Origin of the sequence: Martinezella calliandrae, from assembly GCF_030272695.1 — a bacterium.
In the GTDB taxonomy this organism is placed as follows: Bacteria; Pseudomonadota; Alphaproteobacteria; order Rhizobiales; family Rhizobiaceae; genus Rhizobium; species Rhizobium calliandrae.
In genome coordinates this window covers 1-53,463 of the sequence record NZ_JARFYN010000048.1, presented here as the reverse complement: position 1 = coordinate 53,463, position 53,463 = coordinate 1, and the positions used below count along the sequence as shown (strand labels likewise).

The 53,463-nt window shown below is 59.6% G+C and carries 51 protein-coding genes; 26 read left to right on the top strand and 25 right to left on the bottom strand.

Features of this window, described 5'->3' with window-relative positions:
- Positions 1 to 192: hypothetical protein (locus tag PY650_RS27650; RefSeq protein WP_285882855.1), on the top strand; the 192-nt coding region annotated here is incomplete at its 5' end.
- On the opposite strand, the gene PY650_RS27645 is transcribed toward PY650_RS27650, so the two are convergent.
- Both PY650_RS27645 and PY650_RS27640 read right to left on the bottom strand, forming a co-directional pair.
- On the bottom strand, positions 189 to 497 hold the full coding sequence (locus tag PY650_RS27645) for a hypothetical protein (RefSeq protein ID WP_285882853.1): 309 nt from the start codon (positions 495 to 497) through the stop codon (positions 189 to 191). The genes PY650_RS27650 and PY650_RS27645 overlap by 4 nt on opposite strands.
- 148 nt (positions 498 to 645) lie before the next feature.
- Positions 646 to 2,232 carry a trimethylamine methyltransferase family protein gene (locus PY650_RS27640; RefSeq protein ID WP_285882851.1) on the bottom strand — a complete coding sequence of 529 codons (1,587 nt, stop codon included), beginning with the start codon at positions 2,230 to 2,232 and terminating at the stop codon, positions 646 to 648.
- Positions 2,233 to 2,446: 214 nt separating this feature from the next.
- Between PY650_RS27640 and PY650_RS27635 the strand changes: the two genes are divergently transcribed.
- Positions 2,447 to 5,695 (top strand): response regulator, encoded by a 3,249-nt coding sequence (locus PY650_RS27635; protein ID WP_285882849.1) that lies wholly within the window; start codon positions 2,447 to 2,449, stop codon positions 5,693 to 5,695.
- Here PY650_RS27635 and mnmC2 read toward each other — a convergent pair.
- On the bottom strand, positions 5,692 to 6,426 hold the full coding sequence (mnmC2, locus tag PY650_RS27630; protein WP_285882847.1) for a tRNA (5-methylaminomethyl-2-thiouridine)(34)-methyltransferase MnmC2: 735 nt from the start codon (positions 6,424 to 6,426) through the stop codon (positions 5,692 to 5,694). The two genes, PY650_RS27635 and mnmC2, sit on opposite strands and share 4 nt — an antisense overlap.
- On the opposite strand from mnmC2, the gene PY650_RS27625 reads away from it, so the two are divergent.
- The 9 genes from PY650_RS27625 to PY650_RS27585 all read left to right on the top strand — a co-directional run bounded on the left by PY650_RS27625 (position 6,425) and on the right by PY650_RS27585 (position 12,054).
- The gene (locus tag PY650_RS27625) at positions 6,425 to 7,609 is read left to right on the top strand and encodes an NAD(P)/FAD-dependent oxidoreductase (protein ID WP_285882845.1); all 1,185 of its coding nucleotides are present in this window, start codon (positions 6,425 to 6,427) and stop codon (positions 7,607 to 7,609) included. The genes mnmC2 and PY650_RS27625 overlap by 2 nt on opposite strands.
- A 106-nt stretch (positions 7,610 to 7,715) precedes the next feature.
- Positions 7,716 to 8,423, top strand: coding sequence for a DUF1045 domain-containing protein (locus PY650_RS27620; protein ID WP_285882843.1), 708 nt, complete (start codon positions 7,716 to 7,718; stop codon positions 8,421 to 8,423).
- Between the two features lie 93 nt (positions 8,424 to 8,516).
- Complete coding sequence (gene puuE, locus PY650_RS27615) at positions 8,517 to 9,443, top strand: allantoinase PuuE (RefSeq protein ID WP_285882857.1); 927 nt, start codon at positions 8,517 to 8,519, stop codon at positions 9,441 to 9,443.
- Positions 9,444 to 9,941 carry a 2-oxo-4-hydroxy-4-carboxy-5-ureidoimidazoline decarboxylase gene (gene uraD / locus PY650_RS27610; RefSeq protein ID WP_285882841.1) on the top strand — a complete coding sequence of 166 codons (498 nt, stop codon included), beginning with the start codon at positions 9,444 to 9,446 and terminating at the stop codon, positions 9,939 to 9,941.
- Positions 9,942 to 10,085 carry a hypothetical protein gene (locus PY650_RS27605; protein WP_285882839.1) on the top strand — a complete coding sequence of 48 codons (144 nt, stop codon included), beginning with the start codon at positions 9,942 to 9,944 and terminating at the stop codon, positions 10,083 to 10,085. It abuts the gene before it with no gap.
- A 3-nt stretch (positions 10,086 to 10,088) separates the two neighbouring features.
- Positions 10,089 to 10,451: a HepT-like ribonuclease domain-containing protein gene (locus PY650_RS27600; protein WP_285882837.1), complete on the top strand. Its 363-nt coding sequence runs from the start codon at positions 10,089 to 10,091 to the stop codon at positions 10,449 to 10,451.
- Positions 10,452 to 10,456: 5 nt separating this feature from the next.
- Positions 10,457 to 10,957: an ureidoglycolate lyase gene (locus tag PY650_RS27595; protein ID WP_285882835.1), complete on the top strand. Its 501-nt coding sequence runs from the start codon at positions 10,457 to 10,459 to the stop codon at positions 10,955 to 10,957.
- Positions 10,954 to 11,310: a hydroxyisourate hydrolase gene (uraH, locus tag PY650_RS27590; RefSeq protein WP_285882833.1), complete on the top strand. Its 357-nt coding sequence runs from the start codon at positions 10,954 to 10,956 to the stop codon at positions 11,308 to 11,310. Before PY650_RS27595 ends, uraH begins: the two co-directional genes overlap by 4 nt.
- Positions 11,311 to 11,313: 3 nt before the next feature.
- Positions 11,314 to 12,054 carry a metallophosphoesterase family protein gene (locus PY650_RS27585; protein ID WP_285882831.1) on the top strand — a complete coding sequence of 247 codons (741 nt, stop codon included), beginning with the start codon at positions 11,314 to 11,316 and terminating at the stop codon, positions 12,052 to 12,054.
- Here PY650_RS27585 and PY650_RS27580 read toward each other — a convergent pair.
- The 3 genes from PY650_RS27580 to PY650_RS27570 are packed head-to-tail and all read right to left on the bottom strand — an operon-like array spanning position 12,051 to position 15,780.
- Positions 12,051 to 13,190 (bottom strand): alpha-hydroxy acid oxidase, encoded by a 1,140-nt coding sequence (locus PY650_RS27580; RefSeq protein ID WP_285882829.1) that lies wholly within the window; start codon positions 13,188 to 13,190, stop codon positions 12,051 to 12,053. The two genes, PY650_RS27585 and PY650_RS27580, sit on opposite strands and share 4 nt — an antisense overlap.
- A 47-nt stretch (positions 13,191 to 13,237) precedes the next feature.
- Positions 13,238 to 14,545, bottom strand: coding sequence for a guanine deaminase (gene guaD, locus PY650_RS27575; protein WP_285882827.1), 1,308 nt, complete (start codon positions 14,543 to 14,545; stop codon positions 13,238 to 13,240).
- Positions 14,542 to 15,780: a urate hydroxylase PuuD gene (locus PY650_RS27570; protein ID WP_285882825.1), complete on the bottom strand. Its 1,239-nt coding sequence runs from the start codon at positions 15,778 to 15,780 to the stop codon at positions 14,542 to 14,544. The genes guaD and PY650_RS27570 overlap by 4 nt, the downstream gene beginning before the upstream one ends.
- 245 nt (positions 15,781 to 16,025) lie before the next feature.
- On the opposite strand from PY650_RS27570, the gene PY650_RS27565 reads away from it, so the two are divergent.
- Entirely contained in the window at positions 16,026 to 16,358 is a 333-nt protein-coding gene (locus tag PY650_RS27565) for a hypothetical protein (protein ID WP_285882823.1), read from the top strand.
- A gap of 7 nt (positions 16,359 to 16,365) precedes the next feature.
- Here the strand turns inward: PY650_RS27565 and PY650_RS27560 are convergent, their stop codons facing one another.
- The 5 genes from PY650_RS27560 to PY650_RS27540 form a co-directional block, all read right to left on the bottom strand.
- Positions 16,366 to 17,283 (bottom strand): LysR substrate-binding domain-containing protein, encoded by a 918-nt coding sequence (locus tag PY650_RS27560; RefSeq protein WP_285882821.1) that lies wholly within the window; start codon positions 17,281 to 17,283, stop codon positions 16,366 to 16,368.
- Positions 17,284 to 17,546: 263 nt separating this feature from the next.
- On the bottom strand, positions 17,547 to 18,392 hold the full coding sequence (gene xdhC, locus PY650_RS27555) for a xanthine dehydrogenase accessory protein XdhC (RefSeq protein ID WP_285882819.1): 846 nt from the start codon (positions 18,390 to 18,392) through the stop codon (positions 17,547 to 17,549).
- Positions 18,393 to 18,394: 2 nt separating this feature from the next.
- A complete protein-coding gene (gene xdhB / locus PY650_RS27550; RefSeq protein ID WP_285882817.1) occupies positions 18,395 to 20,731 on the bottom strand; it encodes a xanthine dehydrogenase molybdopterin binding subunit in 2,337 nt (778 codons plus the stop codon).
- Positions 20,732 to 20,734: 3 nt separating this feature from the next.
- Positions 20,735 to 22,204, bottom strand: coding sequence for a xanthine dehydrogenase small subunit (xdhA, locus tag PY650_RS27545; protein WP_285882816.1), 1,470 nt, complete (start codon positions 22,202 to 22,204; stop codon positions 20,735 to 20,737).
- A 170-nt stretch (positions 22,205 to 22,374) separates the two neighbouring features.
- Positions 22,375 to 23,151 carry a 3-hydroxybutyrate dehydrogenase gene (locus tag PY650_RS27540; protein WP_285882814.1) on the bottom strand — a complete coding sequence of 259 codons (777 nt, stop codon included), beginning with the start codon at positions 23,149 to 23,151 and terminating at the stop codon, positions 22,375 to 22,377.
- Positions 23,152 to 23,384: 233 nt separating this feature from the next.
- On the opposite strand from PY650_RS27540, the gene glpK reads away from it, so the two are divergent.
- From glpK to map, 9 genes are all read left to right on the top strand, one after another.
- Positions 23,385 to 24,890 (top strand): glycerol kinase GlpK, encoded by a 1,506-nt coding sequence (gene glpK / locus PY650_RS27535; protein WP_285882812.1) that lies wholly within the window; start codon positions 23,385 to 23,387, stop codon positions 24,888 to 24,890.
- Between the two features lie 168 nt (positions 24,891 to 25,058).
- Complete coding sequence (locus PY650_RS27530; protein ID WP_285882810.1) at positions 25,059 to 25,868, top strand: membrane-anchored protein; 810 nt, start codon at positions 25,059 to 25,061, stop codon at positions 25,866 to 25,868.
- Between the two features lie 45 nt (positions 25,869 to 25,913).
- Positions 25,914 to 26,321: an OsmC family protein gene (locus tag PY650_RS27525; protein ID WP_285882808.1), complete on the top strand. Its 408-nt coding sequence runs from the start codon at positions 25,914 to 25,916 to the stop codon at positions 26,319 to 26,321.
- A gap of 51 nt (positions 26,322 to 26,372) precedes the next feature.
- On the top strand, positions 26,373 to 27,341 hold the full coding sequence (locus PY650_RS27520; protein WP_285882806.1) for a S66 peptidase family protein: 969 nt from the start codon (positions 26,373 to 26,375) through the stop codon (positions 27,339 to 27,341).
- Positions 27,342 to 27,397: 56 nt separating this feature from the next.
- The gene (locus PY650_RS27515; protein WP_285882804.1) at positions 27,398 to 27,772 is read left to right on the top strand and encodes a YciI family protein; all 375 of its coding nucleotides are present in this window, start codon (positions 27,398 to 27,400) and stop codon (positions 27,770 to 27,772) included.
- The gene (locus tag PY650_RS27510; RefSeq protein ID WP_285882802.1) at positions 27,769 to 29,025 is read left to right on the top strand and encodes an RNA polymerase sigma factor; all 1,257 of its coding nucleotides are present in this window, start codon (positions 27,769 to 27,771) and stop codon (positions 29,023 to 29,025) included. The genes PY650_RS27515 and PY650_RS27510 overlap by 4 nt, the downstream gene beginning before the upstream one ends.
- 201 nt (positions 29,026 to 29,226) lie before the next feature.
- A complete protein-coding gene (locus tag PY650_RS27505; RefSeq protein WP_285882800.1) occupies positions 29,227 to 29,640 on the top strand; it encodes a DoxX family protein in 414 nt (137 codons plus the stop codon).
- Between the two features lie 63 nt (positions 29,641 to 29,703).
- Entirely contained in the window at positions 29,704 to 30,216 is a 513-nt protein-coding gene (locus PY650_RS27500; RefSeq protein WP_285882798.1) for a GNAT family N-acetyltransferase, read from the top strand.
- Between the two features lie 555 nt (positions 30,217 to 30,771).
- The gene (map, locus tag PY650_RS27495) at positions 30,772 to 31,524 is read left to right on the top strand and encodes a type I methionyl aminopeptidase (RefSeq protein WP_285882796.1); all 753 of its coding nucleotides are present in this window, start codon (positions 30,772 to 30,774) and stop codon (positions 31,522 to 31,524) included.
- A 3-nt stretch (positions 31,525 to 31,527) separates the two neighbouring features.
- Here map and PY650_RS27490 read toward each other — a convergent pair whose 3' ends face one another.
- Positions 31,528 to 32,124 carry a PadR family transcriptional regulator gene (locus PY650_RS27490; protein ID WP_285882794.1) on the bottom strand — a complete coding sequence of 199 codons (597 nt, stop codon included), beginning with the start codon at positions 32,122 to 32,124 and terminating at the stop codon, positions 31,528 to 31,530.
- A gap of 422 nt (positions 32,125 to 32,546) precedes the next feature.
- On the opposite strand from PY650_RS27490, the gene sbmA reads away from it, so the two are divergent.
- Positions 32,547 to 33,812 (top strand): peptide antibiotic transporter SbmA, encoded by a 1,266-nt coding sequence (gene sbmA / locus PY650_RS27485; protein WP_285882792.1) that lies wholly within the window; start codon positions 32,547 to 32,549, stop codon positions 33,810 to 33,812.
- A gap of 120 nt (positions 33,813 to 33,932) precedes the next feature.
- Here sbmA and PY650_RS27480 read toward each other — a convergent pair whose 3' ends face one another.
- Positions 33,933 to 34,913 (bottom strand): polysaccharide deacetylase family protein, encoded by a 981-nt coding sequence (locus PY650_RS27480; RefSeq protein ID WP_285882790.1) that lies wholly within the window; start codon positions 34,911 to 34,913, stop codon positions 33,933 to 33,935.
- A gap of 200 nt (positions 34,914 to 35,113) precedes the next feature.
- On the opposite strand from PY650_RS27480, the gene PY650_RS27475 reads away from it, so the two are divergent.
- From PY650_RS27475 to der, 3 genes are all read left to right on the top strand, one after another.
- Complete coding sequence (locus PY650_RS27475) at positions 35,114 to 35,695, top strand: NnrU family protein (RefSeq protein WP_285882788.1); 582 nt, start codon at positions 35,114 to 35,116, stop codon at positions 35,693 to 35,695.
- Between the two features lie 100 nt (positions 35,696 to 35,795).
- Positions 35,796 to 36,479 carry a tetratricopeptide repeat protein gene (locus PY650_RS27470; RefSeq protein ID WP_285882786.1) on the top strand — a complete coding sequence of 228 codons (684 nt, stop codon included), beginning with the start codon at positions 35,796 to 35,798 and terminating at the stop codon, positions 36,477 to 36,479.
- Positions 36,480 to 36,494: 15 nt separating this feature from the next.
- A complete protein-coding gene (gene der, locus PY650_RS27465; RefSeq protein WP_285882784.1) occupies positions 36,495 to 37,922 on the top strand; it encodes a ribosome biogenesis GTPase Der in 1,428 nt (475 codons plus the stop codon).
- Positions 37,923 to 38,031: 109 nt separating this feature from the next.
- Here der and PY650_RS27460 read toward each other — a convergent pair whose 3' ends face one another.
- The 8 genes from PY650_RS27460 to PY650_RS27425 all read right to left on the bottom strand — a co-directional run bounded on the left by PY650_RS27460 (position 38,032) and on the right by PY650_RS27425 (position 46,565).
- Positions 38,032 to 38,472: a MarR family winged helix-turn-helix transcriptional regulator gene (locus PY650_RS27460; protein WP_285882782.1), complete on the bottom strand. Its 441-nt coding sequence runs from the start codon at positions 38,470 to 38,472 to the stop codon at positions 38,032 to 38,034.
- A 408-nt stretch (positions 38,473 to 38,880) separates the two neighbouring features.
- Positions 38,881 to 39,987 (bottom strand): glycosyltransferase family 4 protein, encoded by a 1,107-nt coding sequence (locus PY650_RS27455; protein WP_285882780.1) that lies wholly within the window; start codon positions 39,985 to 39,987, stop codon positions 38,881 to 38,883.
- 124 nt (positions 39,988 to 40,111) lie between these two features.
- On the bottom strand, positions 40,112 to 41,029 hold the full coding sequence (locus PY650_RS27450; RefSeq protein WP_285882778.1) for a sugar kinase: 918 nt from the start codon (positions 41,027 to 41,029) through the stop codon (positions 40,112 to 40,114).
- A 93-nt stretch (positions 41,030 to 41,122) separates the two neighbouring features.
- A complete protein-coding gene (locus PY650_RS27445; protein WP_285882776.1) occupies positions 41,123 to 42,109 on the bottom strand; it encodes an ABC transporter ATP-binding protein in 987 nt (328 codons plus the stop codon).
- Positions 42,102 to 43,097, bottom strand: a complete 996-nt coding sequence (locus PY650_RS27440; protein WP_285882774.1) for an ABC transporter ATP-binding protein — start codon at positions 43,095 to 43,097, stop codon at positions 42,102 to 42,104. The genes PY650_RS27445 and PY650_RS27440 overlap by 8 nt, the downstream gene beginning before the upstream one ends.
- Before the next feature lies 1 nt (position 43,098).
- Complete coding sequence (locus tag PY650_RS27435) at positions 43,099 to 44,016, bottom strand: ABC transporter permease subunit (protein WP_285882772.1); 918 nt, start codon at positions 44,014 to 44,016, stop codon at positions 43,099 to 43,101.
- Positions 44,013 to 44,936 carry an ABC transporter permease subunit gene (locus PY650_RS27430; protein WP_285882770.1) on the bottom strand — a complete coding sequence of 308 codons (924 nt, stop codon included), beginning with the start codon at positions 44,934 to 44,936 and terminating at the stop codon, positions 44,013 to 44,015. Before PY650_RS27430 ends, PY650_RS27435 begins: the two co-directional genes overlap by 4 nt.
- A 48-nt stretch (positions 44,937 to 44,984) precedes the next feature.
- Positions 44,985 to 46,565, bottom strand: a complete 1,581-nt coding sequence (locus tag PY650_RS27425; RefSeq protein ID WP_285882768.1) for a peptide ABC transporter substrate-binding protein — start codon at positions 46,563 to 46,565, stop codon at positions 44,985 to 44,987.
- Positions 46,566 to 46,861: 296 nt separating this feature from the next.
- Between PY650_RS27425 and bglA the strand changes: the two genes are divergently transcribed.
- Positions 46,862 to 48,508 (top strand): beta-galactosidase BglA, encoded by a 1,647-nt coding sequence (bglA, locus tag PY650_RS27420; RefSeq protein ID WP_285882766.1) that lies wholly within the window; start codon positions 46,862 to 46,864, stop codon positions 48,506 to 48,508.
- Here bglA and ade read toward each other — a convergent pair whose 3' ends face one another.
- From ade to PY650_RS27400, 4 genes are all read right to left on the bottom strand, one after another.
- A complete protein-coding gene (ade, locus tag PY650_RS27415; protein ID WP_285882764.1) occupies positions 48,509 to 50,206 on the bottom strand; it encodes an adenine deaminase in 1,698 nt (565 codons plus the stop codon).
- Between the two features lie 117 nt (positions 50,207 to 50,323).
- The gene (gene aptA, locus PY650_RS27410) at positions 50,324 to 51,652 is read right to left on the bottom strand and encodes an omega-aminotransferase AptA (protein ID WP_285882762.1); all 1,329 of its coding nucleotides are present in this window, start codon (positions 51,650 to 51,652) and stop codon (positions 50,324 to 50,326) included.
- A 364-nt stretch (positions 51,653 to 52,016) separates the two neighbouring features.
- Complete coding sequence (locus PY650_RS27405) at positions 52,017 to 52,334, bottom strand: ArsR/SmtB family transcription factor (RefSeq protein ID WP_028751732.1); 318 nt, start codon at positions 52,332 to 52,334, stop codon at positions 52,017 to 52,019.
- A 113-nt stretch (positions 52,335 to 52,447) separates the two neighbouring features.
- A complete protein-coding gene (locus PY650_RS27400) occupies positions 52,448 to 53,197 on the bottom strand; it encodes a HugZ family pyridoxamine 5'-phosphate oxidase (RefSeq protein WP_285882760.1) in 750 nt (249 codons plus the stop codon).
- Between the last annotated feature and the right edge of the window lie 266 nt (positions 53,198 to 53,463).

Here is a 53,463-nt window from a genome sequence, read left to right as displayed (position 1 = left end):
CGTAATAAGCGAAACCATCAGAAAGCTCCAAAACAGAGCTCCCTAAAGAATCCATATCACATCAAACCGCCACACCTTTTTTCAAATGCGATTCCCCTGGCGAAAGCTTATTCGCACGTGCAACAAAAACGCCGCCGGAAAGCCGGCGGCATTCGCAAACTTTCGGCACCTTGCGGTGTTATCAGGATTTAGCGGCAGACCTCGACGCGGTAGGGCCGGCCCCAACCGTCATGGCGCCATGCCCAAAAGCAGCTGGGATAGGCGCGTACATAGGCCGGAGCGTAATAGCTTCGGTAGGCCGGATAATAAGCCGGATAGACCGGATAGGCCGGTCGTACCGCCTCAGCCGCCAAAGCGCCGCCGACGACACCGGCGGCAAGCCCGCCGAAGAAGGCGCCGCGCTCGGAGGCGCCGGCAGTGGTGGTGGTTACCGCGGCGGCGCCGCCAAGCGTCAGCGCGATCAAACCGGCCGTCGTTAAAGTGCGAAGCACAGACATTGACATCCCTTTCCCAAAAAGAGCAGAGGCCTCCCAGCCGAAGCCGGGTTTGAAGTTCCTTGGAAAAGGGGGCGAAGTCGCGGCCAAAAACAGGGCCGCTACATTAAATTTTGTTCATAGTAAATAGCAAAAACTGGTTGATTTCACTCTAGAAATCCGTCGGAACGCCGCCTTCCTTCTTGCGCTTGGCGACGAAGGCGTCGAGCTCTTCCTCGATTGCCGGATCAAGCGGAGGACGCTCGTAATGGACGAGCGTTTCCTTGAAGATGCGGTTGGCGTGATCATAGGTCGTCGGCCGGCCGGCTTCGGTCCAGGTCTCGTGGTTGCGCCAGTCCGACAGGATCGGCGAATAGAAGGCGGTCTCGTAACGGGCGAGAGTGTGCGCCGTGCCGAAATAGTGGCCGCCGGGGCCAACATCGCGCACGGCGTCGAGCGCCAGCGCGTCCTGGCTGACATCCAATGGTGTCAGGAACTCGGCGACCATTTGCAGCATGTCGACATCTAGGATGAATTTTTCGAACGACGCAGTCAGCCCGCCCTCGCTCCAGCCGGCGGCATGCAGCACGAAATTGCCGCCGCCTTGGGTCAGCGCCCAGAGCGATAGCGCCGATTCATAGGCTGCCTGGGCATCCAGTGTATTGGAGGCATTGGTGTTGGAGGTGCGGTAGGGGATGCCATAGCGGCGGGCGAGCTGGCCGCCCGCAATCACGGCCTTCATATATTCCGGTGTGCCGAAGGCGGGCGCTCCCGTCTTCATGTCGACATTTGAAGTGAAGCCGCCATACATGACCGGCGCGCCCTTGCGAACCATTTGTGTAAAGGCGATGCCGCACAGCGCCTCGGCATTCTGCTGCACCAGCGCTCCGGCGATAGTCACCGGCGCCATGGCGCCCGCCAAGGTGAAGGGCGTGACGATCACCACCTGACCCCGTGACGACATCTCGATGATGCCCTGCAGCATCGGCCCGTCGAGGCGCAGCGGGGAGGAGGAGTTGATGATGGTGAAAAGCGACGGCTCGCGCTCCATCTCTTCCATGCTGATGCCGCGGCCGATGCGGGCGATCTCGATAGCGTCGAGATTGCGCTGCTTGCCGAGCGAGTAGCAATGAAACGCCTTGTCGGTAAGCTTGACGATGTCGGAGAGGCAATCGAGATGTCGCACCGAGGCGTGGATGTCGACAGGTTCGACGGGGTAGCCGCCGGTCATGTGTATGATGTCGTAGGATTGGGCAAGCTTGATCAGCTTGCGGAAGTCCTCCTGATTGCCGGCCCGCCTGCCACCCTCGCGATCCGCGACGAATGGCGCCGAGGCAACCTGGGCAAAGACGAGATTCCTGCCGCCGATCTGAACGTTTCTCAGCGGATTGCGGGCATGCAGTGTGAAGGTCGAAGGGACGGAGGCGATCAGTTCCGTGATCATGCCTCGGTCAAAGCGGACACGCTCTGTGCCGGGCGTGACGACGGCGCCGGCAGCCTTCATGCGCTCGCGCGCTTCCGGCAGGATGATGTCCATGCCGATTTCTTCGAGAATGGTCAGCGACGCCTCATGAATGTCGTCGAGTGCCTCTGGCGACAGAAGCTCGGTGCGGGCGAGGTTGTTGACGAGATTGAGATATTTCGCGCCACTCGGCTTGCGGCTTCGCTCGGCCCCGCGGCCTCCGACCCGGCGGCGGCGCTCGACCGGGATGGTAGCAGTGTCGGCCTCGTGCTGGGCCATGTTTCTATCGTCGCTCATGCTCTCGCTCCACCATTGTCTTGATAGGATTCTTGGCAGAGTTCCGCATCGCATGCTGCCGTCGTTTGCGACCTAGGAGTGACTGTTCTGGGATAGTCAGTAGCCTGAACGCGACGTTCAATGCGCTGGCAATATGGTTAACGCCTTGTTAAAGCGATTCGTGATAAGCTTGGGTTCAGTAATCTTTCATGGGGCGGTGAGAAGTGGGGTCCTGTTGAACTCGGACGGTGAACTGTTGGAGATGGCTTGCCGCCGGATCGCCGATCTGGACCAGCCGGCCTATGTCAAGAATAGCGATCTGCGCTATGTCGCCGTCAACGAAGCCTATGCGCGCTTTTTTGGGCGCGATATCTCCGATTTCATCGGCAGTCGCAGCCGCGATCTTTTCGACAGCGGCGAAGAGGTCGACCGCGAAGACAAGGAGCGCCGAGCGTTGGTTTTCGGCTCCGAGGAGATGGCGCTTTGCTTTGACCCGACGGGCCGTAGCCGTTCGCGAGTGCAGATTGAAAGTTTTTCGCCCTCGCAAGACCGGCTCTACGTCTTCGGAATGTTTCTCGATGCGCCGGTCATGCCTTCCTCAGCTCCAAAAGAGGACGATATTTTGGGCAGTCACGTCGATGAGATCGGCGTTTACCGCACCATTCTCGAGGACTTGCCGGTTGCCACCTTCGTGCGCGATGCCAGCCATCGGCTGATCTATTCCAATGAAGCCTATGCAGCCATCACCGGGCTGAGCCGCGCCGAGGTGCTGGGCAAGACCGAACATGAGATGTTCGAAACCGGTGCCGACGATTTCTTTACCCAAAACGAGCAGGTGCTGAATGAAGGGCGCGGGCTCGAATTTGAAGGCGAGGTGGTCGATCGGTTGCATATGACGCATCCGATCATGACGCGCGTCAACCGCGTCGTAGCCTCGGACGGCACGCGCTACATCGTCGGGTCCATGACTGATATTTCCGTGCTGAAGCTGCGCGAGACCGAGCTGATCGAGGCCCAGGCGCGCGCCGAGGCCTTGCATCAGGATCTGGAGAACATCCTGCGCTCGATGCCGATCGGCGTCATGATCCATGACAGCAATTACGTGGTGGAATACACCAACGATGCCTTTTACGACATCTGGGATTTCCCGAAGCACGAACACTTTGAAGGCCTGACTTATCGCGATCTCGTCGCCAAGCATTTCGAGCTCGGCCGCTACGACGCCGACGCCGGCAGTATCGACGATATCTATCAGGCGCGCGTGGAGGCGTTGCGCCATGCCGGGCCGCATTTCCAGACCGAGATGAATTTTGCCGACGGCAAATCTGTCATCATGGATGCTCGCCGAATTTCGAACGGCCGCACCCTGGTCGCCTATGCCGACATCTCTTCCGTGCGCCAACAAGCTCGCGAGATCAGCGAGGCGCGCCTGGCGCTCGAGCATCTTGGCGAGCTGATGACGGACGCCACGCATGCCATGTCGCAGGGACTGCTCATCGTCCAGGACGGCATCATCATGCTGGCAAGCGATGCATTGACGGATATGCTGCGCGTTCCCCCAGATTATCTCGAGGTCGGCAAGCATTGGTCCATCGCCTTTGATCATTGCGCCGCGCGTGGCGACTTTGGTGACGAGCCGGAGGCGCTCCGGCTCTCCTGGCGCGAAAGCATGGCGGCCAACAAGCCGGTCTCGGCGGTGTTCCAGGTCGCCGGCGAGCGCTGGATGCAGCTCGAAGCGACGATCAGCGAGAGCCGCCGTTGGACCGTAGTGCTGACCGACGTGACCGAGATGAAGGAGCGCGAGGCCGAGTTGCAACTGCTGCTTTCGCGCAGCGAAACCGCCGATCGCGCCAAGTCCGAATTCCTCGCCAATATGAGCCATGAAATCCGTACGCCTATGAATGGCGTTCTCGGAATGGCGGAACTTCTGGCCAAGACCGATCTCGACGCCCGGCAGAAGACTTTCATCGATATCATCGTCAAGTCGGGCAATGCGCTGTTGACGATCATCAACGACATCCTGGATTTCTCGAAAATCGACGCCGGGAAGATGCGTCTGCGCAAGGCAGCCTTCGATCCCGCGGAGGCGGTGGAGGATGTCGCGACGCTCCTGTCGTCGCCGGCGGCGGAAAAGGATATCGAGTTGTTGGTGCGCACGGCGCCCGATGTGCCGGCCATGGTGCTCGCAGACGCCGGCCGCTTCCGCCAAATCGTCACGAACCTTGTCGGCAATGCGGTCAAATTCACCGAGCGCGGCCACGTGCTGGTCGATTTGAACAGCCAGCCGATCGACAATGGTGAAATCATGCTGTCGCTCCGTATCGAGGACACCGGCATCGGTATTGCGGACGAGAAGCTCGATTCCATTTTCGAGAAGTTTTCGCAGGTCGACGCTTCTTCGACGCGCCGCCATGAAGGCACCGGTCTCGGCCTCGCCATCACTGCCGGACTGGTCGATCTCTTCGGCGGCTATCTCGAAGTCGAAAGCGTATGGGGCAAGGGCTCGGTCTTCACCGTGCATCTGCCCGTGTCGCAGGCGGCCACGCGCAGCGAACCCCGTGTGGTGCCGGTCAATGTCAAGGGCGCCGGTATCCTGGTCGTCGATGACAACGAGATCAACAGGCGGATATTGACCGAGCAATTGGAGCAATGGGGTTTTGACGGCTACGCCGCCGAGGACGGCAAGACGGGGCTCGCGATCCTGAATGCCGCTTTCGATATGGGCGTGCCGGTCGATGCCGTGATCCTGGACTATCACATGCCGGAGATGAACGGCGATGACGTCGCGCGCGCCATCCGCGCAGAACCCCGCTTCAACGGCGTGTCGCTGATCTTCCTGACATCCATGGACGTCGCCTCCAACGACAAGGAATTCGCGGCGTTGAATGGCCAGGCGCATCTGATGAAACCCACGCGTGCCAATGTGCTGCGCAGCACCATCATCGATATCGTGCGTAAGGCGCGGCGCCAGGCGATGAGCAGCGACGAGCCCACAGCCTCACCGCAGTTGCCGGTTGCTGCCGAAGCAGTGGCCGCTATCGAGGCCGTCGAACGCGGGGTGGCGAAACCGGTCAGTGCTATCGATATCCTCGTCGCCGAAGACAACGAGGTCAATCAAATCGTCTTCACGCAGATTTTGCAGGTCACGGGCCTGCGCTTTCTCGTGGTTCAGAACGGCCAGGAGGCAGTGGAGGCCTGGCAGAAGCTTCGGCCGTCGCTGATCATGATGGATGTCTCCATGCCGATCATGAACGGCCATCAGGCGACGCGTATGATCCGGCAATTGGAAGCAGACGCCGGGCAGGGCTGGCACGTACCGATCGTCGGGGTCACCGCGCATGCCCTCGATGTCGATCGCGACATGTGCTTGGAAGCGGGCATGGATGACTATATGTCCAAGCCGATCAGCCCGGAGCTTCTAGAAGCCAAGGCCCGCCGCTGGCTCGGCGATGCGGCGCTCGGGAAAGAGCGTTCCACAAACTAAGCCTGCCTAACGCCGCACAGCATTTCACGTTTTCCCGCAAACCCCTTGCGTCGTTCGACGGTGAAGCCCGCCGCCTGCAGGTTGCGGCGCACGAAGCCGGCGGCGGCGTAGGTGGCGAAAGTGCCGCCGGCGACTGTCTTGTCGTGGAGACGCTGCATGAGTTCCGGCGACCACATATCGGCGTTTCGGGAAGGGGCGAAGCCGTCGAGATACCAGGCGTCGAAGCCCGCTGCTGCTTGGCTCACGCCCTCAAGCGCCGGGCCGCAGACGACACTGAGGCGCGTTTGGGCGTCGAGCGCGAGCGTGATGATGCCTCGCGGTTCTTTGGGCCATACAGCGACAAGCGACTGACGTTCGCCGTCGATTTCAGGCCAGTGCGACAGTGCGCGATCGATCTCCTCGGCGCGCATCGGGTAAAGCTCGAAGGACATGAAATGGAGTTGTGAATTCCGCTTGCGATGCTGGCGCCATTGCCGCCAGGTTTCGCAAAAATTCAGGCCGGTGCCGAAGCCGAGCTCGCCCAAAAGGAAGCTCTGTTGTTCATTCCATCGCTCGGGCAGGCGGTTGCCAGCGAGGAAGACATGGCCGCATTCCAGCCGGCCGTCGGTCTGGCAATAAAAATGGTCGCCAAATGCGGTCGAATAGGGCATATCGCCCTCGCGCCATTCCAGCGCTTGGCTTGCCGCATTGGTCTTCGCCGCGGGCGTTTGATCGGAAACTGGATCTATCATGGGAAGAGCCGATAATCCTCCGGGGCTTGCCGGTCAATCGTCCGTCGAACTGCTGATCGTCGGCGGCGGCATTATGGGCCTTTGGGCGGCGGTGCACGCGGAGCGCCTGGGAGTCGAGGCGTTGCTGATCGATGCCGGTCGGATGGGGCAGGGGGCAAGCGGTGGCCTGCTTGGCGCGCTGATGCCGCATATGCCGGACAAATGGTCAGACAAGAAGCAGTTTCAATTCGATGCGCTCGTATCCCTGGAGCATGAGATCGCGGCTCTGGAAGCGGCCACTGGTCTTTCCGCCGGATACCGACGTTCCGGTCGGCTGATCCCATTGCCGAAGCCGCATCTGCGCAAGATTGCGCTGGGCCACTCGCAGGATGCCGAAACGCATTGGCATCACGGCGAGCGGCGATTTCATTGGCATGTGCTCGACGCTGCCCCGACAAGCGACTGGATCGATCCGGCCGCCGGCGAAAGCGGCATTGTTTTCGACACGCTCGCCGCTCGCGTTGCACCTCGGGCCTTGCTGAGGCTTCTGGTTGGCTTTCTCGATAAGGCGAAATATGTTCGGCTTTCCGAAGGCGTGGAAATCCAGAGCATCGATCCGGATCGCGCCACCGCGGCGACCCCGGAGCGCACAATTGGTTTCCGACGCTGTATCCTGTCGGCCGGCCATCGCTCCTTTCCGATACTGGATGGATTGACGCCCGGTCATGGGTCGCCCCTCGGCGTGCCGGTCAAGGGGCAGGCTGCCCTATTGAAAGCCGACGTCGATGCCGCACTGCCGGTGATTTTCCGCGACGGGCTCTATATCGTGCCGCATGAGGGTGGGTTGGTAGCGGTCGGCAGCACGAGCGAGAACCGTTTCGCGGACCCCCAGTCGACGGATGATAAACTGAATGACCTCGTCACCGCTGCGCGGGCCATGGCGCCGGCGTTGGCCAATGCCGAAGTGGTCGAACGTTGGGCTGGTTTGCGGCCGAAGGCAATCGATCGGGACCCCATGGTGGGAGCGCATCCGGACCATCCACGGCTCATCGCGCTGACGGGGGGATTCAAAGTCAGTTTCGGTCTGGCCCATCGCCTGGCCGAAGTAGCGGTTCGGGAGGCGCTCGAAAATCCCTGTTCTTTCAAGCTGCCCCAAGGTTTCGCGCTTTCGAACCACATTGCGGTAGCATCACATAAAACGTGAATATAAACACCGCTCAGGTCGTCAATCTGTCACGCAAATCACCTATCTCCTTGCCTGTCAGCAGCCGGTTGGATCAGCCGGTTTATCGCGCTCTGGAGGAGATTTTATGCGCTACGCCATTTGCTTCACGCCGTCTGCGAGCGATCCGCTGACGCTCGTGGCCGCAAACTGGCTTGGACGCAATGTCTATTCCGGCGAAATGCTCGATCCGCCCGCCATTCGCGGACTTGGTATCCATGAAATCGCCTTCCATACCGCGGTGCCGCGCCGCTATGGCTTCAACGGCATTTTGAAAGCTCCATTTCGACTGGCCGAGGATATGTCCGAGGCGTCGCTGCTGCGCGATCTCATGCGCTTTTCCGGTACGGTGACGCCATTTGAGATTCCGCGGCTGGAAGTCGCGCGCCTTGGTGGGACATTCGGCCTGGTGCCGTCGAACCCTTGTCAGCAAATGCATTTCCTCGCGGCGTCGCTGGTTCAGGCCTTCGACCACTATCGGGCACCGCTGACGGAGGCCGAAATCGAGCGCAGCGATCCGGATAACCTGTCGGCGGCGCAGTTTGCCAATCTGCACCGCTGGGGCCATCCGCACGTCATGGATGAGTTCCGCTTCCAGATGATGCTGACGGGCACGGTCAGTCCCGCCGATCTGACGCGCATGGAGCGGGTATTGCGCGATATCTTCGAGCCGGCGCTTGCCGAGCCAGTGCCGGTGTCCAACATCGCGCTGATGACGGAAGAAGGTACCGGCGGGCCGTTCCGAGTTCACTCCCTCCATCCGATGGGCAAAGTCAGCGCTCGCAAGATCGCCTAATTGCTTGCAGGTGAAAGGAAAGCGGGTATCGCACTTTCCGTCTCGACTTTCCGGCCATGGATGCTACCGTCGTCACGTAGTTGAGAAGGTGCTCTGATGTCCGATACTTATCCTCGCAATCTCGTCGGCTATGGCCGCCATACGCCCGATCCGAAATGGCCTGGCGATGCCCGTGTCGCGGTGCAGTTCGTGATCAATTACGAAGAGGGCGGGGAAAGCAGTATTCTTGACGGCGATCCCGCATCCGAGAATCTGCTGTCGGAAATCGTAGGTGCGGCAGCCTGGCCAAATCAGCGCAATCTCAACATGGAATCGATCTATGAATATGGTTCGCGCGCCGGTTTCTGGCGGTTGTGGCGCATGTTCACCGAGCTCAAGGTGCAGGCGACCGTCTATGGCGTGACGCTTGCCATGGCACGCAATCAGGAAGCGGTCGCCGCCATGAAGGAAGCAGGTTGGGAGATCGCGAGCCACGGCTATCGTTGGCTGGAATATAAGGACTTCTCCGAGGATCTGGAGCGCAAGCATATCCTCGAAGCCGTCCGCCTGCATAAAGAGCTGACCGGTGAACGTCCCTACGGCATGTATCAGGGAAAACCTTCCGATAATACGTTGCGCTTGGTGATGGAGGAGGGCGGTTTCCTCTATTCGTCGGATTCCTATGCTGACGATCTGCCCTATTGGGTCGATGGTCCCGAGGGCAAACCCTTCCTCATCATTCCCTATACGCTCGAGACCAATGATATGCGGTTCGCCACGCCGCAAGGCTTCAATTCCGGCGATCAGTTCTTCACCTATCTGAAGGATGCCTTCGACACGCTCTATGAAGAGGGCAAGGAGGGTAGCCCGAAGATGATGTCTGTCGGCCTGCATTGCCGTCTGGTCGGCCGGCCGGGCCGCGCGGCAGCGCTGAGGCGCTTCATCGACTATGTGCTGAAGCACGACAAGGTCTGGATACCCAGGCGCATCGAAATCGCCAATCACTGGTACCAACATCACCTTCCTGCAGGTACGCCCTGAATGATATCGCGCGACGATTTTGTGACCCGCTTCGGCGGCGTCTTCGAGCACTCTGCGTTCATTGCCGAACGCGCCTATGATGCCGGCGACATTGTCGAACCGTTGACGTCAGGCGGCGTACATGGCGCTTTGGTTGCTATTTTCCGCGCGGCCAGCGTTGACGAGCGGCTTGGCGTTTTGCGGGCGCATCCCGACCTCGCCGGCCGGCTGGCAATTGCGGGCAAGCTCACCGAGGACAGCCGAAAGGAGCAGGCGGGTGCAGGACTTGACCGGCTGACACCTTCTGAGCACTCTCGCTTCACCGAGCTCAACACGGCTTACGTGACGAAATTCGGCTTTCCTTTTATTTTTGCGGTCAAGGGGCTCGGCAAAGACGACATCCTCACCGCCTTCGAAACGCGGATCGGCAATGACCGGGACGCGGAATTTGCGACGGCAACGGCACAGGTGGAGAGGATCGCCCTGCTGCGCCTGCAATCCATGCTTGCGGAGTCTTGAATGACCGACAACGCCGATACTAGCCTCCCATCCTTCGCCCTCGGTGCCATCAGTCTTGCGTCCGCCCGTCTCGAGCATGTGCGTTTTGCCATGGATCCGGAGGGCGGCGTCATGCGACTGAGGCTTTTCGGGAACAAGGCCTAAGACATGACCGGTAGAGGCCCCATCCATTACCTGGATCAGATGCAGAGGGCGGCGACCGAAGCGTGTCATTTTGTTCGAGGGATCGAAAGGGCATCGTTCCTGGCCGATGATCGTACTCAATATGCCGTCGCATACAGCCTCTGTGTCATTGGTGCGGCGGCTGCCCAATTGCTGCATGACTATCCGGAATTCGGGCCGGACCATCCGGATCTAGATTGGAATGAGATGCAAACAATGAGCAAGCGCCTGCTATCCGACGGGATCGCGGCAAACGTCGAGGACGTCTGGACGACTGTCGGGCATGCGATCCCCGAATTGCTCACGCAGCTCGAATCCATTCGCCGCTGGCGGGCGGAGGGGGAGTGACGACCATGACCCAGACTCTCGATATCTTCCCTCTTACAAAGGCCGCGTTTGCGCCTTTTGGCGATGTCATCGAAGCGGACCCGGCGACGGTGAAGCTGATCAATGGCGGTACGACGGAGCGGTTTCATGCTCTTGCCAGTGCCGAGGCGGCGGGGGACGAAGCGCGCGTGATCATCAACCTGTTTCGCGGCCAGCCGCGGGCCTTTCCATACGCGGTCGAGATGATGGAGCGCCATCCCCTCGGCAGCCAGTGTTTCGTGCCGCTGAACGATCGGCAGTATCTTGTCATCGTTTCGAAGGATGAGGACGGTAAGCCAGGCACGCCGCGGGTTTTTCTGGCGCGCGGTGACCAAGGTGTGAACTACCACCGCAGTGTCTGGCACTACCCGTTGATGACCCTCGATCAGCCGAGCGACTTTCTCGTTGTCGATCGTGACGGGCCGGGCAACAACCTGGTGGAATTCTTCTTCGACACCCCCTTCATCATCGGAGCGCCTGCCCTATGACCGGATTGACCACCCATGTGCTCGACACTGCCCTCGGCAAACCGGCCGAAGGCCTGGCGATCGATGTCTTCAAGATCGAGGGCGAGACGCGTAAGCATCTGAAGACGGTCACGACCAATTCGGACGGACGCATCGACAGTGGGCCGATACTGGTCGGCGACAGTTTTGTCGCCGGCACCTATGAATTGCTGTTCCGGGCCGGCGATTATCTCAGTAGAACCGGGGCCAAGCTGCCGGAGCCGCCGTTCCTCGATCTCGTGCCGATCCGTTTCGGCATCGCCGACACGACGGCGCACTACCACGTGCCGCTGCTGTTGTCGCCCTATGGCTATTCCACCTATCGCGGGAGTTGAGAATTGCGCCTAGCGGCAATTGCGGATGTGCATGGCAATCACTTGGCGCTGGAGGCGGTGCTTGCGGATATAAAAGCCCAGGGCATCATCGACATTGTCAATCTCGGCGATTGCTTTAGCGGGCCGCTGACAGCGCAGGAGACGGCCGAAATCCTGGTCGCGCTCGATGCCGTAACGGTTCGCGGCAACCACGATCGCCACCTGATCGAACAAGCGCCAGGAGACATGCATGCCTCGGACCGCGCCGCGCATAAAGAATTGTCCCCACACCACATCGATTGGCTGCGGACCTTGCCCTTCAGCACCGTCTATAGGGGCGAAGCCTACCTTTGCCACGCGACGCCCAAGGACGATCACACCTATTGGCTCGAGGCCGTTTCACCGCAAGGCCACATTTACCTGAAGCCGATCGAGGAGATAGAGGCGCTGGCCGTCGGTATCGGTTTTCCGCTCATGCTATGCGGCCATAGCCATGTCCCGCGCATGGTCCGCCTCAATGATGGGCGGCTGATCGTCAACCCCGGCAGTGTCGGCTGCCCCGCCTATGATGACGATCGGCCCCATTATCACAAGGTCGAGGCCGGCCATCCCTTCGCCTCCTATGCCGTTCTGGAAAAGGTGGATGGCATATGGCTGCCGCAATTCCGACAGGTGTCCTACGATCATCGAGCAATGGCGGGATTAGCTCAGCGTGCCGGCCGCGCCGATTGGGCGAGCGGGCTGGCGACGGGATGGCTGCGCTAAACCTCGGCGATGATCTCCCGGTTCACCGTCTTGATATCCCGCTTTCCGCAGAGCGCCATGGAGATGTCCAGTTCGTTGCGGATGATTTCCAGCGCCCGCGTTACACCGTCCTTGCCCATGGCGCCAAGGCCATAGAGGAAGGGACGGCCGATGAAGGTGCCTTTGGCGCCAAGCGCTACGGCCTTCAACACATCTTGGCCGGAGCGGATACCGCCGTCGACGTGCACTTCGATCTTGTCGCCGACGGCGTCGACGATCTTCGCCAGCACGCTGATGGAAGAGGGGGCGCCGTCGAGCTGGCGGCCGCCGTGATTGGAAACGATGATCGCGTCCGCGCCGGTATCGACGGCGGCCTTGGCGTCTTCGACATCGAGAATGCCCTTGATGATCAGCGGCCCGCCCCAGCGTTCCTTGATCCAGCCGACATCGCTCCAGGAAAGCTTGGGATCGAATTGCTCATGGGTCCAGCCCGCCAGTGACGCCAGGCTGGTAACGTTTCTGGCATGGCCGATGACATTGCCGAAGGAGCGCCGCTTGGTCCGCATCATGTCCAGGCACCAACGCGGCCGCATCGCCACCTGCCACATGTGTTTCGGGATGAGTTTCGGCGGTGCCGTCAGGCCATTGCGCAAATCGTTGTGCCGCTGGCCAAGGATCTGCAGGTCGGCGGTCAGCACCAAGGCCGAACACTTCGCGGCTTTTGCGCGATTGATCAGGTCTATGACGAAGTCGCGATCTTTCATGACGTAAAGCTGGAACCAGAAGGGTTTTTTCGTCACCGACGCAACGTCCTCGATCGAGCAGATGCTCATGGTCGACAGCGTGAAGGGAATGCCGAATTCCTCCGCCGCGCGCGCGGCCAGCATTTCACCGTCGGCATGCTGCATGCCCGTCAGCCCGGTCGGAGCCAGTGCCACCGGCATCGACACTTTTTGGCCGACCATGCGCGTTTCCAAAGAGCGGTTGGCCATGTCGACGAGGACGCGTTGGCGCAGTTTGATCTTTTTGAAATCCGCTTCATTCGCGTTGTACGTGGATTCGGTCCACGAACCGGAATCGGCATATTCGAAGAACATCTTCGGGACGCGCCGCTTGGCGAGCTTCTTCAGTTCGGCAATGGTAAGCGGCGCGGTCATGGCTCTGTGCCTTTTCGATGATTATGTTAGGGCGGGTTCGGTTGGCCTTACTGAAGGATCGATTTCATGGCCTTCCCGGCCACATAGGTCTCGACGATCGCCCGATCGTCCCCCATGGTTTGCAGCAGGAACAACTCCTCGGCCAAGTTGTTCACCACCTCCATCTTCAGTGCCATGGCTGGCGTCGCGGCGGGGTCGAGGATCACAAGGTCGGCCTCCGTGCCAGGATCGAGGGTACCGATTTTGTCGGCGAGCGATAGAGCCTCGGCGTTACCGAGCGTCATGTAGTAATAGCTTTCCAGCGGATTCAGGCGTTCGCCGAGCAGCTGCTGGATCTTGTAGGCCTCGTCCATCGTGCGCAGCATCGAATAGCTGGAGCCGCCGCCGATATCGGTAGCGACGCCGATGCGCACAGGCTTTTGGCGGCGAGCGAGCGCTTTTAGCGGAAAGAGGCCGGAGCCGAGGAAAAGGTTGGAGGTCGGACAGTGAACGGCGACGGCTCCAGCTTCGCTCATGGCGTCGGCTTCACGGTCGGAAAGATGGATCGCGTGGCCGAACAGGCTCTTGCGGCCGAGCAAGCCGTAACGGGCGTATATATCGGTGTAGTCGATCGCATCCGGATAGAGTTCGCCGGTGAATTTAATCTCGTCGTGGTTTTCGGAGAGGTGCGTCTGGATGTGAAGATCCGGGAATTCGCGAGCAAGGGCGGCCGCAGTCTCCATCTGCTCCGGTGTCGAGGTGATGGCGAAGCGTGGGGTGATGGCGACATGGTTGCGGCCTTTGCCGTGCCAATCCGCGATCACCTGGCGCGTCTCGTCATAGCCCATCTGCGGTGTGTCGAGCAGGCCCTGCGGGGCGTTTCGATCCATCATCACCTTACCGCCGACCATGCGCATGTTGCGACGCATGGCTTCCGAAAAGAAGGCGTCGGCGGAGGTCTTGTGCACGGAGCAATAGGCAACCGCCGTCGTCGTGCCGTGGCGGATGAGCTCGTCGTAAAAGTGGGTGGCGATGCGCTCAGCATGGGCGCTTTCGACGAAGCGGCATTCCTCGGGGAAGGTATAGGTGTTCAGCCATTCGAGAAGGTCCGCGGCATAGGAGGCGATGACCTGCATTTGCGGGAAATGTAGATGCATGTCGATGAAGCCCGGCAAGATCAGATGTGGCCGGTGGTCGATCTCGGCGACGTGTGCGGGCGCTCTTGCCTTGACGTCGGTATAGGGACCGGCAGCAGCGATGATACCATTTTCGATCAAAAGGCCGCCGTCGTGCTCATAAAAATAGCAGTCCGTATCACTCAGGCTCTGCGGCGCGCGCTTGAAGGAGAGCAGGCGGCCGCGCAAAAGGGTTGTCATTGGTCTTTTTCTCCGACGGAGCTTTCGAACCAGGCGACCAGCAGCTTGCGCTCCTCCGGCGTTACCTCGGTGACATTGCCGGGAGGCATGGCGTGGCTGCGGCCTGCCTGAATATAGATCTCGCGGGCATGCATAGCGATTTCTGCGTCGTTTTCCAGCATCACATCCTTTGGTGGACGCGCAATGCCTTCAAAAGCCGGCTCGGCGGCATGGCACATCGAACAGCGTGTCGAGATCATCTGCTTCACCGCCGGGAAGTGGGCGTCCGATGCGAACTGCTGGAAGGCGGGTGCGACGGCGTTGGCCTCCTTCTCGCCGGTGAGCATCTTCGGCACGGTCGAAAGCCATATGACGAGAATGAAGAGGACGAAGGTGACGATCCAAGTCCAAGTGGGGCGGCCCTTGCGGGCATGGGTCGTGTTGAACCAATGGCGGATGGTGACGCCCATCAGGAACACCAACGCCGCGATGATCCAGTTAAAAGCAGTGCCGAAGGCCAGCGGATAGTGGTTCGACAGCATGAAGAAGATGACGGGCAGCGTCAGATAGTTGTTGTGCAACGAGCGCTGCTTGGCGATGCGCCCATATTCCGGGTCCGGTGTGCGTCCGGCGATCAGATCGGCGACAACGATTTTCTGGTTGGGAATGATGATCATGAAGACATTGGCCGACATGATCGTCGCGGTGAAGGCGCCGAGATGCAGAAAGGCAGCGCGCCCGGTGAACAGATGCGTGTAACCCCAGGCCATGAAGACGAGGACGACATAAAGTACTGCCATCAGTCCCCAGGTATTGCTGCCGAGCGGCGACTTGCAGAGCAGGTCGTAGACGATCCAGCCGCCGGCCAGGGAGGCAAGCGATATCAGGATGGCGACGGGAACGCTGACGTCGAGCACGTGCCGGTCGATGAGGAAGAGATTGGCACCGCCGTAATAGACGATGCAGAGCATCAGGAAGCCGGAGAGCCAGGTGAAATAGCTCTCATATTTGAACCAGGTCAGATGTTCCGGCATCGTGGCTGGGGCCACCAGATATTTCTGGATGTGATAGAAACCGCCGCCATGCACCTGCCATTCCTCGCCATAGGCGCCGGGCGGAAGATGCGGACGCTTCACCAGCCCGAGATCGAGTGCAATGAAGTAGAAGGACGAACCGATCCACGCAATTGCGGTTACGACATGGAACCAGCGGGCAGCGAAAGCCAGCCACTCCCACGCAATGGCATATTCATACATTCAGTTCCCCTTTTCTTTCTCCGACTCGACACCTTGCAAAATGTTGGGCGCAGAGGGAAGGGGAGTTTGATCGGGGAAGTGCTTTTCGTGGTGGGATCACACAGTTCCGTGACCGATATGCCGCCGCTCTTGTCGAGCGCCAACTTCGACATAGATCAAAATTTCGACGCTTTTTTTCAGTGTCGTCGGTGATAGGCGGGCTGGGAAGCCCCCCACATGCGTGCCGTACCGTCGGAGATTTGCCCATGCGTGGTATACTGGCGTTTGCACTATTCCTTCTTGCATCCTCTGCCATGGCGCACGATGCGCCCTCCGGCTGGACCTACGATCCATATTGTTGCAACGGCGACAGCAAGACGGGCGATTGCGAGATGATCCCCTCGCGCACGGTTACCGTTATCCCGGGCGGCTATCGGATTACGCTCTATCCCGGCGATCATCGCTATGTGACGCATGCTCATATCTTCACGCTGCCGCAGCGCAAGACGATGCGCTCGCCCGACGGAGCCTATCACCTCTGTCTGTTCCCGGACGAGAACACGCCGCGCTGCTTCTATGCGCCGGATATGTCCTATTGAGCGGTGCTCACTCCAGGGGCATGCCGAACTCGCCCAGAATCCAGTTCCTGAAGGCACGGATTCTCGGCGTGTGACGTCTGTTTTCGGGATAGGCGAGCCAATAGTTCGTGCCGTCGTTACAGAGGATATCGAAGGGTTGGATAAGCCTGCCAGCAGCTAAGTCGTCCGCATAAAATTCAGGCGTCAGGACGGCGACGCCCTGTCCGGCGATGGCGGCGCTCGCCTCGAAGGATTGCGCCCCAAGCCTGCTTCTCGGCCGGCCCTGCAGGCCGGGATCTGGAATTCCAGCCGCCTCGAACCATTGCGCCCACCACGGGTCACCGGCATCGATGATCCGAAGTTTGAGGAGATCGGCCGGCGTATGGACGCCGCCGATGCTGGTGGCCAGCGCCGGGCTGAGCATCGGCGTGAAGTTCATTTTCATCAGCAGATGCGCGCGCAATCCCGGCCAAGTTCCGCGCCCATTGCGAATGGCGATGTCGAACGGCTCGCGCGAGAAGTCGATGAGCGCGTCTGAGGTGGCGAGCCGCACGGCGACATTCGGATGCTCCAACTGGAACGAGCCGAGATGGCGCGCAAGCCATTGCGATGCAAAGGTCGGCGTTGAATGAATGAGGAGCGTGGTTTCGGCGCCGCCGCTGACCGAAGCCATCGCCTCGTGCAGCATGGCGAAGGCTTCGCTTACCTTCGGCGCCAGCCGCTCACCGACCTCGGACAATGCAATCTGACGCGGGCGGCGCAGGAAGAGCGGCTCGCCGACATTCTCCTCCAGAAGCTTGATCTGATAGCTGACGGCCGTCTGCGTCATGCCGAGCTCCTCACCGGCGCGCGTAAAGCTGCCGTGCCGGGCGGCGGCCTCAAAGACCCGCAACGCATTCAGCGGGAACTGTTTCGAGAGCTTCATGGATAAGTTCTCTTTATGCATACAGACGGTTGTTCGATTGGAATTTCAGCATTTTTGGCGGCACACTGCAATCAATATCATCGATTGAATTGAGGTGCCGTCATGAATTATTGTGCCGTCGAGCAGCAAATGAATGCTGCAAGGCCGTCTGTCTTAGCCCGTATGTTGGAGACATTTGCGCAGGTCTTCAAAGGACGCACCGCGCCTTCGCCCCGCCTTGATCTCGATGAGATGCCGGACCGGTTCAAGCGCGATCTTGGCTTTCTCGATGGGCGCGAGCCGCATTACGAGGATGATCGAATGCGGTAGGCCGCGAATGCCGTCAGCAGCTCGGCGGCCGTCATGGCGGCAATGACCTCGGGACGTTTATCCTTCACCGAATTGCCTCCGATCGGCAAGGTGAGCCGGTCAAGCGAGGCCTTGTCGCCGCCCTCCCGCACAAGCCAGCGGGAAAACGTGGCGCGCTTGGTCGCCGAGCCGATCATGCCGACATAGGCAAGATCGGTGCGACAGAGCGCTTCCTTGGCAATCAGGAAATCCAGGGCGTGATCATGCGTCAGGATGACGACTGCCGAGCCTGCCGGCATATCCCGCACCAGCGCTTCTGGCATGGGCGACAGCACCGTCTTCATCTCCGCCGGCAGGTTTGCCAACTCCTCCTTGCGGGTCTCGACCACCGTCACGCAAAGCGGCAGGGGCGCGAGTGCGCCGGCCAATGCATGCCCGACATGTCCCGCGCCGAAGAGATAGGTCTCCGGTCGATGTTCTGCTTTACTCGCCCGTTTGGCTTCGAGTTCTTCGCGCAGTTGCGTCGTCATTTTTTGGAAGCGCAGTTGGGAGCGACCACCGCAGCATTGGCCGATTTCCGGGCCAAGCGGTATGTCCATAGCTTCCACGCCATGACCCGAAAGCAATTCCCGGGCGTTCTGGATTGCCAGGAATTCGAACTGCCCGCCGCCGATCGTGCCCCAGATGGCATGTTCGGAAACGAACATGAAAGTTCCAGCTTCGCGTGGCGTCGAGCCCTGCGTTGCGATGATCTCGATAAGGATGGAGGAGGGGTGCGTGGCGAGAAATGCGCGGAAGTCGCTCCTGGGTATCACACCGGAAAGCACTTCGCGGATGGCCATGGTCACATCCCCTTCAGCCGCTCGACAGCCATCAGCACCCGTTCAGGTGTTGCCGGCGCATCGAGCCGCGGGCAGATGCGGTAGTCCGCGACGCTCGCGACGGCCATGGATAAGGCCTCGAGTACGGAGATGCTGAGCATGAACGGCGGTTCGCCGACTGCTTTGGATCGGCCGATCGTGGCTTCGGCATTTTCGGACCATTCGGCGAGGCGGACGTTGAAAATCTTCGGCCGATCGGAGGCGAGCGGGATCTTGTAGGTCGAGGGCGCATGCGTGCGCAGCCGTCCCTTGTTGTCCCACCAAAGCTCTTCGGTCGTCAGCCAGCCCATCCCCTGCACGAAGGCGCCTTCGACCTGGCCCATATCGATCGCCGGGTTCAGTGAACGGCCGACATCGTGGAGGATATCGGTGCGGTCGATCAGATATTCGCCGGTCAGCGTGTCAATCGACACTTCGGAGCAGGCGGCGCCATAGGAGAAATAGTAGAAGGGCGTCCCGCGGCCGGCCTTGCGGTCCCAATGGATTTTCGGCGTTTTATAGAAGCCGGCGGCGGAAAGCTGCACGCGGGCAAAATAAGCCTGCCTGATGAAATCAGGGAAGGGAATTTCCATATCGCCGACCCGCACCCGGTTCGGCAGGAATTGTACGTCTTCGGCAGCAACGCCCCATTTCTCGATCGCGAAGCCAACGAGCCGCTCCTTGATCTGGCGGGCGGCATCGAAGGCTGCCATGCCGTTGAGGTCGGAGCCCGAGGAGGCCGCGGTCGCCGATGTGTTCGGCACCTTGCCGGTCGTCGTCGCGGTGATCTTCACACGGTCGATATCGACCTGGAAACTGTCGGCCAAGACCTGCGCCACCTTGGTGTAGAGGCCCTGGCCCATCTCGGTGCCACCATGGTTCAGGTGGATCGATCCGTCCTGATAGATGTGAACCAGCGCGCCGGCCTGGTTGAAGGCGGTCATGGTGAAGGAAATGCCGAATTTCACCGGTGTCAGCGCAATACCCTTGCGGATGAAACGGCTGGAGCGGTTGAACTCGATGATGGCATTGCGCCGCGCCTGGTAGTCGCAGGTCTCTTCCAACTCGTCGACGATACGGTGGATGATGTTGTCCTCCACCTCCTGATGATAGGGGGTTAGCGTCCGGCCGGAACCCGGCTGGCCGTAGAAATTCCGACGGCGAACCTCTAGCGGATCTTTGCCGAGGGCATAGGCGATCTCCTCGATGAACCGCTCGCCGCCGACCATGCCCTGCGGGCCGCCGAAGCCGCGGAAGGCGGTGTTGGACACTGTATGCGTCTTCAGCGGTTTCGAGACGAGGTGGACATGCGGGTAGTAATAGCTCGAATCCGCGTGGAATAAGGCGCGGTCGGTGACTGGACCGGAAAGGTCGGAGGAGAAGCCGCAGCGGGCGGCATAGGTCGCATCGACGGCATGGATGCGGCCATCATCGTCGAAGCCGATCTCGTAATCGACCAGGAAGTCGTGGCGCTTGCCGGTGGCGACCATGTCCTCGTCGCGGTCGGGGCGGAATTTGATGGCGCTGCCGAGCTTCTTGGCGGCAACAGCCGCGAGCGCCGCAAATTGGTTGCCCTGGGTCTCCTTGCCACCGAAGCCGCCGCCCATGCGACGTACATTGACGGTGACGGCATTGGACGGGATGTTGAGCACATGGCCGACGATGTGCTGGATTTCGCTCGGATGCTGGGTGGACGACCAGACGGCGACTTCGTCGTCTTCACCAGGGATCGCCATGGCGATGTGGCTTTCGAGATAGAAATGCTCCTGGCCGCCGATGCGCATTTGCGCCTTTATACGGTGCTTGGCATTGGCCATTTCGGTTTCCGGTTCACCGCGCTTCAGCGTCATCGGCTCGTAAACCAACGGCGCGCCATTTTCGAGCGCCCCGTCGATATCGCTCCAATGCGGCAGGTCGCGATAGTCGATCTTGGCGAGCCTTGCTGCCTGGCGAGCCGCATCGCGGGTTTCGGCGATAACGGCGAAGATCGGCTGACCGTGGAACTCGACCTTGGTTTCGGCGAGCAGCGGCTCATCATGCATGCCGTTGGAGCTGGTGTCGTTGACGCCGGGAATGTCTTTGGCGGTGAACACCCAGACGACGCCCGGATAGGCTTTCACGGCGGAGAGATCGATGCCGGCGATTTCGGCATGGGCGCGGTCGGAAAGGCCGAGTGCGCCGTGCAGCAGGCCCGCCGGCTCTGGCAGATCGTCGATATAGTCGGCGGCTCCCGTCACGTGCTTGTGCGCCGAGTCGTGTTTCAGCGCGCCATGCATCGAGCCGTTAATGACCTTGCGTTCTTCGAAGGTGGATTTATCCATGGTTCAAGCCTCCACCGTTGCAAATCGCTTCAATTCCTGCGGCGCGCCGGCCGTCTCCAGATAGAAGCGCAGGAGCAGGTTCTTGGCGGTCAGCTGCCGGTATTCGGCGGTGGCGCGCCAGTCGGTGAGCGGCGTGTAGTCGGCATCGAAGGCAGCGCGGGCGTCTGTGACCGTTTCCTCTGTCCAGGACTTGCCGATCAATTCGGCTTCGACCGTGCGCGCGCGCTTCGGCGTGGCGGCCATGCCGCCGAAGGAAATGCGGATATCGGCGACGTTGTCGGCCGCGTCCAACATCAGATGGAAAGCGCCGCAGAGCGCCGAAATATCTTCGTCGCGGCGTTTGGAGATCTTGTAGACGGCAAAATGAGTGCCTGCGGCGGGGTAGGGAACGAAGACGCTTTCGACGAATTCGCCGGGATTGCGGTCCTGCTTGCCGTAGTCGATGAAGAAGTCTTCAAGCGGCAAGGTGCGGGCGCCGTTAACGGAGCGCAGTTTGATGGTGGCGCCAAGCGCGATCAGCGGCGGCGGCGTGTCACCGATGGGCGATCCGTTGGCGATATTGCCGCCGATCGTGCCCATATTGCGAACCTGCTCGCCGCCGATGCGGTCAATGAGGCTTGCAATCGCCGGGATCTTTTCCGCCATGGCTGCAAAGGCCTGGCTGTAGGTGACGCCGGCACCTATGGTCAGACCGGTGTCTTCGATGGTGACCTTCTGCAAATCGGTCAGATGGTTGATGAAGACGACCGGATCGAGCTTGCGCATCTGCTTGGTCACCCAGAGGCCGACGTCGGTGGAGCCGGCAACGACCGTCGCCGTCGGTTCGTCGGCCAAAACTTTCGCGAGGGCTGCGACCGTGCCCGGCACGATCAGGCGATCAACGCCCGAGGTAATGGTGATGGTATCGCCACCCTGGATGGCCCAGAGGCGGGCGATGATATCGGCTCTGGTCTTTTCAAGAGGATCGAACAAAGCACTTGGGCGCGTCTGGCTTACCTGTTCGGCCGCCTTGACGATCGGCTCATAGCCGGTGCAGCGACAGAGATTGCCCTGCAGGGATTTTTCGATCTGCGCCCGGCTCGGCTTTTCGCTTGTAAGCCACAGGCCGTAGAGCGACATGACGAAACCCGGCGTACAGAAGCCGCATTGCGAGCCGTGAGCGTCGACGATCGCCTGCTGTACCGGATGCAGCGTCCCATCCTTGGCGGCCAGATGTTCGACGGTGACGACATGGGTGGCATGCAGCGAGCCGACAAAACGGATGCAGGCATTGACCGTTTCGTAGTGCAATCCGCCATCGATCAGCCGGCCGACCAGAACGGTGCAGGCGCCGCAATCGCCTTCCGCGCATCCTTCCTTCGTGCCCGTTAGGTGCCGGTTGAGCCGCAGGAAATCGAGGAGCGTCTCGGTCGGGCGCAAGCTGGAAAGTGAAATATCCTCGCCGTTGAGGATAAAGCGGATGCTATCGTTCATGTCGTTCCCAATTATTTTGTTCTTTCAAGGCCGGACGCGCCCAACGCATCCGGCCTTGGAACGAGATAACTTCTTGTCGAATTGTCATCTCATTGCGTTTGTTCGATTGAAGCATAGTCCCGTCCGAAAAATGCTTCGCAGCTTCTGGGATCATGCTCGACCGTCTATGGTTATTCCGCAGTCCAGCCACCGTCAATCGAGACGTGTGTGCCGGTAACCTGACGAGCATCGTCGCTGGCAAGATAGATCGACAATGCTGCGATTTCCTCGGCCTTGACGAACTCGTGCGTGGGCTGGGCCTTGAGAATGACTTCATTCTTGACCTGCTCTTCGGTCATGCCGCGCGCCTTGGCGGTATCCGGGATCTGTTTTTCGACAAGCGGCGTCAAGACGTAGCCGGGGCAAATGGCGTTTACCGTCACGCCGAATTCGGCAAGTTCGAGCGCTGCCGTCTTGGTCAAACCCATTATACCATGTTTTGCCGCGACATAGGCGGATTTGAAGGGCGAGGCGACGAGGCCGTGAGCCGAGGCGATGTTGATGATGCGGCCGTATTTCTTGGCCTTCATCAGCGGAATGGCGGCGCGGATCGTGTGAAAGGAGCTAGAGAGATTGATGGCGATGATCTGGTCCCACTTCTCGATCGGAAAGTCCTCGATCTTCTCGACGTGCTGGATGCCGGCGTTGTTGACGAGGACGTCGACGCTACCGAAGGTCGAATTGGCGGTCGCGATCAGGTCGGCGATTTCTGCGGGTTTGGTCATGTCGGCTGGATGGTAGATCACCTTGCCGCCGCCCGACGATTCGAGCGTGTTTTTGATGGTATCGATCTCTTCAGGCTTGCCGAAGCCGTTGAGGACGATGTTATCACCCTTGGCGGCGAAGGCGGTCGCGATGGCGAGGCCGATACCGCTTGTTGAACCTGTGACAACGACTGTTCTTGCCATGCTCTTCTCCCTGGACAGCGCGTCTTGTTGCAGCGCAATAGCGGATTGAGGTTAGTCCCAAACCGGCGGATATGGCAATCGCATCGCAGCAAGACTGTTTTGCGACAGTTCGCTTCATATATGCGCGAGCTGGAATAAGGCGCTCTCGGCAAAAAATTTCGTTTCGCTTTCTTTTCACATTCGTTTTGCTGCCGTATCTGTTGATTTGGAACCAGAACATTCGGGAGGGATGCATGAGCGGTTATGTCTTGGCGATCGACCAGGGTACGACGTCGACGCGGGCGATCGTTTTCGACGGCAACATGAAGGTCGCCGGCGTCGAGCAGCAGGAGTTCGCGCAGCACTATCCGAAACCCGGCTGGGTCGAGCACGATCCGGAGGAAATTTGGGCTTCCGTCGTTTCGACCGTCAAAAAGGCGATCAAGGCCGCTAGCATCACCGCCAAGGACATTGCCGCTCTTGGCATCACCAACCAGCGTGAAACCGTGGTGGTCTGGGATCGCATGACCGGCAAGCCGCTCCACAATGCCATTGTCTGGCAAGACCGCCGCACCGCGAGCTATTGCGAGAAGCTGAAGCGGCAGGATCTGGAAAAGCTCTTCACCCGCCGCACCGGCCTTTTGCTCGATCCCTATTTCTCCGGCACGAAGCTTTCCTGGATGCTCGCCAATGTGAAGGGCGCTCGTGCGCGGGCCGCCAAGGGCGAACTGTGCTTCGGCACCGTCGACACATTTCTGATCTGGCGTTTGACCGGCGGCAAGAGTTTCGTCACCGACGCGACCAACGCTTCGCGCACGCTGATGTACAATATCAGCACCAATGCGTGGGACGAGGAGCTGCTCGATATCCTGCGCGTTCCTGCCGCGATGCTGCCGGACGTGAAGGACTGCGCCGCTGATTTCGGGATTGCCGACCAATCGATCTTCGGAGCGGCAATCCCTATCCTCGGCGTCGCCGGCGACCAGCAGGCGGCCACCATCGGCCAGGCCTGCTTCGAGCGCGGCATGATGAAATCCACCTACGGTACCGGCTGCTTCGCGCTGCTGAACACCGGCACGGACATGGTGCGCTCGAAAAACCGCCTGCTGACCACAATCGCCTACCGGCTGAACGGCGAGACAACCTATGCGCTGGAAGGCTCGATCTTCATCGCCGGGGCCGCCGTGCAATGGCTGCGCGACGGACTGAAGGCGATCAAGCGGGCTACCGATTCCGACGGGATGGCGCAAAAGGCCGATCCGATGCAGGAGATCTATCTCGTGCCGGCCTTCACCGGCCTGGGTGCGCCGCATTGGGATCCGGATGCGCGCGGCGCAATCTTCGGGCTGACGCGCAATACCGGTCCGGCGGAAATCGTCCGCGCCGCGCTGGAGGCGGTCTGCTACCAGTCACGCGACCTGCTGGATGCCATGCATAAGGATTGGCGCAATGGCAGCGGCCGGGAGACGGTGCTACGCGTCGATGGCGGCATGGTTGCTTCCGACTGGACGATGCAGCGGCTCGCCGACCTGCTCGATGCGCCGGTCGACCGTCCCATCATCCTGGAAACCACCGCGCTCGGTGCCGCCTGGCTTGCCGGCAGCCGCGCCGGCGTCTGGCCGGACCGCAAGAAATTTGCCAAGGCCTGGGCGCGCGACCGACGTTTCGAGCCGGACATGGACGAGAAGACGCGAACGATGAAGTTGAAGGGATGGCGCGACGCAGTAAGACGGACGTTGAGCACCGAGCAGGCGGGATGAGATGCAGCTCACCAAAGATTAGAGTGCGTAAGATTTCTTTATTTTCCTAATATAACATCTAACAGCGATAGTCAGCCGAGGAGCGATTCAACGACAGATATCGCTGAATCGTATGTTGTTGGCTCAACTATGTTGGGGAAGACGCCTTCAAGAAATCTAAGGCGAAACATGGCTGCTACGTACATCGATCTTAAAAGACACGTCTATCGAAGCGTAAAGTATTGGCTTTCCAGGCCGAAGCCTCCGACGCTCGACGAGAGGTTTTCCGGCCCTGTTATCGTGGTCGGCTCGGCGCCGGTTTCGCACAAACCTGTTGATTTCGACGAGACCTTCAAGGTCATCACCATCAATGGCTCTCAGGTCGTGACGAAGACCTGGGGTGTCGAGGCGCCGGATGTCACGTTCGTTCAGTTCAATCAGATTGAGGGGACCAATACGAATGCCGTCGAAGTGCGCCGCGTGCTCAACGGCGAGCGGACGAAGAAGCTTTATGTGCTGCTCTGGCGAAAAAGCCGAGAGCGGCTGGAGAACGGGCTGAAAGCCTTCGACTACCGATACGACCATCTTGAAATCGTCGATCGCTATAAGCGCATGGCGCTTCTGGATCGGGTCGGCGGTGTTAAATGCAGCGAACTGGGTGCCGACGACAAATGTTCGAACGGGATCAATGCCGTGCTCTTCGCGCTCTATAACGGCGCGACTGCGGTGATCATTACCGGCATCAACCCGGATTCCGGTGGACATGTCTATAATCAGATCAATCTGGCCCGGCTGCACATTCAACGGGACAGGGAAATTCTACTTCGGTTGGTGGAACGCGACTATCCGATCTTTACGGCCGATCCGGCCGTATCGCAATCCCTCGGATTGCCGCTGTGGGAGGGCAAGGCACCTGCCCGGCAGGGATCTCAAACTCCTGAAAAGGTAGCGGGATCGGCTTCAAAAGGCGTGGGTCTCTTGACTGCGTCGCTGCGTTGATCATCCGATCATTCTTCGTCTTACGGTCGAATGAGGAGATCGGCCATGGTGTCTGTAACGGTTGAATTGCGCAATGTCGAAGATACACAAGCGGCGTTGGGCTGGGCCGGCGGCCACACCATCGTCGTCGATCGTCCGCAAGGCCGGGCCGGCGGGCAGGGGCTTGGTTTCAATGGCGCGCAGCTACTGGGATTGGCGATCGGCGGGTGTTTCTGCAACGATCTTTATTATGTCGCCGCCGAGATGGGTGTCGAGCTCGTAAAAATCTCGATCTCCGTGCGTGTCGATTTGGAAGGCGATCTGTCATTTACCAAAGCTGCGATGCTGACGGTGTCATGCGAAACATCGGACGGCTCCGATCCGCAGCCGGTGATCGCCGAGGCCAGGGCGCGATGCATGGTCCACAATTCGCTGAGGAGGGGAGTTCCGGTCACTGTCGAGGCGGTCGCCTAGGCGTGCAACGGGAGGCTAACGCCCATCGTCTTTCCGTGCCAAAATCCGGACATGGAATCATCAGACCAATCCGACGCCGATTGCGTTCTGCCGCCGTTGCTCCGGCCCGGCGATAAAGTCCTTTTTGTTTCGCCCGCAAGTTCGCCTGACAAGGATCTCGTTTTGCGCCAGGCTGAGATTTTGAAGGGCTGGGGACTGAACGTCGATTTCGGCGAGCATGCTTTTTGCAAACACGATTATCTTGCCGGGACGGATGAGGAACGATTGGCCGATTTCAACGCCGCGCTCCGTGATCCCAAGGTTCGGGCAATCTTTACCACACGCGGCGGCAAGGGGTCTTATCGTATCGCCGACGGGCTGGATTTCGGGGCAGCGCGGCGCGATCCGAAGTTTCTCGTCGGTTTCAGCGATATTACCATGCTGCATCTCAGTCTGTGGAAGCACTGCCGGCAGGTCGGTATCCACGGCGCGCTTTTTGTCTGTGAGGGCGAACAGGATGTCAGCATGGAAACCAGCGCTTCCCTTCGTGGGGCGTTGATGACGTCAGAGGATATCGTCATCGGCTCGCGCCTGAACGAACCGACGTCCTGCCTGACCACCGAGGGCACGGCCAACGGCCGCCTGATCGGCGGCAATCTCGATATGATCGCGACGGCAGCCGGCTGGGCCTTGCCGGATATGCACGGCGCCATCCTGTTGCTTGAAGCCGTCAACATGTCTCGCGGGCAGGTGGATCGGCAATTGACGATGTTGCGCAAGGCGGGGCATTTGAGCGGCCTGGCGGGCGTTGCGGTCGGCCAGTTCACCCGCTTCGAATTCGATCGCCGCTTCTCGGTCATCGATATCCTGCGCGAACATCTCGATGCGCTCGACGTGCCGGTGCTCGGCGGCTTGCCGCTGGGGCACGGGCATAGCCCGCTGAGCGTGCCGGTCGGCGCGGTCGCTGTCATGGATGCGAAGGCGGGGACGCTGATCGTCCGGCGCGGCGGTGCACGGCGTCCGGCATCGATAATTTTTTGACGCGGCCTGTCGGTACAGGCGATATCTCCTCGTCTTTAGAAAAGAAGGACATTCTCATGCTCTATGCGATCCTGTGCTATAACGACGAAGACACGGTGTTTTCCTGGTCCAAGGAAGAGGAGCAGGCGACAATGGACCGATTGCTCGCGGTGCAGGCGCCGCTCGGCGCGGCCGGCAAGCTCGGCCCCGTCGCCAGACTGATGCCGACGACGGCCGCAACGACGCTACGCAAGGGCAAGAACGAGCCGCTCATCCTGGACGGACCCTTCGCAGAGACGAAGGAACAATTGCTGGGCTTCTACGTCATCGACTTCGAGACGCTTGACGAAGCGATTGAATTCTCAAAGAAACTGGCTGTCGCCAATCCCGGCGCCGGCTCTTACGAAATCCGCCCGCTTCATGCCTTTAGACCGGGGACGATGGCAACATGACCGATCTCGCCTGGATCGATATCGCATTCACCAATGCCCGGCCGCAGGTGCTCGGTGCTCTGTTGCGGTATTTCCGCAATCTGGATATTGCCGAGGAGGCATTTCAGGAGGCTTGCCTCAGGGCATTGAAAACATGGCCAGACAAGGGGCCGCCGCGCGATCCCGTCGCCTGGCTAATCTTTGTCGGCCGCAACAGCGGCATCGACGCTGTGCGCAAACAGTCGAAGACGCAGGGCTTGCCGGAAGAGGAGGCGATCTCCGATACCGGCGACGCCGAAAGCGATCTTGCCGAGCGGCTCGACGGTTCCAACTATCGTGACGACATTCTGCGGCTGCTGTTCATTTGCTGTCACCCCGAGCTGCCGGCGACGCAACAGATCGCGCTGGCGCTACGTGTCGTCTCGGGCCTTTCGGTGGCGCAGATCGCTCGCGCGTTTCTCGTCAGCGAAAGCGCGATGGAGCAGCGCATCACCCGCGCCAAGGCGCGTGTTGCCGCCGCCGGTGTGCCTTTCGAGACGCCGGGTGCGGCCGAGCGGGCAGAACGCGTGGCGCTCGTCAGTGCGATGGTCTATCTCATCTACAACGAGGGTTATTCCGCAGGCGGCCCCGGGCGCGAGTCATCTGCCTTTGCCGATGAGGCGATCAGGCTCGCTCGTCTGCTGCTGCGCCTCTTTCCGGCGGAACCGGAGATCATGGGCCTGTTGGCGCTGATGCTTTTGCAGCACTCGCGAAATGCGGCCCGTTTCGATGCAGACGGCCAGATCATCCTGTTGGAGGACCAAGACCGGTCGCTCTGGTGCCGCAAATTGATCGATGAAGCGCTTGCTCTGCTCGACAAGGCAATCCGCCACCGCCGCCCCGGACCCTATCAGCTTCAGGCGGCGATCGCTGCGCTGCATTCCAGGGCCAAGCGGGCCGAGGATACGGATTGGTCGGAGATCGATTTGCTCTATCAGACGCTGGAGCGGCTGCATCCATCCCCTGTCGTCACTTTGAACCGCGCGGTTGCTGTAGCCAAGCTCAAGGGGCCGGAAGAGGCGCTGGCATTGGTCGATCCGCTGGCGGATAAACTCGATTGCTATTTTTACTTTCACGGGCTTCGGGGCGGCCTGCTTGCGCAGCTGGGCCGGCCGCGCGAGGCGCACGTAGCTTTCGACCGTGCAATCGCGCTTGCCCATTCGCCCGCCGAAGCTGCTCATATCCGCCATCAACTCGACCGCCTGAGCGTGGATCGACCGGCAATTGCAAAATAATCGAAAAATCCGTTCTTGCATGTCGGGAAGAGGCTGCGGTCACCGTCCTTGAGATTGAGGCCGATCCGGCCGTTTTAGACGAAAGCGAGGAATACGACCATGACCAGACAGAATGCGCGCCACGAGCTTTCACCCTGCATCATTCTCATGGCGCTGGCGCAGAAGATCTGAATTTCTGTTTAAATTCCGGGGGATACAACAATGTCCTATGTGACGGGTTCATCGTCCAGCTCACGGGTTCAGCGTGTGGCTGGCACGATCCTTAGCGGCCTGATTGTCGCCTTTCTTGTTTTCGACGGCGTGATCAAGCTTATTCCTCTGCCTGTGGTTACAGAGACAATGGCAGGGCTCGGCTATTCCGGCGATCCGGCTTTCGCGCGGCTGCTCGGCGTCATTACGCTCGGCTGCGCCGTCCTCTACGCCATTCCGCAGACTTCGGTTCTCGGGGCGATCCTCCTCACCGGCCTTTTCGGCGGGGGGATTGCGACACATCTCCGGGTTGGCAGCCCGGTGTTCTCGCATGAGTTCTTCGGGCTCTATCTCGGCGTGATCGCCTGGGGCGGACTTTACCTACGCTATGAAGGTGTTCGTAAAATGATTCCGTTCTTGCGCTAAGGCTATTGATTTTGGATAAGATTTGATATGGCTCGGCTCCCTCGTCTGTTCGTGGAGCGAGCCATGCCGCAAGTCACTATTGCACCGGTCCGGCAATCGGACGCCGGCGAACTGATTGCGGCGAATGTCGCAAGCCGCTCTTACCATGCGCCATGGGCCCATCCCTTCGTGGACCGGGATGGCTTCGATCTCTGGTTCGGGCAGACAGTGACGGGATCCAATGTCGGTCTGGTCGCGCGCGACGCCGAGCAAGGCGGCATTGTCGGGGTGGTCAATATCAGCCAGATCGTCTGGGGCGGCTTCCGCAGCGCCTTCCTCGGCTACCACGGCATGGTGGCCTTTGCCGGTCAAGGGTTCATGACCGAGGCACTGCGTCTGGCGATCGCCCATGGTTTCGACGATATCGGCCTGCACCGGTTGGAGGCCAATATCCAGCCTGCGAACCATGCCTCCATCGCCTTGGTGCAAAGGCTCGGTTTCCGAAAAGAAGGCTTCTCGCCGAAATATCTGAGGATCGGCGGCGTCTGGTGCGATCATGAACGCTTTGCACTGCTGGCCGATGATCCACGTCTTTGATGTTCAACATCAAAGGCTTCTGAGATCGATTCCGAAGCAGCGAGCAAGATATTGATTTCGGAGCTTAGAAAGCTCGCCAACGGAAAAGCCAATCCGGTATTTGCCCGGTGGCTCGCTGCCATCGCACCGGACATTTTTTATGCGTCCGTCATCTCGCTTATTGAAATTGAAAACGGGATATTGCACTTGAGCGGCGAGATCCCTGCAAGCCAAAATCCTGCGAGACTGGTTCGATAAGGTGAAGGCTATCCGGCACGGGCATATTGTCAGTTGATGAGGCCGTGGCCACGCATCCCAGGCATTGGCGCCACGCATTTATCGGATCTATCGCTGCCGCTCACCGTTTACGCTCGTCACTCGTAATGTCCGCGATTTTCTGGGACTGGATATTCATATCATCAATCCCTGGGTCGAAGGTTCCTAGGCTTTACGGAACGAAAGTCGCGCCGATTGTCAGAAAGGCATTGACTGAACAAAAAGGAGAGGCGAAAGCGACTGCTTGAGCCTCCGCCTCAACAGTCTGCGGGGCGTGCGCACGCCAGCTGGAAGCCTTGAATGATCATCTCGAACGACGACGAATTGACCAAGCTGAAAGAGATCGGCCGCATCTGCGCCAACGCCATACAAGCGATGGCTGCGGCGCTTGAGCCGGGCATTACCACGCTGGAACTCGACAATATTGGTCGCAAGGTGCTGGACGATGCCGGCGCCCGCTCGGCGCCGGAACTTGTTTACAAATTTCCCGGCGCCACCTGCATCAGCGTCAATGAGGAAGTGGCCCATGGTATCCCTGGTCCGCGGGTGATCCGGGCAGGCGACCTTGTCAATCTAGATGTTTCCGCAGAGAAGGATGGTTTCTTCTCCGATACCGGGTCGTCATTTGCGGTCCCGCCGGTCAAGCCCAAGGTCGAACGTCTCTGCCGTGACGGCAAGAGGGCGCTCTGGGTCGGTCTGAACCAGGTACGCAGCGGCGCGCCTTTCTCGAAGATTGGTCACGCCGTCGGTGCCTTCGCTCAGAAGAACCGCTATACGCTGATCGCCAATCTTGCCAGCCACGGCATCGGCCGTTCGTTGCATGAGGAGCCGGCGGAGGTGTCCACTTGGGCGGATCCCGACGAGACCCGCATCATGCAGGACGGTCTCGTTTTCACCGTCGAGCCGTTTCTGTCGCTTGGCGCCACTTGGGCCGAAGGCGGCGACGACGCATGGACGCTCTATGCCGAGCCACGCGCGGCAACGGTCCAGTTCGAGCATACGGTCGTCGCCACCCGCAATGGGCCGATGATCCTGACATTGCCTGATAATTGAGGCTCAGCCTTCGTCGTCGGCCTTCGGGGTTTTTTCGGCCTTTACTTCGCCACGTATGATGTCTGCAGCGGCACGCTCGAGTATTGCCGCGATGCGTGCGCCTTCGTCCTTGGTCCATGGGAACTTCGAGCGAAGTGCGGAGCGCAGAAGGTGGCGGGCGCGGTGCACGTCGCCGGCATCGCGACCGAAGGGGCTGTCGCGCCCTTCGTCGTCGCCGGCATCCTCGCCGCCGAAGACTCGCCTGACATGCGCCATCTTTTCACCGATCGCGCTAAGCTTGGCCAGTGTCGTCTCGACCAGCGCCTGGTTTTCCTCGACCCGCTTCTGTCCGCTTTCGGTGATGCGGTAGAGCTTCTTGGTGCCGCTTGCTTCGACTTCGGCGAGGCCGGTTTCCTCCAAGTAGGTCAGGGCTGGGTAGATGACGCCGGGGCTCGGCACATAGAAACCGCCGGAACGTTCTTCCAGCGTCTTGATCAGCTCATAGCCATGCCGCGGCTGCTCGGAAAGCAGGGCGAGAATGATGAGCTGCAGATCGGCGGCATCGAATTTCCGGCCGGTGCGAAACCCGCCGCCGAACATGCCGCCCTTGAAGCCCCTCATGAAGTCTCTCCTATGCTGTCCGTATGAATCACGGCGTTCGCCGTGTCGTAGGATATATGCCTCGACGGTGTCAAAGCTATCGCCGCAGATGCGATCTCTAAAGCCTCTCATGGGTAAATCTCCTTTGATGATGAGGATTTATATCGTTGGTCATGTCGTAAGATATATATCGTAAGATATGTCGTTGCAAGGGAGCATTGAATTTTTGCTGAAAAGGGGTTGTCAGATCCCACAGCGGCGACAGTTTCGCCTTCTAAAACTGGAAATCGCGGCTGAATAATCGCATCACGATCTAGGGATAAGCGATTACATCTCTGTAAGAATGCGCCGTTCCGGTTGCCGCGCCGTTAGAACTGCCTTAGGTTCGCCGCGAATAAACGTCATTGCGGTCCGAGAACCCAATCAAGAAAGCTGCGCTACCCGTGTTCTTATCTTTCTTCCCCAAGCCGAAACCTTTTTTCATCTCGGCAGCCCTCTGGTCGCTTGCTGCGGTACTTCTTTGGTACTTCGGCGGCGAACTGGCCGGCGCCTATATCGGCCTGCCGCCGTTGGCGGAAGGGCAGGAGGCCACCGTCGGCGTTTCGGTATTCTGGTCGGCGCCATTCCTGTGGTTCTACATCTACTACGTTGTCACCGTCGCATTGTTTGCGGCCTTCTGGTTCAACTATAGTCCGCATCCTTGGCAATATTGGTCTGTGCTCGGGACGGCGCTAATCATCTTCAACACCTATTTCCAGGTGCAAGTCAGCGTTGCCGTAAACGCTTGGTACGGACCGTTCTACAATCTCGTCCAGCAAGCGCTGCAAACCGTCGGCTCCGTGCCGGCTTCGCAATTCTATCTCGACATGCTGGTCTTCGCCGCCATCGCCTTCGTTGCGGTCACCGTCGGCGTGTTCAACCTGTTTTTCGTCAGCCATTGGGTCTTTCGCTGGCGCACGGCGATGAACGACTATTACATGGCCAACTGGACGAAGCTGCGACATGTCGAAGGTGCGGCACAGCGCGTGCAGGAAGACACCATGCGTTTCTCCTCGACGGTTGAGTCCCTCGGTGTGAGCTTCGTGGGTTCAATCATGACCCTGGTCGCCTTCCTGCCGGTACTCTTCCGCCTGGGCGCGAACATCACCGAGTTGCCGCTTGTCGGCAATATTCCACATGCGCTCGTCTGGGCGGCGATCTTCTGGTCGCTCTTCGGAACTTTTTTCCTGGCGATCGTGGGTATCAAGTTGCCGGGTCTTCAATTCATCAATCAGCGGGTGGAAGCGTCCTACCGCAAGGAGCTCGTCTACGGCGAAGACAATGAAGACCGTGCAGCGCCGCCGACGGTCGCGGAACTGTTCGCCAATGTGCGCAAGAATTATTTCCGCATCTATTTCCACTACACCTATTTCAACGTCGCGCGCATTTTCTATTCGCAGGCGGACAATATCTTCAGCTTCATCGTCCTCGTTCCGTCCATCGTCGCCGGCCGGCTGACGCTCGGCCTGATGACGCAGATTACCAACGTCTTCGACCAGGTACGCGGCTCGTTCCAATATCTGGTCAGCTCGTGGACGACGATCATCGAGCTGCTGTCGATCTATAAACGTCTGCGTGCCTTCGAAGCTGCCATTGGCGACGCCCCGTTGCCGTCGATCGAGCAGCACTATCTTGAGAAATTGGCAGTCAACGAGAATGTCGATGCATGAGGAAAGGCTCCGGAGACGGGGCCTTTTCAATTAGGGGCCTAGTCATTTATCGGCGATGCGGTCGGGCTCAACGCCATCAGCTTCAGGTGCAGGTGCCTGGCCTGGATCGATAGAGGTGGCTCAGCCCTGCTGCGGCTTTGCCCGCATCGCAATCAGCGGGAGCGCTTCGGAATAGCTGACGCAGGCGACGCCGTCCTTGTGGCAGACGTCGCTGACGAAGCGGTCCAGCGCCCGCCAATAGGCGCCGTCGTTCATTTCGACGAAATGGAAGCCGAGCTGCAGCGGGATGCGTTCGCCGTTATATTGCTTGTCGAAGGCGGCTTCGAACGCGTCGAAGGTACGGTCTTCGAAGGACTTGGAATCCGCCTTGTCTTCGACGCCCTTGGAATGGTGGATATAGAAATTATAGTCCATGCCGATCACCAGATGATGGTCGGGGCCCTCGGGGATCAACGGCAGCCCGAAGCGATAGATGCCGTTGACCACTTGCGGCAACATCGGACCTCGGGTCACCAAGCTCGCGTCGTACTGGAATCCCATGGCTTTTTCGGCCGGCACCAGGCCGTCGCTGGTCGAGAGATATGGTGCGCGGAAGCCTTTGACGTCTTTGTTTGCAAACTCTTGCCAGCCTGCCGGTTCCTTTTCCCCTTCGCCGACATTCTTCCAGGCGTCGCGCAGCGCCACGCGGGCATTCATGAATTCCTGCTGCCAGTCGGCTGCTGTCCAAGCCTTGCCGTCGAAATGGCCGCAGGCATGGCTGGAAATATCATGGCCTTCCAGATGCGCGCCCCAGATATTGGCTATGCGGGTGCGCACGTCGTCCTCGCTCTTGGCAAAACCGACATTCGATTTGCCGGCCTTCTGTCCCGGCGCCTGATAAGCCCTGGCCTGATCGTGGTTCATCAGGAAGGTGCATGAGAGGAAGTAGGTGAAGTGTGCGCCGTTGCGTGAAGCGATCTCGCGGCTCTTCGTCCATAGTGCATTGTCATGCGCCCCGTCGAAGGAGATCATCACAAGCTGCTTCGGTTTTTCATCGGCCTTACCCGCAACGGGAAGCGCTAGGGAAAGGGCGAGGGAGGCAAAAGAGACTAAACGAAACATGGACACCTAGATTATTTGATTGAGCATGCCCTGATCCGAAAACCGAGTTACAGTTTTTTTCTGCGGATCTTCGATTCGGGATCATGCCTTAGGTTTGGCTCTTCCCTGCCGTTGAAATGCGGCAAAGCTGCGGTCTCGCTGGCAATTTCGCGCCATAGTCAGTACTGATGTGTTCACAAGACACCAACGGGATTTCACTCATGTCATTGCTCATTCTCGGCATTGTTCTTTTCCTCGGCATCCACCTGATCCGCGTCCTGGTACCTGGTTTCCGCAGCTCGATGGTTTCGAAGATCGGCGAGCCTGGCTGGAAGATCGGTTATTCGATCGCCAGCATCGTAACGCTGATTTTGCTAATATACGGTTTCGGGCGGGCGAGGGATCAAACGCCCATCTGGTCTCCGCCGATCTGGATGAGCCATATCACCATCCTGCTGATGCTTTTTGCGCTGATCTGTCTTGTCGCCTCGCTGCTGCCGGCGGGGCATATCGCGGTCAGAGCCAAGCATCCCATGGTGCTCTCTGTAAAAATCTGGGCCCTTGCGCATCTGCTTTCCAATGGCGACGGCGCTGCCATTTTGCTCTTTGCCGCCTTCTTGGCCTGGGGCGTCATTCTCCGCATTTCGTTCAAGCGACGTGAGCGCGCCGGTGAAATTTCGCTGCGACCTTTCGTTTCGGCGAAATACGATCTTTATGCCATCATCATCGGCATCGTCGTCTGGGGATTGATCATTTGGAAGCTGCACGAGTGGATTATCGGGGTTTCACCGCTCGTTATGTGACGATTTCTGCCATTCCCCCTTACAACGGCCGCAAAATGGAGTAGAAGGCCCCACTACCCATAAGCTCTTTGGAATAATTTGGCCTGAGCCGGAGACGAGAATGGCATTCAACGACGATAGCTTCATCCGCGAGGTGAACGAGGAACTGCGTTCGGACCAGTTGCGGTTCGTATGGCGCCGTTTTGGCCGGTTCATCATCGGCGGTGCCGTGCTCATCGTCCTCGGCACGGCTGCCTATAGCGCCTATCACTATTGGTCAGGTCGCCAGGCCGGCAGCAGCGGCGATCAGTTCATCTCCGCCTTGACGCTGGCGGACCAGAACAAGACGGACGAAGCGCTGGCCGCGCTGGCGGCGATCGAGAAGAGCGGCAGCGGTTCCTATCCGCTGCTCGCACGGATGCGTGCCGCCACGCTGCAGGCGCAGAAGGGCGATACGGCCGGCGCGATTGCGGCCTTCTCGGCCATCGGCAAGGAGACCAGCGTTCCGACCGTTATCCGCGATGCGGCTCGCCTGCGCGCGGCTTATCTGCTCGTCGACACCGGCACTTACGACCAAGTTGCGGCCGAGGCTCAGGAATTGGCCGTGCCGGCCAATGCTTTCCGGCATTCCGCACGTGACGTGCTGGGTCTTGCCGCCTACAAAGCCGGCGATTTCGCCAAGGCACGGCAATGGTTCCAGGCGATCGTCGACGATCCTCAAAGCCCGCGCAATGTCGGCAACCGCGCCCAGATGCTGCTCGACCTCATTACTGCGTCCGGCAAGGCTCCGGTTGCAAAAGGCTAAAGGGTAGATCATTCAATGAGTTTCACGGTTGCGATCGTCGGTCGCCCGAATGTCGGTAAGTCCACTCTTTTCAACCGTCTGGTTGGCAAGAAGCTGGCGCTTGTCGACGATACGCCGGGTGTGACGCGCGACCGCCGACCCGGCGACGCACGACTGGTCGATCTTCGATTTCGCATTGTCGATACCGCCGGTCTCGAAGAAGCCGACGAGGAGACGCTGGAAGGCCGCATGCGCGCCCAGACGGAAGCAGCGATCGACGAGGCCGATTTGACGCTGTTCGTCGTCGACGCCAAGATGGGCCTGACGCATGTCGACAAGGCGCTGGCCGAAATGCTGCGCAAGCGCGGCCGCCCGGTAGTGCTCGTCGCCAACAAGTCGGAAGCGCGCGGTTCCGACAGCGGTTTCTATGATGCCTTCACACTCGGCCTTGGCGAACCTTGCCCGATCTCTGCCGAACATGGCCAAGGCATGATGGATCTGCGCGATGCCATCGTCGAGGCGCTTGGGCATGAGCGCGCCTTTCCGCCTAGGGATGACGAGGCGGAGACGAATGTCAGCATTCCACGCCCTGCGGTCGGCGGAGACGGTGAAGAAATCGACGAAGAGCCGGCCTATGACGAGACGCGGCCTCTTCGCGTCGCCATTGTCGGCCGCCCGAATGCCGGCAAGTCGACGCTGATCAATCGCTTCCTCGGTGAGGACCGGCTGCTGACCGGTCCGGAAGCCGGGATTACCCGCGACTCGATTTCTGTCGACTGGACCTGGCGCGGCCGCACCATCAAGATGTTCGATACCGCCGGCATGCGCCGCAAGGCCAAGGTCATCGAAAAGCTGGAAAAGCTTTCCGTCGCCGATGCGCTGCGCGCCATTCGTTTCGCCGAAACCGTGGTCATTGTCTTCGACGCCACCATTCCCTTCGAGAAGCAGGATCTGCAGATCGTCGATCTCGTCGTCCGCGAGGGCCGCGCCGCCGTGCTTGCCTTCAATAAGTGGGACATGATCGAGGATCGCCAGGCTGTGCTTGCCGACCTGCGAGAAAAGACGGATCGGCTGCTGCCGCAGGCGCGCGGTATCCGCGCCGTACCGATTTCCGGCCAGACAGGCGAGGGATTGGATCGCCTGATGCAGGCGATCGTCGATACCGATAGAGTCTGGAACAAGCGTGTGTCCACCGCCAAGCTCAACCGTTGGCTGGAGACGCAGCAGGTTCAGCATCCGCCGCCGGCGGTTTCCGGCCGGCGTATCAAGCTGAAATATATGACACAGGTGAAGGCGCGGCCGCCGGCTTTCATGATTTCCTGCACCCGCTCGGATGCGCTGCCGGAATCCTATGTGCGCTATCTCATCAACGGCCTGCGTGAAGATTTCACCATGCCGGGCGTGCCGATCCGCATTCATTTCCGCTCGTCGGAAAACCCTTACGAGACTAAAAAGAAGCGGTAACGGTCAGGCCGAACGCCTTTCACGGAATCGCTTTCCCGCTCTATCCCGTTGTTTTACGCATTCCGGACAGAAAACCCTCTCGCACTTTTACTGGAATTGCCATAGGGGTTCAGGCCGCGTTCTTCATCAGCGCTTCGCGCAGCGCGATGATTTCTGCCTTCAGTCGTGTCAAGTGGTCTACCGTGCTGTCCGATGCGTCGAGGATGCAAGCGGGAATGAAAGCGGCTTTCTTTTTCAGGGCCACGCCTTGGCTCGTCAGGCGAATCAACACTTGTCGCTCATCTTCCTTGCTGCGGGTACGTTGAATGAAACCGGCCGCTTCCAGGCGCTTCAATAGCGGCGTCAGCGTGCTCGATTCCAGGAAGAGCTTTTCACCGATATTGCCGACGGTCTGGTCGTCCTCTTCCCACAATGTCACCATCACGAGATATTGCGGATAGGTGAGGTTCAACTCATCGAGCATGGGCTTGTATAGCCGGTTCATCGCGTGGTTCGCCGAATAAAGGGCGAAGCATATGAAAGTGTCCAGTTTCAAAGGGTCGTCTGTCATCTCTAACACTCCGTAAGCCACTGCACTTAAGTCGTGCGATAAATAATCGTATACATAAAAATGCATGACAGCTATGCACATTCGCAATTTTGTCGAAAAGCAGTCCTGCGTGGTGGTGCAAGAACTGCGCCGACCCTGCTCTGGGGGCTAACCCATGGCCCGCCAGCATATGCCGCTTTTCATTATGTGGCGGGATGGGCAGCGGAATTCAATGTCGACCTTAGCCGTCCCCAGCCCGTGGCGGGTGACGACGTTGAAGATTGCATAAGGTGGTGGCCATCACATGCTCATAACTAACGCAGCCGCCGGCACTGCGTTCCTCGCCACCTATGAGGTTGAAGGCAATATTGAATTCCTACGCGCCTGCAGGGTGCGCGGCAATGGCCGACGGACAAGGCAAGCCTGCGTTCAGGGGTCTCCTACCAGCATCCGGCCGCGATGATTGGCGAGGCGGACATTGCCGATAAATTGGTTCGTGGCAGCTTCCCAGGAATAGTTGAGCGCGAGGGCGCGGGCCGCTTGGCGTGAAGAGGAAAGCGCTGCTCTGCAGGCTTTGGCCAGATCTACGTCGACGACACCGGCCGCATCGTTGCCGCCAAGAATGTCAGCGGGGCCGGTGACAGGATAAGCAGCGACGGGAACACCGCTCGCCAATGCCTCTAAAATGGCATTACCGAAAGTGTCGGTCTTTGACGGGAAGACGAAAACGTCGGCTTGCGAATAGGCATGCGCCAGCGCTTCGCCAAACTTCGAGCCGAGGAAGTGCACGCTCGGATAAAGTTTCTGCAGTTCGGCGCGTGCCGGTCCGTCGCCGACGACGACCTTTGAGCCGGGCAAATCCAGATCGAGGAAGGCCGGCAGGTTCTTTTCGAGCGCCACCCGTCCAACGGTCATGAAAATCGGGCGGGGCAGGCCGAAAGGATTGTCCTCAAGCGGGCGCGGATGAAAAAGCGTCGCGTCGATACCACGGCTCCAGGGCAGCAGATTGTGGATGCCCTTCTGCTTGAGCTCATTGGCAAGGCTCGGGGTTGCCACCATGCAGCCGGAACCGGCATTGTGAAACCATCTGACGAAGGCGTAGAGCCAGCTTTGCGGGATCGGCAGCCTGGCCGCGACATATTCGGGGAAGCGGGTGTGATAGCTGGTCGAAAACGGCATGCCGTTTTTCAGGCACCAGCGCCGGGCCGTCAATCCGAGCGGTCCTTCTGTGGCGATATGCACATAGGTTGGCCGGGCTGCTTCGATCCTGGCGGCAACTTTGCGGTAGCTTGCGATCGACAGGCGGATTTCCGGATAGGTCGGGCAGGGGACGCTGCGAAAGCCTTCCGGCGTGATCATGACGACATCAACACCGATGCGCGCCAGTTCGCGGTTGGTGTTTTCGATGGAGCGGACAACGCCGTTCACCTGCGGATGCCATGCGTCGCTAACGATGAGCAGGCGCTCCGGCGTTGCGATCGGGGGTGCCGCTTCAGCCCATGCTCTGTGATCGATGTCCGACAAGCGCTGCAACATATCCAAAAAAGTTCCATCCGCACCGCACTATCATAGTGTCGGCACAACCAAATACGGTGCAGCAAAGATGATTCCCGCGCCTGATCTATTGTGCGGGGTGTCCATGATGGAAATATTACAGCGTCTATTTCGTGGTCTGGAGCTTTTCCGGCGCCACCAGAGCGCCGTGTTCCTGGATGACCTTGGCGGCGATCTTGGCGGCGAAACGGGCGGCTGCGACGGGATCGTCATGTTCCAGATAATGCGCAAGGAACGCGCCATTGAAGCTGTCGCCGGCGCTGGTCGTGTCGACGACACTTTCGACCTTGGCCGCGGGAACGAGCGTTTCGCCGGCATCGGTGCCAACAGTCGCACCTTCGGCACCATTCTTAACGACGACCATATTGGCGCCGTGCTGCCGGTAGCGGCGGATGGTGCTGGCAATCGAGTCGTCACCAAAATGGGAGGCCTCGTCGTCGAAGCTCGGCATGACCAGCGTCGAGGCGCGGGCGCCTTCACCGATCATGGTGTGCATGGCGTCGAAGCTCGACCAGAGGCGCGGGCGCAGGTTGGGGTCAAACACCACCAGCTTGCCGACGGCTTTGGCGCGGCGCAGTTCGGCGAGCAGCGTCTCGGCGTCTTCATGCGTCAGGATCGCCAGCGTGATGCCGGAGAAATAGACGACGTTGGAAGCTTCGATCGCGGTGCGCAGCCTGTCGCCGTCGGCTGCGAGCTGACGGGCGGCAGAATTGTCGCGCCAATAGCTGAAGGAGCGCTCGCCGTCCTTCAGGTTGATCATGTAGAGGCCGGGCGTCTTGCCGCGGAGACGGCCAATGTTCGAAGTGCCGATGTCATGTGCCCTCATAAAATCCAGCATCTCGTCGGACATGGCGTCGTCACCGAGCGCAGTGAAATAGTGGACGGACCAGTCGTCAGGCAAACACGCGCGGGCATACCAAGCCGTGTTGAAGGTATCGCCGGCAAAACCCTTGCGCAGGTGTCCGTCTTCGGCCTGCGACAGCTCCACCATGCATTCGCCGATCGATAGAAAATGTCCGCCCAAGACGTCCTCCTGCGTTTCGCTTTGCTGCTGCATACGCGCATGCGGCTGCTTGAGCAAGGTGGACGGCGGGGTGCGCCGTCCACCTCTTGAACCTTATGGCCTGTCCATATGATAGCACGCCGCGGCCTGGCCGGGACGAACATGCTCGGTCGGCGGCATCTTGGTCTTGCAGATGTCCGTTGCCTTCCAGCAGCGCGGCGAGAAGACGCAGCCGGCCGGCGGATTAAGCGGTGAGGGCGGATCGCCTTGCAGGCGGATACGCTCGCGGCCGCGCGCCCGCTTCGGGTCGGGGATAGGCGCGGCAGAGAACAAAGCCTGCGTATAGGGGTGCGCCGGATGGTCGAAGACCGTGGCGGCATCGCCCGCTTCCACCACCTTACCGAGGTAAAGCACCAGCACGTCGTCCGAAATCAGGCGCACGACGGAGAGGTCGTGGCTGATGAAGATCAGCGTCAGGCCGAACTCCTTGCGCAACTTGCGCAACAGCGTGATTACCTGACCCTGGATCGAGACGTCGAGGGCCGAGACCGGCTCGTCGCAGACGACGAGCTTCGGCCGCGTCACAACGGCGCGGGCGATGCCGATGCGCTGCGCCTGGCCGCCCGAAAATTCGTGCGGATAGCGATTAATCATTTCCGGCACCAGGCCGACCGCCGCCATGATTTCACGCACGCGTTCCTGTCGCTGCGCCTTTGTCAGTTTCGGCTCGAACACCGAAAGCGGCTCGGCGATGATGTCGCCGACGGTCATACGCGGGTCGAGCGAGGCGATCGGATCCTGGAAGATGATCTGCATGTCGCGGCGGGCGGCACGCATCTCCTCTTCGGAAAGATCCAGCAGGTTGCCGCCCTGCCACATGACGCGGCCCTTCTGCGCTTTGATCAGTCTGAGGATGGAACGGCCAAGCGTCGACTTGCCGCAGCCTGATTCGCCGACGATGCCGAGCGTGCGCCCCGTCTTCAGCTCAAAACTGACATCATTGACCGCCGTCAGGGTCAACGGCGCCTTGAAGAAGGATTTCGACGGCAGTTCGAATTGCGTGGTTAGGTGTTCGACCTTCAGAAGCGTTTGCTCAGCCATGGACGAGGCTCCGTTCCTGATTAGCCGAAAGGGGATGGAAGCAGGCGGCGCAGCGTCGCGGCGCAAGCTGGTCGAGCGGCGGCGGCGCGTCCAGACAGTCATCCTGCACATGGGCGCAGCGCGGCGAAAAAGCGCAGCCGCGCGGCAGATGCATCAGGTTCGGCGGCCGGCCAGGAATGACGGCGAGATCGTCGACATCCTGGTCTGGTCGCGGGATGGAGGCGTGGAGTGCCGCAGTGTAGGGATGGGCCGGATTTTCGAACAACTCTTCGACCGGCGCTTCCTCGACGATGCGGCCGGCATACATGACGGCGACGCGATCGGCGAGGCCGGCGACGACGCCGAGATCATGGGTGATCATCACCAACGCGGTATTCATTTCCGCCGTCAGCTCGTTGAAGAGATCGAGGATCTGCGCCTGGATCGTGACGTCCAGCGCAGTCGTCGGCTCGTCGGCGATCAGGAGCTTCGGCTTGGTGAGCAACGCCATGGCGATGACGACGCGCTGACGCATGCCGCCGGAGAGTTCGTGCGGATAGAGATTGAAGCGCCGGGTCGGGTCAGGGATGCCGACGCGCTTCAGCATATCGAGGGCTGCCGCCGAGGCCGCGCGCGCCGAAAGCCCGCCATGGACTTCGAGCTGCTCGGTCAACTGCCGGGAGATCCTCAGCGAGGGATTGAGGGCGGTCATGGGGTCCTGGAAGACCATGGCCATGTCCTTGCCGCGCACGTTGTCGAGCTCGCGCGGCTTCAAAGTCAGCAGGTCTTTGCCATCCAAAAGCGCCTGGCCGCTGGTGCGGCCGTTCTTGGCGAGCAGGCCCATCAGTCCGAGGAAGGTCTGGCTCTTGCCGGAACCGGACTCGCCGACGATGGCGACACGTTCGCCACGGCCGATCTTCAGGTTCATCTTCGAGACAGCGGCGACTTCGCCTTCCGGTGTGCGGAACGTGATGGAATAGTCTTTGAGTTCGAGAAGCGTTTCTGTCATGTCAGCGATCCTTCGGATCGAAAGCGTCGCGCAGGCCGTCGCCGATGAAGAGTAGGCTCATCAGCAGGGCGACAAGGAAGCCGGCGGGGAAGAACAGCAGCCAGGGCGTGGTCTCCATACCGGCTGCGCCATCAGCGATAAGGGTTCCAAGCGAGGTCAGCGGTTCCTGCACGCCGAAGCCCAGGTAGGAAAGGAAGCTTTCCGTGGCGATGATCTCGGGAATGGTGAGCGTCGCATAGATGACGACCGGCCCGACGAGGTTCGGAACGATATGCTTCAGGATGATCTTGAACGAACGCTGGCCGGAGGCCCGCGCCGCTTCGATGAATTCCCGCTGCTTGATGGAGAGCGTCTGGCCACGCACGATGCGCGCCATGGTCAGCCATTCCAGCGCGCCGATTGCCGCAAACAGCAGATAGACGTTGCGGCCGAAGATCACCATCAGCAGGATGACGAAGAGCACATAAGGGAGCGCGTACATGATGTCGACGAAACGCATCATGATGGCGTCCACACGGCCTCCGAAATAGCCCGAGACAGCGCCGTAAAGCACGCCGATGATAACCGAGACTAAGGTGGCGACGAGCGCGACGGTCAAAGAAACGCGTGTGCCGTAGAGCGTGCGCGCTAGGAGGTCACGGCCATTGCCGTCGGTGCCAAAATAATGGCCGGCGGCGAAATCTGGCGGGCCACGGAAAGAGGCCCAATCCGGATCCTCATAGTTGAAAGGAAGGAAGTTCGGGCCAAAGATGGCGATGAGGATCAGCAACGCCAGCACAATGAGGGACAGCGCGGCTGCCTTGTTGCGCAGGAGGCGTCGCATCGCGTCGCCTGTCAGGGAACGGCCCTTCGGCGCAAGTCCCTCGGCGGACAGCAACTCCGCTTCCAGCAATTCTCGCTTTGCAGGGTTGAGGATCATCGCATTCTCACTTTCGGGTCGAGCCATGCATAGGTGATGTCGACGAGCAGGTTCAGGAACACGATCAGCACCATGTAGAAGATGACCGTGCCGAGCACCATGCCGTAGTCACGGTTGAGCGCAGCACCGACGAAATAGCGTCCGACGCCGGGAAGGCCGAAGATGCTTTCGACCACGAGCGAACCGGTGAGCAGGTAACTTGCCGCCGGTCCGAGATAGGAGACGACGGGCATCATTGCCGGCTTCAGCGCATGGCGCATGACGGTCAGGCGCGGTCCGATGCCTTTGGCCTTGGCGGTGCGGATGAAGTTTTGGTTCATCACCTCGATCATGGAGCCGCGCATCAGACGCGAGATGCGCGCGGCATGCGGCAATGTCAGAACGACGACCGGAAGGATCAGGAACCTGATCGAGCCGTTACCCCAGCCGCCGACCGGCAGCCACCCAAGTGTATTGCCGAAGACGAGCTGCAGGATAGGGGCGATCAGAAAGCTTGGCATCACCAGGCCGATGAGGAGGCCCCCGCCCAGCCAATAGTCGGCGCTCCGGTTCTGGTAGAGCGCCCCAAGACAGCCGATGAATACGCCGATGATCGTTGCAAGAACGAAGGCGGCGCCACCAATGGTCAGCGTGTAGGGAAAGCCCGACATGATCTGTTGGGTGACGGTGAAATCCTGGTTGGCGAAGGAGGGGCCGAGGTCGCCCTTCAGCACATCGCCGACATAGATCAGATATTGTTCGACAAGCGGCTTATCGAGGTTGTAGTGGGCCGCGAGGTTGGCTTTGACTTCCGGCGGCAATGGCCGTTCGCCGTCGAACGGGCCGCCCGGAGCGAGGCGCAGGATGAAAAAACACACTGTCACGGCAATCCACAGGACAGGGATTGTCGACAGCAGGCGACGGAGAGCGTAGCGAAACATGGGTGCGTTGGGGCCCCGCCCGGCAAGAGCGAGCGGGGCCTTTTCCTATTATTCTTTGATGGACAGCCAGCGGGTGCGGTGAATGTCCTGAATATTATCCACGAAGCCCTGGACCTTTGGAGCTACGATATTCTGGGAAACGTAGTAGTAGATCGGGATCGCGGCGCTGTCGTCGAGCGCAAGCTGCTCGGCCTTCTTGAAGGCCTCGGCCCGCTTCTTCAGGTCGGTTTGCTCGTTACCTTCTTTGATCAGCGCATCATATTGCGGGTTGCTCCAGCGGCCATAGTTCATCTCGACGCCGGTCGACAGGAGGTTCAGGAAGTTGATGGGATCGTTATAGTCGGCGAGCCAGCCGGCACGGCCGATTTCCACCTGGCCGCGCTGCATTTCATCGTAATGCACCTTGGTTTCGGTGTTGTAGAGCTCGATATCGACGCCGAGCGGCTTCCACATGGCGGCGATCGCAACGGCGATACGCTTGTGGTTGTCATTGGTGTTGTAGCGCAGCTGCGCCTTCAGCGGGTGATCGGGGCCGAAGCCGGCTTCCTTGAGCAGTTTCTTGGCCTCTTCGACCTTTTGGCTATAGGGCTCGTCCTTCCAGCTTACGAAAGCCGGTTCGCCATAATTGGCCGTGCCCGGCGGCACCCAGGAATACATCGGCAGTTCGCCGGTGCCGAGGATCTTCGGCCCGATGACTTCGCGATTGACGGCCATGGAGAGGGCCTGGCGCACGCGCTTGTCGTTGAACGGCGGCTTGGTGGCGTTCAGGACGTAATAATAGGTACCGAGGAACGGAACCACATGCGCCTGGCCAGGAAGGTTCTTATGAATCCATTCAATCTGGTCAGCGGGGAAAGAGGTCAGGATATCGAATTCACCGGCGCGGAAACGCTTCAGCGCGGCAGCCTGGTCTTCCAGCGTGTAGAAGTTGACGTTGTCGATCTTGACGTCCTTGGCGTCATAGTACTGATCGTTCCTGACGTTGCTGACATGCGAGCCCGGCACCCATTCGACGGGCTTGTAGGGGCCGTTGGTGACGATGTTGCCGATCTTGACCCAATCGTCGCCCTTGGCTTCAACGACGTGCTTGGGCAGCGGATAGGCCGTGTAGTGCATCAACGCGTTGAGGAAGTAGGGGGTCGGGTTCTCAAGCGTGATCTCCAACGTCTTGTCATCGATCGCCTTGACGCCGAGCTGGCTGAGATCCTTGATTTCGCCCTTGTTGATCTTTTCCGCGTTCAGGATCGTATATTGCAGATAAGCGTATTGGGCGGCGGTCTTCGGGTCCATCAGGCGCTGGAAGGCGAAGACGAAGTCCTGCGCCGTCACCGGCTGGCCGTCGGACCATTTGATGCCATCACGCAGCTTGAAGGTATAGACCTTCTGATCGGGAGAAATGGTCCAGCTCGCCGCCTGGCCGGGGATCGGGTTGTCTTTGGGATCTTCCGTCACCAGGCCTTCGAAAATATCGCCGTCGATACGGTTTTCCCAATCGCCGGAGATTTTTTGCGGGTCGAGCGACGTCGGGTCGCCGCCATTGTGGATATTGAGGGTCGCGGCATGCGCAGAAACGCTCAATAGGGTGCCCAAGAAGGCCGATGCGATGAATTTTTTGGTGAAATGAGTCATGTCTTTCCCCACCTTTCTGGTGTTATAGGCCTTGTTTTTCAAGGCTGTTTTTGATCCCGCAGGTGACCTGTACGTGCAGGTCAATGTCGCAAGTTATCCGAAGCGACGTCGCTTTCAAGTCCCAAAGCGAGCCGTGGCTCATGGTTGTGAATATCCACCTTGGCACTTTTTCGAAACCACTTCACAATTTTTTGCTTACGCAATCCTAGGCTTCATGCTTGGCTCGGTTTGCAGCTTGCCGCCCAAGGCTTAGTGTGCGATCTGAAAAGCGATAGGAAATCAAGGCGGATTGTCTCATGAAATCAACGGGCAAAGTGGCGGGAGCCGATTGGTGGCGTGGTGCGGTGATCTATCAGGTCTATCCGCGATCGTTTCAGGATACCGATGCCAACGGGCTCGGTGATATCAAGGGCATCACCCGGCGCCTGCCGCATATTGCCGCGCTCGGGGTCGACGCCATTTGGCTGGCTCCATTTTTCACCTCGCCCATGGCCGATATGGGCTACGATGTCGCCGACTATTGCGATGTCGATCCGATCTTCGGCACGCTCGCCGATTTCGACGAGATGATGACGGCCGCGCACGCGCTTGGCCTCAAGGTCATCATTGATCAGGTGATCTCGCATACTTCGGATCGCCATCCCTGGTTCGTCGAGAGCCGGGCGAGCCGCGACAATCCCAAGGCGGACTGGTATGTCTGGGCCGATCCGAAACCGGACGGCACGGCGCCGAACAACTGGCTGTCGATCTTCGGCGGACCAGGTTGGGAATGGGACGGCGTACGCCGGCAATACTACCAGCACAATTTTCTGACCTCGCAGCCGGACCTGAATTTCCACAATGGCGAAGTCCAGGACGCCGTGCTTGCGGCGGTCAAGTTCTGGCTCGATCGCGGCGTTGACGGCTTCCGGCTGGACACCGTGAACTATTATTTCTGCGACAAGAAGCTGAGGGACAATCCGCCAGCCGTGATTGCCACCGGCGGATTGGATGCACCGGAAAGCAATCCCTATGGCATGCAGAACCATCTCCACGACAAGACGCAACCGGAAAATATCGGCTTTCTGAAGCGTTTCCGCGCGCTGCTCGATCAGTATGAGGCACGCACGACCGTCGGCGAGGTCGGCGACGGCGCTCGCTCGCTGCAGACGGTGGCCGCCTATACGAGCGGCGGCGACAAGCTGCATATGTGCTACACCTTCGATCTCCTCGGGCCGGATTTCACGCCGAAACATTTCCGCCGTTGCGTCAGCGATTTCCAGGAGAACGTCACCGACGGCTGGGTGTGTTGGGCCTTCTCCAACCACGACGTCAACCGGCATGTCAGCCGTTTTGCTGAAACGGAGGACGAGCAGCCGCGTGTCGCCAAGTTGGCGATCTCCTTGCTTTCCACCTTGCGTGGTTCGATCTGCCTCTATCAGGGCGAAGAATTGGGCCTGCCTGAGGCGCAACTCGCCTTCGAGGATTTGCGGGATCCCTACGGCATCCGCTTCTGGCCGGCTTTCAAGGGCCGCGACGGTTGCCGCACGCCAATGCCTTGGGAGGCGAGCCGCGTCCATGCTGGCTTCACCACGGCGGAAAAATCGTGGCTGCCTGTGCCCTATCAGCATGCAGCACTCGCCGTCGACAAGCAGGAGGCGGATCGAAACTCTGTTCTTCATCACTATCGCGAGACGCTCGCCTTCCGAAAGCAACACGCAGCGCTACTCGACGGTGACATGACATTCCTCGATACCAAGGAGAACGTTCTCGCCTTCACGCGCAAGAAGGGCAGCGAAACATTGTTCTTTGTCTTCAACCTGTCTCGCAAACCCGTAAAACTTGCCCTGCCAAGGGGGACCAAGGTGGTAAAAACCGTGCCGATGCCGGGCTTTGAGACTGCCAACGCGAGCGAGATGGTCACGCTTCAGGCATTGGACGTGTTTTGCGGGCAGGTCGCATGATCACCCGATCAGCATAAATTTGTCGACGTCGACAAGTCCCCGGTCCGAGATCTTCAGATGCGGAATGACAGGCAGCGGCAGAAAAGCGAGCTGCAGAAAGGGTTCTTCCAGTGTCGCGCCAAGGGCGTAAGCGGCCTGACGCAGATGATGCAGGATATCGCGCACGCTTTCGTAGGGCTCGAGGCTCATCAGTCCGGCGACAGGCAGGGCGATTTCGCCGGTGACGACGCCGTTCTCGACGACGACGAAACCGCCGTTGATCTCGCCGAGGCGGTTGGCGGCGCGGGCCATGTCGTCCTCATTGACGCCGACGACGCAGATATTGTGGCTGTCGTGGCCGACGGTCGAGGCGATCGCGCCCTTCTTCAGGCCGAAACCCTGGACGAAACCATTAGCATGGTTGCCGTTTTTGCCGTGCCGCTCGATGACGGCGACCCTGATGACGTCGTTGCCGAGGTCGATGTCCGTATGGTTGCCTTTGACGGGCAGATTGTAGCGGCGATGCTGCGTGATGATCTTGCCAGGGGTGACGCCGATGACAGAGCTCTCACCCTCGGTCACCGGCACACCGAAATCGGCAGCGTTGATCGGGCGCGCCTTGACGCTATCGAGGCCGACCGGAGCGACCGGCTTACGGCCCGCAAAAAGTTCCGGGGTGACGCGCCGGCCCGCAGAGAAGACGGTTTGCGCTTTGCAGTTCTCCAGGCTGTCGATGATGACGAGATCGGCGCGCCAGCCGGGTGCCACCAGGCCGCGGTCACTAAGGCCGAAGGCGCGGGCAGCCGAGATGGAGGCTGCGCGATAAATCGCAAGCGGCTCGACACCATGGGCAATGGCCGTGCGGATCATATAGTCGAGATGACCCTGTTCGGCGATGTCGAGCGGATTACGATCGTCGGTGCAAAGCGCCAGATAGGGCGACAGCCGCTCGGTCAGGATCGGCATCAAGGCGTGCAGGTCCTTGGAAACCGAGCCTTCGCGAACGAGGATGTGCATACCCTTGCGGATTTTTTCGAGAGCTTCTTCAGCTGTGGTCGATTCATGTTCGGTGCGAATGCCGGCTGCAAGATAGCCGTTGAGGTCGTTGCCGCGCAAAAGCGGCGCATGGCCGTCGATATGGCCGCCCTGGAAGGCGTCGAGCTTTTCCATGCAGACGGGGTCCTTGTGCACGACGCCCGGGAAATTCATAAATTCCGCGAGGCCGATGACCTTCGGATGGTCACGGAAGGGCAGGAGCCGCTCGATCGGCAGATCGGCTCCCGATGTTTCCAGATGCGTCGCCGGCACGCAGGAAGAGAGCTGGACGCGGATGTCCATGATGGTTTCCAGCGCGGAATCCAGAAAATACTGGATCCCTACCGTGCCAAGCACATTGGCGATCTCATGCGGGTCGCAAATCGCCGTGGTCACGCCCAAGGGCAGGACACAGCGGTCGAATTCATGCGGCGTTACCAGGGAGGATTCGATATGCAGATGGGTGTCGATGAAACCGGGAACAATAATCCGACCGGAAATGTCGATCTCCTCGCGGCCCTGGTAGTCGCCGCAGGTACCGACGATGCGGTCGCCGCAAATGGCAATGTCCGAGGCGACGAGGTCGCCCGTCACCAAGTCGAAAAACCGCCCGCCCTTGAACACGATGTCGGCAGGCTCCCGGCCAACGCCCTGGTCGATATAGCGTTCGAGTTCGGTGGTCATGGCTCTTCCCGTGCTTGCTGAGATTGCGTCTTGCCCCTCATCCCAACCTCTCCCCGCAGGCGCGGAGAGGGGTCTCTTTCGAATTCGAGGATCCTATCGTGACCCATGAAAAGCGAACTAGATATTGTTCTGCAAGATATCCCGCAGCTTGCCGAAGAGTTCGTCGATATGGTGCTTTTCGATGATCAGCGGCGGGGAGAGTGCGATGATGTCGCCGGTGGTGCGGATTAGCAGGCCCTTTTCATAGGCTTTCAGGAAGGCGGTGAAGGCGCGCTTGGTGGGTTCGCCGGCGATGGGGTCGAGCTCGATGGCGCCGATCAGGCCGGTGTTTCTGATGTCGATGACGTTCGGGCAGTCCTTCAGAGAGTGCAGGGCATCGGCCCAGTAGTCCGAAAGCTCGGCGGCGCGTGTCAAAAGGCCTTCTTCCTTATAAGTATCGAGCGTCGCGAGAGCTGCGGCAGAGGCTATCGGATTGCCGGAATAGGTATAGCCATGAAAGAACTCGATCATGTGCTCGGGTCCCTGCATGAAAGCATCGTGAATTTCCGAGGTCACGAAGACTGCGCCCATAGGGATGACGCCGTTGGTCAGGCCCTTGGCGGTCGTGATCATGTCCGGCTTCACGTCGTAATACTGCGCGGCGAAGGCCATGCCGAGGCGGCCGAAACCGGTGATGACTTCGTCGAAGATCAGCAAGATGCCGTGTTTGGTGCAGATTTCGCGCAGCTTCTGCAAATAGCCCTTCGGCGGGATCAGCACGCCGGTGGAGCCGGCGACCGGCTCGACGATGACCGCAGCGATTGTCGAGGCGTCATGCAATGTCACGATGCGCTCCAGCTCGCTGGCGATGTCGCCGCCGTGCTCTGGCTCGCCGCGGGTGAAGGCATTCTTGCCGGGAACATGGGTGTGGGGCATGTGGTCGACGCCCGTGAGCAGCGTACCGAACATCTTGCGATTGGAGACGATGCCGCCGACGGAGATGCCGCCGAAATTGACGCCGTGATAGCCGCGCTCGCGGCCGATCAAGCGGAAACGCGAGCCATTGCCCTTCACACGATGATAGGCAAGCGCCACCTTTAGCGCGGTCTCGACCGATTCAGAACCTGAATTGGTATAGAGGACGTGGTTCATGCCCTCGGGCGCGATATCCACCAGCCGATTGGCCAGCTCGAAGGCCTTGGGGTGACCGAGCTGGAAGGCCGGTGCATAGTCGAGTTCGCCTGCCTGCTCGCGAATGGCCTCGGTGATCTTCGGCCGGCAATGGCCGGCGTTCACGCACCACAAGCCTGCCGTTCCGTCGAGTACCTGCCGCCCGTCATGGGTGGTGTAGTACATGTCCTTGGCGCCGACGAAGAGGCGTGGCTCCTTCTTGAACTGGCGGTTGGCTGTAAACGGCATCCAAAATGCGCGCAGATCGTTGGGGGTGGCATTCAAACGGTCGGACATGCTGTTCTCCAAGGCCATTCGGGGGCCATTTCCCGATCGCGGCGTGGAACCACGCGATTTATTTACTGTCCGGTCAAATTATCAGCCGACCTCTTGGCGTCAAGACAAAGCTGGTCGCCAAGATGAAGGGTGGCTGGTTTCATTTTGGTTCTGTCTAATCTGGATTGCTGCGGCTTTCGCCGCGATGCCGTTGCGCCATATGGGCTAATCCAAGAGCGGGCGCCGGACGCGAAAAGGCTGGCAAATTCGAAAATTTGCCAGCCAAATCAGTTATGTCCGTGGTGATGAAAGCGGCAAGATCTTAAGGTGAAACTAGTTTTTCCTTAAAGATACTGCCTCGAATACTTAGAGCCAGTTTTGGCTATTAAGCAGCCGATCTACTTTTTTCCGGTTCGCAATAAATGTCTTCCAGCGTTTCCAGAACGCGGATGACCGAGTCCGAAGTGCTGGAGTAGTAAATCGTTTGGGCATCACGGCGGGTCTTCACCAGCTTCTGGGCGCGCAGCTTCGAAAGGTGCTGGGAAAGTGCAGATTGGCTGAGCCCCACCTGGTTGGCCAATACGCCAACCGGAACTTCACCCTTGACCAGGCTGCAAAGAATCATGAGGCGCTTCGGGTTCGCCATTGCAGATAATAATGCTGCCGCCACATTCGAGTGTTCGGCCAAATTTCTTGTCTTCATCTTCTAATCTTCCTAATGCGAAGCATACATCAGAAATTGCGGTATTTCTAATCGCGGAGTTAATCCGATAAGTAACAATACCAATATAGGCCAAAGATTGTATATACCTAAATTTAAGGTATCGAGTATGCTATTTTAGATATGTATGTATGAGTGTCCGATAGCTCCCCTAAGGGCGGGTTGAATTCCCATCTCAGGGCCTGATCCCGCCAAACTAGGTCGATTCCTGCCATATCCAGGCCACAAATCCGCCAATTTTTGCCACTCGAACCCTTCATCGCGCCTGTTATGGAGGTGATGATATCCGGGTAGCGGGCTAGTAATTCTTGCACTGTCGCATCTGACTGTTCGGCCAGCGCCTCGTTGGCTGCTGAAAGAATCATGAGATCATCACCTGGCAAAATATAGGCCTTTCCGAAGCCACCATTCAGGCTGGCGGTGAGGGGCACGAGGCGGAAAAAGCAGAAATCCGGAAAGTCGGCATAGAGCTTCGCTTTGGGATGGCGGGCGAGAAAACGCGCCCGAATGCGTCCGTGCAGACGGTTTTGCCGATTGATTCGCTCGGCGCTGCATTGGACGCTGAGGCGCGGATGGGCGAGTGGATCGCCCCTGCCGGGCTCGCCGAAGAGGACCGAAGCGCGCGGGTCTTTCGACAGTGCCCCGGTATGAGCTGAAAGGCCGGAGACCAGAATGACCGGCACACCGTCGATATCCGTGCCGGTCAAGACGCGGCTAACCGATGGAAAGCCGGTCTTGGGATCGATGACGGCAAGTGCAGCATAGCGGGCGGAGCGCAGCAGGATGCGTGCCTGCCTGCGTGCATCGTCATCGGTTTGCCGCAGTACGGACGGCTTGTCGTTCATGGTGATCTCCGTCATTTGACGTTCGGGGAACGTGACAGGCCTACAGCCCCGAAGCGTGGTATCCTATCGGCAAGGCCAGGATATGCAAAGCGACGTGTCTCGGGGAGTAGGAGGCCTTCAGGCGTTCGAAGACCTGTTCCTGGCGCTCGTGGTCACCAGAGACGGTGAAGTCGGGTAGGAACGGTGCATTACTGCACCATTCCCCCCTAAGAACCGTGCGTGCGAGTTTCCCCGCACACGGCTCAAGCCTCTGCAAAGCCCCGTTT

Excerpts from the sequence above, each read along its gene's own strand:
- mnmC2 (WP_285882847.1), bottom strand. The coding sequence starts at position 6,426 with ATGATAGATCCAGTTTCCGATCAAACGCCCGCGGCGAAGACCAATGCG.
- PY650_RS27455 (WP_285882780.1), bottom strand. The coding sequence starts at position 39,987 with ATGTTGCAGCGCTTGTCGGACATCGATCACAGAGCATGGGCTGAAGCG.
- PY650_RS27430 (WP_285882770.1), bottom strand. The coding sequence starts at position 44,936 with ATGTTTCGCTACGCTCTCCGTCGCCTGCTGTCGACAATCCCTGTCCTG.
- PY650_RS27445 (WP_285882776.1), bottom strand. The coding sequence starts at position 42,109 with ATGGCTGAGCAAACGCTTCTGAAGGTCGAACACCTAACCACGCAATTC.
- PY650_RS27510 (WP_285882802.1), top strand. The coding sequence starts at position 27,769 with ATGACCGATCTCGCCTGGATCGATATCGCATTCACCAATGCCCGGCCG.
- PY650_RS27560 (WP_285882821.1), bottom strand. The coding sequence starts at position 17,283 with ATGCATAAAGAGAACTTATCCATGAAGCTCTCGAAACAGTTCCCGCTG.
- PY650_RS27605 (WP_285882839.1), top strand. The coding sequence starts at position 9,942 with ATGACCGACAACGCCGATACTAGCCTCCCATCCTTCGCCCTCGGTGCC.
- PY650_RS27525 (WP_285882808.1), top strand. The coding sequence starts at position 25,914 with ATGGTGTCTGTAACGGTTGAATTGCGCAATGTCGAAGATACACAAGCG.
- PY650_RS27530 (WP_285882810.1), top strand. The coding sequence starts at position 25,059 with ATGGCTGCTACGTACATCGATCTTAAAAGACACGTCTATCGAAGCGTA.
- PY650_RS27480 (WP_285882790.1), bottom strand. The coding sequence starts at position 34,913 with ATGTTTCGTTTAGTCTCTTTTGCCTCCCTCGCCCTTTCCCTAGCGCTT.
- PY650_RS27595 (WP_285882835.1), top strand. The coding sequence starts at position 10,457 with ATGACCCAGACTCTCGATATCTTCCCTCTTACAAAGGCCGCGTTTGCG.
- PY650_RS27490 (WP_285882794.1), bottom strand. The coding sequence starts at position 32,124 with ATGAGGGGCTTCAAGGGCGGCATGTTCGGCGGCGGGTTTCGCACCGGC.
- glpK (WP_285882812.1), top strand. The coding sequence starts at position 23,385 with ATGAGCGGTTATGTCTTGGCGATCGACCAGGGTACGACGTCGACGCGG.
- PY650_RS27400 (WP_285882760.1), bottom strand. The coding sequence starts at position 53,197 with ATGAACGACAAGCCGTCCGTACTGCGGCAAACCGATGACGATGCACGC.
- PY650_RS27570 (WP_285882825.1), bottom strand. The coding sequence starts at position 15,780 with ATGTATGAATATGCCATTGCGTGGGAGTGGCTGGCTTTCGCTGCCCGC.
- PY650_RS27500 (WP_285882798.1), top strand. The coding sequence starts at position 29,704 with ATGCCGCAAGTCACTATTGCACCGGTCCGGCAATCGGACGCCGGCGAA.
- PY650_RS27505 (WP_285882800.1), top strand. The coding sequence starts at position 29,227 with ATGTCCTATGTGACGGGTTCATCGTCCAGCTCACGGGTTCAGCGTGTG.
- PY650_RS27470 (WP_285882786.1), top strand. The coding sequence starts at position 35,796 with ATGGCATTCAACGACGATAGCTTCATCCGCGAGGTGAACGAGGAACTG.
- PY650_RS27435 (WP_285882772.1), bottom strand. The coding sequence starts at position 44,016 with ATGATCCTCAACCCTGCAAAGCGAGAATTGCTGGAAGCGGAGTTGCTG.
- PY650_RS27515 (WP_285882804.1), top strand. The coding sequence starts at position 27,398 with ATGCTCTATGCGATCCTGTGCTATAACGACGAAGACACGGTGTTTTCC.
- PY650_RS27475 (WP_285882788.1), top strand. The coding sequence starts at position 35,114 with ATGTCATTGCTCATTCTCGGCATTGTTCTTTTCCTCGGCATCCACCTG.
- PY650_RS27640 (WP_285882851.1), bottom strand. The coding sequence starts at position 2,232 with ATGAGCGACGATAGAAACATGGCCCAGCACGAGGCCGACACTGCTACC.
- uraD (WP_285882841.1), top strand. The coding sequence starts at position 9,444 with ATGATATCGCGCGACGATTTTGTGACCCGCTTCGGCGGCGTCTTCGAG.
- xdhA (WP_285882816.1), bottom strand. The coding sequence starts at position 22,204 with ATGAACGATAGCATCCGCTTTATCCTCAACGGCGAGGATATTTCACTT.
- PY650_RS27440 (WP_285882774.1), bottom strand. The coding sequence starts at position 43,097 with ATGACAGAAACGCTTCTCGAACTCAAAGACTATTCCATCACGTTCCGC.
- guaD (WP_285882827.1), bottom strand. The coding sequence starts at position 14,545 with ATGACAACCCTTTTGCGCGGCCGCCTGCTCTCCTTCAAGCGCGCGCCG.
- PY650_RS27565 (WP_285882823.1), top strand. The coding sequence starts at position 16,026 with ATGCGTGGTATACTGGCGTTTGCACTATTCCTTCTTGCATCCTCTGCC.
- PY650_RS27460 (WP_285882782.1), bottom strand. The coding sequence starts at position 38,472 with ATGACAGACGACCCTTTGAAACTGGACACTTTCATATGCTTCGCCCTT.
- der (WP_285882784.1), top strand. The coding sequence starts at position 36,495 with ATGAGTTTCACGGTTGCGATCGTCGGTCGCCCGAATGTCGGTAAGTCC.
- PY650_RS27645 (WP_285882853.1), bottom strand. The coding sequence starts at position 497 with ATGTCTGTGCTTCGCACTTTAACGACGGCCGGTTTGATCGCGCTGACG.
- PY650_RS27405 (WP_028751732.1), bottom strand. The coding sequence starts at position 52,334 with ATGAAGACAAGAAATTTGGCCGAACACTCGAATGTGGCGGCAGCATTA.
- xdhB (WP_285882817.1), bottom strand. The coding sequence starts at position 20,731 with ATGGATAAATCCACCTTCGAAGAACGCAAGGTCATTAACGGCTCGATG.
- xdhC (WP_285882819.1), bottom strand. The coding sequence starts at position 18,392 with ATGGCCATCCGCGAAGTGCTTTCCGGTGTGATACCCAGGAGCGACTTC.
- bglA (WP_285882766.1), top strand. The coding sequence starts at position 46,862 with ATGAAATCAACGGGCAAAGTGGCGGGAGCCGATTGGTGGCGTGGTGCG.
- PY650_RS27625 (WP_285882845.1), top strand. The coding sequence starts at position 6,425 with ATGGGAAGAGCCGATAATCCTCCGGGGCTTGCCGGTCAATCGTCCGTC.
- PY650_RS27520 (WP_285882806.1), top strand. The coding sequence starts at position 26,373 with ATGGAATCATCAGACCAATCCGACGCCGATTGCGTTCTGCCGCCGTTG.
- PY650_RS27600 (WP_285882837.1), top strand. The coding sequence starts at position 10,089 with ATGACCGGTAGAGGCCCCATCCATTACCTGGATCAGATGCAGAGGGCG.
- map (WP_285882796.1), top strand. The coding sequence starts at position 30,772 with ATGATCATCTCGAACGACGACGAATTGACCAAGCTGAAAGAGATCGGC.
- aptA (WP_285882762.1), bottom strand. The coding sequence starts at position 51,652 with ATGTCCGACCGTTTGAATGCCACCCCCAACGATCTGCGCGCATTTTGG.
- ade (WP_285882764.1), bottom strand. The coding sequence starts at position 50,206 with ATGACCACCGAACTCGAACGCTATATCGACCAGGGCGTTGGCCGGGAG.
- PY650_RS27580 (WP_285882829.1), bottom strand. The coding sequence starts at position 13,190 with ATGACCGCGCCGCTTACCATTGCCGAACTGAAGAAGCTCGCCAAGCGG.
- uraH (WP_285882833.1), top strand. The coding sequence starts at position 10,954 with ATGACCGGATTGACCACCCATGTGCTCGACACTGCCCTCGGCAAACCG.
- PY650_RS27620 (WP_285882843.1), top strand. The coding sequence starts at position 7,716 with ATGCGCTACGCCATTTGCTTCACGCCGTCTGCGAGCGATCCGCTGACG.
- PY650_RS27540 (WP_285882814.1), bottom strand. The coding sequence starts at position 23,151 with ATGGCAAGAACAGTCGTTGTCACAGGTTCAACAAGCGGTATCGGCCTC.
- PY650_RS27425 (WP_285882768.1), bottom strand. The coding sequence starts at position 46,565 with ATGACTCATTTCACCAAAAAATTCATCGCATCGGCCTTCTTGGGCACC.